Consider the following 55,889-nt stretch of genomic DNA (forward strand, 5'->3'; position numbering starts at 1 on the left):
ACCCTGCCGGACGGCTCGGAAGTCACCTTGCGTCAGGATCCGGGGGCCGAGACCGATATGGCGATCGGCCAGGAGATCGCCGTACACTGGCCCATCGCCGCCGGGCGGGTGGTGTCATGAGCGCCGCCGCCGACACGCCGGGATCCGCCGCCGGTGGCGCCCTGTCGCGGCTGAAGTTGGGACCGCTCTGGCTCGCGGCGCCGGCGCTGGCCTTCGTTGGCGTCTTTCTGCTGCTGCCCATGCTGCGCCTGATCGGGCTGAGCCTTACGGGCGGCGACACCCCCGGCCTCACGCTGGAGCACTACCAGGATCTGGCCAAGACGCCGGTCTATCTGCGGATCCTGTGGATCACCTTCCGGATTTCGATCCTGACCGCGTTCTTCTCGGTCGTTCTCGGTTATCCGGTGGCCGCGTGGCTGGCTGGGCTGCCCCACAACCGGCGCAACAAGTGGCTGTTTCTGGTGCTTTTGCCGTTCTGGACGTCCTATCTCGTCAAGACCTTCGCCTGGATGATCATGCTGGGCGACCGGGGCCTGTTCAACTCGATCCTCACCGGGACCGGGCTGGTCGGGGACTCGCTCGACCTGATGTATAACGAGCTGGGCGTAATCATCGGCATGGTGCATGCGATGATGCCGCTTGCGATCCTGACGATGGTGCCGGTGATGACCGGCATCGACCGGCGGCTGCCGCTCGCGGCGGGCAGCCTTGGCGCGAAGCGGTCGCAGCGGTTCTGGCTGATCGAGTTCCCTCTGGCCATGCCCGGGGTCGCCGCGGGCGGGTTGCTGACCTTCATCACCTCGCTTGGCTTCTTTATCGTGCCGGCCTATCTCGGGGGGCGGGGCCAGACCATGCTGGCGCAGATCATCATCATGCAGGTGCAGGAGCTGGTGAACTGGGCGTTTGCGGCGGTGCTGTCGGTGATGCTGGTGGTCGCGGCGCTGGCGGCGATCTGGATTTACGACCAGTTTTTTGGGCTGTCCTCGCTCACCCAGGCGAGCACCGCCGACGGCAAGGGCTCGAAGATCGGCGGCCGCTGGCTGCGCCGCGCGGGGCAGTCGGTGCTGGCGGGGCTCGCATGGATCTGCGCGCCCTTCGACCGGCTGGGCGACCGTGGCGATGACGCGCCGAAGCCGGTCCGCACGGTATATCTCGCGATCCTGTTCCTGTTCCTGCTGGCGCCTGCGATGATCGTGCTGCCGCTGGCCTTCACCGCGGAACAGACGCTGGCTTTCCCGCCGCCGGCCTATTCCACCCGCTGGTTCGGCGAGTATTTCGGTTCGCAGATCTGGATCTCGGCCACCATCCGCAGCTTCGGCGTGGCCTTTGCCACCGCGATCCTGGCGACGGTGCTGGGCGGCATGGCGGCGCTGGCGCTGGCAAGATCCGACAGCCGCCTCGGCAAACTCGTGTTCGGCCTTATGCTCGCGCCGATGATCGTGCCGCGCATCGTCATCGCCGTGGGGCTGTTCTATCTCATGGCGCAGATGGGCCTCGTGGCCTCCAATATCGGCCTGATCATCGGCCACACATTGCTGGCGATCCCCTTCACCTTCATCGCCATCGGCGCGGTGCTCAAGGGCTATGACTGGCGCCTCGATCAGGCGGCGGCGACGCTGGGCGCGGGACGGCTCACCGTGTTGCGGCTGATCACCATGCCGCTTCTGCGCGGCGGCATCATTTCCGCGGCACTCTTCGCCTTCGTGACCAGTTTCGACGAGCTGACCATCGCATTGTTCATTTCGGGAGGTCTGAAATCTACACTGCCCAAGCAGATGTGGGACGACATGTACCTTCAGCTGAACCCGACATTGGCGGCGGTGTCCGTCCTGGTTCTGGTCATCGTGACCGTGATCCTGCTGCTGGCGCAACGTGTACAGAAATCCTGACCCTTCCTTCGCCGCGCCTCGTGCATAGCGGCGCGCTCTCCTGTTCCACTTTGAGGAAAAGAATGAATATCAAAGGCTTGGCAAAGAGCTTTATCGAGCAGGCCGAAAAGACGCCGACCCGCGTCTTTGCCCGCACCACCGATGGCACCGAGATCAGCTTTCGCGCGCTCTCGGATGCCGCGGATGCGATGATCGCCTGGCTGGCCGGGAATGGCGTACGTCCCGGCGATACCGTGGCGGTGATGACACGCAACAGCCCCGCCACTCTGGCGCTGATCCACGGGCTGCTGCGGGCGGGCATGATCTGGGTGCCGGTGAACCCGGCACTTGTCGGTGACGGTCTGGCCCACGCCCTGCGTCTCGTCGAAGCGGCCGTGGTGGTGTGCGATCCCGAGCTCGAGGGCACCGTGACCGACTGCGAGGTGACGCCGCGCGAGGGTATCCTGGCGCTGCACAGCTCAGACCTGCCTGCCGCCCCTGCCATCCCTCCCAGCTATGACATTCCGCCCCCGCAGGCGCTGGCCGCGATCATGTTCACCTCGGGCACGACCGGCCCGGCGAAGGGCGTGCGGGTCACCCAGACGATGCTCGAAATCGCCGCCCGCGGTGTCGAGGAGGTCGGCGATCTGCAACCGGCCGACAATCTGTTCATGTGGGAGCCCTTTTACCATGTGGGCGGGGCGCAGGTCATCGTTCTGCCGATCCTCTGCGATGTCACTCTGACGATTGCCGAGCGGTTCTCGGCCAGCCGGTTCTGGCAACAGGTTTCGGAGGCGGGCTGCACGCATATCCATCATCTGGGCGGCATCCTTCAGATCCTGCTGAAGCAGCCCGCCTCGGATCTCGACCGCGATCACCGCGTGCGGGTGGCCTGGGGTGGTGGTTGCGCGGCCACGGTCTGGCGCGAATTCGAGACCCGTTTCGGTATTAAGATTACCGAGTGCTACGGGCAGACGGAGGCCTCCTCGATCAGCTGCGCCAATACCGAAGGGGTCGTGGGCGCCATCGGTCACCCGCTGCCCTGGTTCGACATCGAGGTAAAAACCGAAACCGGCCGGATCCTCGGGCCGGGCGAGGGGCGAGGCGAGCTGGTCATCACGTCGCGTATCGACGGTGCGATCTTTGCCGGCTACCACAATGCGCCAGAAGCGACCGCCAAGGCGCTGCGCGAGGACGGGTTCCACACCGGCGACACGGGATCATGGGGCGAGGACGGCATGCTGCGGTTTCACGGCCGCCTCGGCGACAGCGTGCGCTGCAAGGGTGAGAACGTGTCGGCGCATGAGGTCGAAAGCGTTGCCAACCGTCATCCCGAGATCGAGGAAACCGCCATGGTCGGTGTTCCCGCCGAGATCGGAGAGTACGACATTCAGCTCTTTATTCGCCCCACGCCGGGCACCACGCCCGATCCCGAGGCGATCAGCGCCTGGCTTTCGGACAGGCTCGCGCCCTATCAGCAGCCGCGGTTCATCGCCTTCGTTGATGAATTCCCCAAGACCCCCAGCCAGCGCATCCGCAAGCATCTCCTGCCGGCGGCCCCGGACCGCTGGGAACGCAGCTCCACCAGAAAAGCCCCTGTCTCATGACCACCGATGTTTTGATCACCGGCACCGGAATGTTCGCCGGACGTATCGCGCTCGATATCGCGGCCACCGCCAAGGCCCCGGTGACGGTCGTCATCGCCGGGCGCAATCTGGCGCGGCTGCAATGGCTCCAGACCGCCGGCAACGCCCGGGCCGCCATGTTCGGCACGCCCGTCCGGTTTCGCGCGCACCGGACCGACCTCATGGAAGACGGCGCCAGCGAAGCGCTTCTGTCAGAGCTGAAACCGCGTCTCGTGGTCCAGGCCGCGTCGATCCAGACCTCTTCGGTGATCTCTGACAAGGGCTCGCGCTGGACCCAGCTCGTGGCCGAGGGCGGGTTGAGCGCCACGGCGGTGTTTCAGGCGCTGATCTCGTCGCGCATGGCTGCGGCGATCAGCAAGCTCTGCCCCGGTACGCCACTGATCAACTGTTCCTTCCCGGACGTGGTCAACGGCATGATCGCCGCCATGGGGCATGACGTGCTTTGCGGCACCGGCAATGTCGCCATTCTGTCCAATGTCTTTCGCGGCTCACCGAACCGCCCGAAGGGCAGGCTGCGCGTGCTGGCGCATTACCAGTGCCTCAAGCCTTGGCGCCAGCCCCCGAAAGAGCGGACCGGCCCCGCGCCCCGCGTTTTCGCCGACGAGACCGAAATCGCCGATCCCTTTCTCACCTTTTCCGACTGCAAGCTGACGCCGGAACCCGCCATCGAGATCTCGGGTGCCAGCGGGGTGACCCTGATCCTGGCGCTGTCGGCGGGTCAGCCATGGTCCGGTCATGTCCCGGGACCGAACGGTCTGCCCGGGGGCTATCCGGTGACGGTCTCGGAGACCGGCGCAATGTCGCTCGACCTGCCGGCGTCTCTCGCCGAGGACGCGGCGATCGCCTGGAACGATGCTTTCGAGCATCAGAGCGGGCTTACGGTCTCAGGCGGGGCGGCACGGTACAACGGTCGTCTGGCGGAGCTGCTGCGCGCCGAGGGCTTTGCCCATGCCGAGGGGTTCGACGTCGTCGATCTCGAAACGGTCTGCGCCGACATGCGCGCCTTGCGGGATCGGCTCCAGGACGAGGCGGCCTGAACCCAGAGCGCCGCTGGGCACGGAAACGGGCGGTCTGATTGGTCCCGCGCCCAGTCAGAAGCGGAAAATTTTAGCAGATAGGATTGTCATCTTTAGGTGTCGTTCACCCGATGCGGGCCAAATCCATTCCCAGAACGCCTTGCGAACGGGAACGATGACATGAGTCTGCGCCTGATGATGTTGAGCGCCATCGCGCCGCTGCTGGCCCTTGCGCTTTACTTCGCCGGGGCCGAGATCTTTTCACTGGCCGCGCTATCGGAGCGTGAGGCGCGGGTCTCGCGCGTGGCCGAGGAATCGGAGCGGGTTTCCGACCTCATACACGAGTTGCAGAAGGAGCGGGGCTATTCCGCCGGCTTTACCGCATCTGGCGGCGGCAATTTTCGCGATGTGTTGGGCGAGCAGCGGCAGACGACCGATGCGGCCTTCGAAGCGTTTCGCGGTCACACGTCGGAAATCGCCCTCGTGGCGCCGACCGAGATCGCTGACGCCGGCGCGGGGTTGGCCATGCTCGCAGAACGGCGCGCGTCGATCGACGCGCTGCAACTGACCGTGCCAGAACTGGCGGGCTACTACACTGGTATCATTGATCATCTCATGTCGGCGTCGAGCCGCATACGGATCGGCGCGGGCGCCGATCGGGCGGCGGTCTTGATGGAAGCGGTGGAGTTGGTGGCGCTGGCCAAGGAAAGCGCGGGTCTGGAACGCGCGATGGGTGCGACGGGCCTCGGGGCAGAGCGGTTCCCCGATGCGGTCCACAGGCGCTTTGCCGAGCTTGGTGCCCGGCAGCGGGCGTTTCTGGCGCAGGCGGGAGCGACGCTGGATAGGCCCGATTTTGCCAAAGAGCTGTCCGCACGTCCCGCCGCGCAGACGATAGAACCGATGCGCGAGGCGATCGTGGCGCTGCCCTATAGCGGGTCGGCGGCAGGTATCGCAGCGCCAGACTGGTTTGCGGCCTCCACCGCCTGGATCGACGATCTGCGCGCGATCGAGACGGAACTGACCGAGGAACTGGCGGTGCTTACCGGCGCTGTTGCCGCCCATGCGCAAGGCGCACTTTGGGTGCGGGTCGCGGTGGCGGCCTCGGTCATTCTGGCGGTGGCGGCGTTTGCCATCACACAGACAGAGCTGATCACCCGGCGTCTGCGCAAGCTGACCGGGGTGATGAATGATTTCATTCAGGGCCGATTCGACTCCTGGGTGCCCTATATCAAGGGGCGGGGCGAGATCGGGGCCATGGCGAATTCGGTCTACCGGTTCAAACAGCTGACCCGCGCCGCCACCGAGAAAAAGGAGGCGGACGAGGCGCGGCTAAACGCCAAGCACCAGCAGGTTGTCGATCTGGTGACAGAGGGGCTCAACGCGCTGGCGCATTCGGACCTGACCCGCTCCTTCCACGACGAGCTGGCGCCGGAATACGATTCGATCCGCACCGATTTCAACACCGCCACGGCGCGGCTGCGCGACGTGATGCTGACCCTCGCCGATACCGTGGGCGAATTGCATGAGCGTTCCGGCGACATGCGCAGCTCCGCCTCGGATCTGGCGGAACGGACCAATACTCAGGTCGAAACCATCGCGCGCACCGCCGATACGGTCTCTGGCCTCACCGAAACCCTGGAGGAGACCACCGGTTCGCTGAAAGACGCCAAGCTGCTGGCCGACGAGGCCAAGGGCCGCGCCGACCGTTCCGGTCAGGTGGTGCGCAGCGCGGTGGCGGCGATGGACCGGATCGCCGAATCCTCTGGCCGGATCGCGCAGATCACTACGGTGATCGAAGACATCTCCTTCCAGACCAACCTTCTGGCGTTGAATGCCGGGGTCGAGGCGGCACGCGCCGGTGAAAGCGGCAAGGGGTTCGCGGTGGTCGCGATGGAGGTGCAGAGCCTGGCCAGCCGTTCCGCCGACGCAGCGCTCGAGATAAAGGCGCTGATCGAGGAAAGCGCGCGTGAGGTGAAGGGCGGCGTCGATCTGGTGGGCGAAACCGGCGAGTCGCTGGAGGCGATTCTCGACCAGATCCGCCGCGTCGATCAGGTGCTTTCCGGTGTCAGTGTTGCCGCCGAAAGCCAGAGCCACGAATTGCAGGGGGTCAATGCCGCGATGCGCAGCCTCAGCACACTGACCGCGCAGAACACCGCTGTGGCCGATGCCAGCCGGGACAGCTCGACCGAGCTCGCGGACCGTGCCCAGCATCTCGCGCAACTGGTGGCGGAGTTCGATCTGGGACGCGATGACAGAGACACCCCGCCGGCGCGAGCCGAGCGCGCCGCCTGATCCGCGCGGCATCGGCGCTTGACCGCCGCGCGCCGCTCGGCCAGTTTCGGGCGATGGACTGGCTGACAGAGCACAAGATACCGGTCGGCGACGCGGCCGAAGCGCTGTTCGGCTGGCTGCAACGCAATGCGACCTGGGCTTTCGATGCGCTGGCCTGGGCGATGGAGCGGCTGATCGAGGGCATCCTCTGGGTCTTGCAGACCCCGCCGGAGCTCCTGGTGATCGCGGTGTTCGTGGCGCTGGTCTGGGCGCTGCACCGCAGCTGGAAGGTTCCGGCCTTCGTTGCGCTAGGGTTCCTCTTCATCCTGAACCAGGGCTACTGGGAGGAGACCACCGAAAGCCTGACTCTGGTGCTCTCGGCCTGTCTCGTCTGCATGGGCATCGGCGTGCCCATCGGCATCGCTGCCGCGCACCGGCCACGGCTCTACCGCACGCTGCGCCCGGTGCTCGACCTGATGCAGACGCTGCCCACCTTCGTCTATCTCATCCCCTCCATCGTGTTCTTCGGCATCGGCATGGTGCCCGGGCTGATCGCCACGGTGATCTTTGTGCTGCCGGCGCCGATCCGGCTCACCCATCTGGGCATTTCCACCACGCCGAAGGCCCTGACCGAGGCGGCGCAGGCCTTTGGCGCGACCCCGCGCCAGACGCTCTGGAAGGTCGAACTGCCCTTTGCGGCACCGCAGATCATGGCCGGGCTGAACCAGACGATCATGCTGTCGCTGTCGATGGTGGTGATCGCGGCGCTGGTCGGCGCCGACGGGCTGGGCGTGCCGGTCTTGCGCGCGCTGAACCGGGTGGATACCGGGCTCGGATTCGAATCCGGTCTGATCATCGTGGTGGTCGCCATCATGCTCGATCGGGCGCTGAGGGTGCCCGGGTGAGCGCCGTCGTCCGTTTCCGCAATGTCTCGATCCTTTTCGGCGACCGGCCCGGTGCGGCACTGCCGCTGGCCGACAGGGGCCTGTCGCGCGCCGAGATCCAGGCCGAGACCGGGCAGGTGCTGGGCGTGCACAACGCCAGCCTGGATGTGGCCGAGGGCGAGATCGTCGTCCTGATGGGGCTGTCGGGCTCGGGCAAGTCGACACTGCTGCGCGCGGTGAACGGGCTCAACCCGGTGGCGCGCGGCGCGGTCGAGGTGCATGACGGCAGCGCTATGGTGGATGTCACAAGCTGCCGGCCCGACAGGCTGCGGCAGCTGCGGCAGAGCCGCATCGCCATGGTGTTTCAGCATTTCGGCCTGTTGCCCTGGCGCAGCGTCGCCGAGAATGTCGGCTTCGGGCTCGAGCTCGCGGGCATGGCGCCCGAGCTGCGGCGCGAGACGGTGGCGCGGCAGCTGGCGCTTGTCGGGCTCTCGGACTGGGGCGACCGCAAGGTGAGCGAGCTGTCGGGTGGCATGCAGCAGCGCGTCGGGCTGGCCCGGGCCTTTGCCACCGACGCGCCGATCCTGCTGATGGACGAGCCGTTCTCGGCGCTCGACCCGCTGATCCGCACCCGGTTGCAGGACGAGCTTCTCGATCTGCAACGCACGCTCCGGCGCACCATCATCTTTGTCAGCCACGATCTCGACGAGGCGTTCAAGCTGGGGGGGCGGATCGCCATCATGGAGGGCGGGCGGATCGTGCAATGCGGCACCCCGCGAGAGATCTTTTCGGCGCCGGTCAACGACTACGTGGCCGATTTCGTGGCCAATATGAACCCGCTCGGCGTGCTGACCGCGCGCGACGTGATGATGCCGGGCAGCGGCGGGCCCGAGGTCGTGGCGGAATTGCCGGTCCGCGACCTGATGGCGAGTCTGCGGGAGTGCCCGGCGCTGACGGTGATGGAGGGCGATACCGCTTTGGGCCAGGTCACCGCCGCCAGCATCGTCAACCGGCTGGCAGGCTGAGCCGCGCCATCAGCGCCGCGCGGCTGCGCCGCCAGAGATCGCTCAGCCCATGCAACTGGCTGCGGTCCGGATGGTTGCCGGATTTGTGCGCCGCCTCGATCCGCAGCAGCGCGACCCTCATCGCCTCGGCGCCGAAGGTGCCGCTGGAGCCGGCGCAGCGATGCGCGAGCGGCGCGAGCCCCGGTGCGTCGGGCTCCGATTGCGCGAGCAGGGCGATATCGCGCTCCATCTCGTCGAGAAACCGCGCGAGCAGCGCGTCGACCGCGCTTTTGGGCAGATCGGCCAGCAGTTGCGCAAGTAGGGTTTCGTCGATGAGCGCGTCTTCTCCCGGCCCGGGGGCAACGGGGTTGGAAACGGTCTCGGTGCCGGCGAGGGCATCAGCGATCGCCTGCATCAGCAGCGCGCGGTCGACGGGTTTGGTAAGGCAGGCGGTCATGCCGTCTTCATGGAACTGTGCCCATTCCTCGGGGAAAGCGTGAGCGGTCAGCGCGATGATCGGGGTCTCGGCAGACGTGCCGCCGCCCTGCCGAATGTGCCTCGTGGCCGTGCGCCCGTCCATCACCGGCATCGAGATATCCATCAGGATCACATCGAACCGCTCTATCGCCGCGCGGTCCACCCCGACGCGGCCGTTTTCCGCAAGTGTCACACGATGCCCGGCTGCCCCGAGCATTTCGCGCAGGATGAAGCGGTTGATCTCATTGTCCTCGACCACCAGCACATCCAGCGCGCGGGCGGGGCCGGTGCTTTGTTGCGGTGCCTGCGCGGCAGGTGCTGAAAAGTCCGGTGCGGGAGCGAGCGGCAGGCGGATCCAGAACAGGCTGCCCTCTCCCGGTTCGCTCTCAGCGCCGATCTCGCCGCCCATCAAGCGGGTGAAGCGTTTGGCGATGCCGAGCCCAAGCCCGGTGCCGCCGGTCTCGCGGGCGTAGGACGAATCGAGCGTCTCGAAATCCTTGAAAATGCGCGGCAGATCCGCCTCGGCGATGCCGATGCCGCTGTCGATTACCCTCAGCTCGATCTCGGACCTGTCTGGATCGAGATATTCCGCTTCGATCTCGACCGTACCGTTGCGGGTGAATTTCAGCGCATTGCCGATGAGATTCAGCAACACTTGACGCAGCCGCCGCGCATCGCCGATCACGCCCTCGCCCGGCGGCCCGATCCAGCGCCAGCGCAGGTCGTTGTGATACGTGTCGGCGAGCGGCTGGGCGGTTTGTACCACGCCTTCGAGCAGCCGGGGCAGGGAGAACGGCTCCGAGGTGGCCTGCATCTTACCGGCTTCGAATTTGGCGAGGTCGAGCACATCGTTGACCAGGTCGAGCAGCAGCCTGCCAGAGGACTGCATCCGGTCGAGCAGATCGGTCTGGCGTTCGGTCAGGCTGTGATCGCGCATCAGCTGCATGGTCCCGAGCAGCCCGTTTAGAGGCGTGCGCATCTCGTGGCTCATCACCGCGAGGAATTCCGATTTCGTCCGCTCGCCCGCGAGCGCCCGGTCGCGCGCCACTGTGAGCTGCGCCTCGGCCTCCTTCCATTTCGTGATGTCGCGGATATAGGCCACATAAAGCGGATGCTCCGCCTCTGCCCGGTCCACGGAAAGCTCGGCCGGAAAGCGGCGGCCGCCGCGCGCCTCAAGTACGGTTTCGAAATGACGCTCCTCCGGCAGAGGGCGCCGGCGCTCTTCGGCAAAGGCGAAGACGCCGTGGTCGAGCGCGTCGCGGTCTTCCTGCGGGATCAGGAAGTCGCGGGCGACCCGGCCGCAGGCCTCCTCCCGGCGGTAGCCGAAAATGCGCTCGGCAGCGGCGTTGAACTGGTGGATCGTACCGGTTTCGTCGGTGACGATGATGGCGTTGGGCGAAGTTTCGACAATGGTCTGCATGCGCGCGCCGGCGGCCTGGACCTCATCGGCGCGTTTGCGTGCCAGCCGGAACAGCCGGAACAGGGTGAAGGCCAGAAGGGTGAGCCCGAGAAACAACGCCATCAGCCCGGTGGCCATATAGATCATTAGCCGCGAGATGCTGTCGCGTCGCTTGTCGGAGACCTCGGCAAAGGCTCCAAGGGCGACCAGCGAGAAAGCCCGCACGTGCTTTTCAACGGCATCGGCACGCGCGATGAGTTGCGGTCGCGCCGCGATCAGCGCCGTGTCGGAGCCGTCGATCAATGGCACGGTCTCGTCGAGAAAGCTCTGTATCTGCTGGCGGGGGGCGGTGAACCTGTCGGTATGCGGCAGCGAACGGAACAGCCGTCCGCTGCTCATCCTGTCCATGCGGCTGTAGAAGATATCAAAGCGCTCGCGCAGCGTGTCGAGCCCGCCCCGGCTCGTTTCGAGTTTTTCCAGCGCCAGCCGGAATTGCAGAAATTCGACATCGGCCTGCGACAGGCTCCATTGCAGATTGTCGGAATTCGCCGTCGAATAGTCGTCGATCTCGCGCAGGATGAGCCAGCCCAGCCAGACCACCAGAGCGCCCCAGAGCAGCAGTGCGAGGCCGGTCTGAAGAACCGTCCATCCGCGGGAGAAGGGCCTGTCGGGCGGGGCCTGCTGCATGGTCCAACCGTCACTCCATCACATTGATGCGGTCGAGCTGCCAGATGCTGCGGGCATAAACCTGCTCGCTCTGATAGGCGCGGTCGGAATCGTAGGGATAAATGATCCAGAGCGGGCCCTTGTCGCGCAGCGACATTGGCCTGCCGTTGTTGCTATGGGCAATTATCGGCGCGCCGGTCTCCCAGTCCTCGCGGGGAATATCGACGGCGTAATCGTTGATCGCGGTGGCGCGGATCGTGCTGCCGGTGGCGCCCAGGGCCGCCAGCAGATCGTGCAGCGCGACGCCGGTGAAGCGCTGTTCGCCATCGGTCCATATCGTGCGGGTGGTAAAGCTGGTCTGTGTCATCGCTTCCAGCATCGCGCGGTCGAAACGCGCCGAATCGCCATCATTCGTCCGGGTGATCTGCCCCGTCACAGTCAGCAGGGGAGGGCCGGCGGGGGCGGGAAGCTCGGCAGCGGAAAGCGGCAGGGCGAGGCTCAGAAACACAAGCAGACTGCGGCAGAGAAGCGAAAGGAAGGGCATGTCACGGCTCCGTTTTTCGGGGCGGCAGGGCCGAGTGCCCCTGTGGTGGGCACGGGCATCGGTTTGCCGCTCTTCATCGAGGCCTAGGCCATGTTCGTTAAGAAACCCGCCACACGGTTGCGATTTTTGCGCGGTCCGCGGATCGGCGTGGCAAATAGTGCGGTGTTAACGGTTTGCCCGCAATTTCGCCGGCAGAATGTGATCGCCAGCCTCGTGATTCGCAGTGACCGCCAGGGAGATGCTTTGTGCGCGCGACCCAAGAAACGCAAACCGTGCCCTTGCTGCGCGTTCTGATCGCCGACGATCACGATCTGCTGCGCGACACGCTGGAGCTGTTTCTGGAAAGCGAGGGCGATTTCGAAACGGTCAGCGTGGCGAGCTTCTATGAGGCTGAAAAGCTGGTGAAGGCCGGCGAATATTTCGATCTGGTGCTGCTCGATTATTCGATGCCGGGGATGAACGCGCTCGATGGGCTCTACCGGATGACCGCGCTCGAGGGGGCGCGGCGCGTGGCGGTCATCTCGGGCACCGCCAGCCGCGATGTGGCGGAAAAGGTGCTGGAGGCGGGGGCGGCGGGGTTTGTGCCCAAGACGCTCTCGGCGAAATCGCTGGTCAATGCGGTGCGCTTCATGGCGATGGGTGAGCAATACGCGCCGCTGGAATTCATGCGCGGGGAGGAGCGCGTGCCGAACCCGATGGCGGAGCGGCTGTCGCGGCGCGAACTGGAGGTGCTGGAGGGGCTGACGCAGGGCAAGTCGAACAAGGAGATCGCGCGCAATCTCGAAATCCGCGAGCCGACGGTCAAGCTGCATGTAAAGACGCTCTACCGCAAGATCGGCGCGGCGAACCGCACTCAGGCGGCGCTATTGGCGCGCGAAGCGGGGTTGTTCTGATGATGCGGCAGGAGAACGGCGCAGGATGCGGAGGCCGGCCCGCATGGCAGCGCCTCGGATCCTGCCTGAAACGGCGGATCATGTGGCGCCGGTCATACCCATTTCGCCATGGGCGGCAGGCTCATCAGCACAGCATTGGCATCATGCCCCGTCGCCAGACCGAACTTCGTGCCCCGATCATAGACCAGATTGTACTCGGCATAGAGGCCGCGATGCACCAGTTGCGCATCTTTTTCGGTTTCACCAAAGGGCATTGCCCGGCGCTTCTCCACCAGCGGCAGATAGGCCGGCAGGAAGGCGTGGCCGATATCCCGGGTCAGGGCGAAATCCGCCTCCCAGTCGCCGGTATTGCGGTCATCCATGAAGATACCGCCGACGCCGCGCGCCCGCTTGCGATGCGGGATGTAGAAATACTCGTCTGCCCAGGCCTTGAGCTCGGGGTAGAGTGTGGCGCCGTGCGGGTCGAGATGCGCTTTTTGCGTGGCGTGAAAATGCGCCGTGTCCTCAGGGTATTCGAGGCAGGGGTTGAGATCGGAGCCGCCGCCGAACCACCAGGCGCCGGGCGTCCAGAACATCCGCGTGTTCATATGCACCGCCGGCACATGCGGATTCTGCATATGCGCCACCAGGCTGATGCCCGAGGCCCAGAAGCGCGGATCGCTCTCGATGCCGGGCACGCCGCGCGCCGCCATCGCCTTTTGCGCCGCCGCCCCCAATGTGCCGTAGACGGTCGAGACGTTCACGCCGACCTTTTCGAACACCCGTCCGCCGCGCATCACGCTCATCAGCCCGCCGCCGGCATCGGACCCGTCATCGGCCTGCCGCGAGGTGGGCGTGACCTCGAACCGGCCCGCCGGCGCCGCCGAGAACGGCCCGCTGACATGGCTGTCCTCCAGCGCCTCAAAGGCCGCGACGATCTCGTCGCGCAGCGTGCGGAACCAGTCCGAGGCGCGGGCCTTGCGCCCGGCGAAAGCGTCGATATCGGTCATCAGTGTCTCCTCGCATCCCACCGGCCCGTGTTAGCGGCAAGCGCCGCGCGGGGCAATCAATGCGCGGGAGCGGCCACCGGATCGAGCAGGGTGCGACCGCCATCGACGGTCAGGATCTGCCCTGTCATGAAGCCCGAGCCCTCGGAGGCAAGGAATTGCACCGCCTCGGCCAGCGCGCCGGGCCCCGCGATGCGGCCCAGCGGCGTGTGTTCCTCGATCTCGCGGCGATAATCGGGGTTCGCCTTCAGCTTGTCCTTGAGGCTGGCGGACATGACCGAGCCGAAGCCTACGCCGTTCACCCGGATCTTGTTCGGGGCCAGCGACACCGCCAGCGAGCGGGTCATCTGGTCGAGCGCGGCGCAGGAGACCGAATAGGCCATCAGCTTCTGCTGGGTGCGCCGCGAGGCGATGGAGGAGAGGTTGATGATCGCGCCGGCCTGACGCTCATTGTCGCCACTGGTCTGCTTGATCATGCGGTTGGCGACGATCTGGCTCAGCCGCAGCGCCGGCATGAGGTTCTGCCCCAGCAGCGTCTCAACCGTCTCGTCTTCGAGATCGAGCGGATCGGAAGGCATCATCTGGCGCGCGCCGTTCACCAGGATATCGACCCGGTCGAAGGCGTCGAGCGTGGCCGAGAGCAGGTTGGCAAGCGTCAGCCGCTCGCGCAGGTCGCCGGCGAAGTAACACATGTTGCCGCCGTCGGTCTCCTGCCCGCATTCCTTGGCGAGGCGGTTCTCGTCCATATCCGCGAACATGACATTCGCGCCCTTGTTGGCGAAATGGCGGGCGATTGCGAGACCCACGCCATTGGCGGCGCCGGTGACGATGGCGGTCTTGCCTTCGATGGAATAGCTCATGCAGCGGTCCCTGCGATTTGTCCCCTGGGCGGGACGTTAGCGAAGATCATCGGTTCGGGCGAGAGGCGTGAAGGATCTTGAACCGGTTGTCGCCGGCGGTTTCCGCACTGTCGCGAAACTGTGCCTCAAGAGCGGTCTCGTAGGGCAGGTGGCGGTTGGCCACCAGCCAGAGATGGCCCGAAGGCTTCAGCATGCGCTTGGCGGCGGCGATAAAGGCCTGGCCGAGCGCCGGATCGGATTTACGCCCGGTATGGAAGGGCGGATTCATCACCACGGCGTCGAGCGGCTCGGGCGGTGTCCAGGCGGTGGCATCGGCCCAGTGAAACCGCACGCGCGGGTCGGCAACGTTGCGCCGCGCGCAGTCGAGCGCGCTGTGATCGGCCTCGACCAGATGCAGTTCGGCGAGGCTGTCGCGCGCCAGCAGCCCGGTGGCGAGCCCGCCCCAGCCGGCGCCGAGGTCGGCGACGCGCGCGCCAAGCTTGGCAGGCAGGGCGGCGAGCAGCGCCTCGGAGCCCGGATCGGGCGCGTCGGCGGAGAACACGCCCGGCGCGGTCCAGAGACCGTAGCTGTTCTGCGCCGGGCCGCGCGCCCAGTCGGCAAAGGCGTCGGAGGCTGTGAACCAGACGGTCTTGCCATGCGCCTTGGAGACCTGACCCAGCAGCGCCCCCCGGGCTTTCACAGCTTTGGCGAGCGGTTCGATGCCATCGGTTTTCTGCCCGTCGAGCACGATCAGCCCGCCGGGCGCGGCGTTGCAGGCCATGGCGACGCGCGCCTCGGCGAGATCGCGGGCGCGGGGCAGGAAGACGATGGCGGCGGCAAAATCGCCCTCGGGCGCCAGCGTCACCGGTACGCCGCGCGCCGTCCAGGCGTCGTGATCGGGCTTGAATCCCTGCACCACGGTGCAACGGTCGAGCGGCAGGGCATCGGAATAGAGATCCCCCGGCGCGCCGATCAGCAGGATCGGCCCTTCAGCGGGCAGGGTCAGGCCCGCCTCTGTCGCAAAACTCAGTCTGTCGGCTGTCATGGCAGGGCCGGCGCGGGCGCGCGGCTCACTCCTTTTCCATGGTGCATTGCAGCGGGTGCTGGTGGCGCCGGGCGAAATCCATCACCTGGCCCACCTTGGTCTCGGCAATTTCGTGGCTGAAGACCCCGACGACGGCAACGCCCTTTTTGTGGACGGTCAGCATGATCTCAAACGCCTGCGCGTGCGACATGCCGAAAAACCGTTCGAGCACATGCACGACGAATTCCATCGGCGTGTAATCGTCGTTCAGCAGCAGCACCTTGTAAAGCGGCGGGCGCTTTGTCTTGGGCTTGGTCTGAAGGACCACATCGGCATCGCCCTCGCCGTCGTCGGTGGACGAGGGCCGGTTGGCGAGGCGGACGGTTTTTTCCGTGATGGTGAATGTCATCTCGGGCTCAAGGCGCTTTGCGGTTCAAGGTTCGAAGCGTCTATATAAAACGGCGCAGCCCGCGAGGAAAGGGTTGCACGACGGAGTCTCTCTTATATGACGCGGAATTTGCAAACAATCGGTTTCGATGCGGACGATACGCTCTGGCATAACGAGCGGTTTTTCCAGCTGACGCAGCAGCGATTCGCAGACTTGCTTGCGGAACATGCAGATGCCAAACATCTGGACGCCAGGCTGCTGGAGGCGGAGCGGCGCAATATCGGCCACTATGGATTCGGGGTGAAGGGCTTTGTCCTGTCGATGATCGAAACCGCCATCGAGGTGACCGAGGGGCGGGTGCCGGGCGCGGTGATCGGCGAGATTCTCAAGGCGGGACAGGAGATGCTGGCGCATCCGATTGAACTGCTGCCGCATGCGCGCGAGGCGGTCGAAGAGCTGGCGGAGGGGCATAACCTGGTGCTGATCACCAAGGGCGACCTGCTGCATCAGGAACGCAAGCTGGCGCAATCCGGGCTGGGCGAGCTGTTCGATGCGGTGGAGATCGTCTCGGACAAGCAGCCCGAGACCTACTCGCGGATCTTTGCGCAGACCCCGGGCGGTGCTGAGGCGGCGATGATGGTGGGCAACTCGCTGAAATCCGATGTCCGGCCCGCCATCGAGGCGGGCAGCTGGGGTGTTTACGTGCCGCACGATCTGATGTGGACGCTGGAAATGGCCGATAAACCGGTGCATCCGCGTTTTGTCGAGCTGCCCGATTTGGGGGCGCTGCCGGGGCTTGTTGCTCGCATCGGTTGAGTCGGCGGCGAGGCGCCTGCCACAATTTCGCCGCAATCGCTTTTCTTGGGCATGTGCACAAGCGCGGCGCTAAATGTGGATTTTTGCTTCGGAAAAAGGCCAGAAAACCAATAAATTGCAGGGTTTCTTTGATGTGGATCTCGTGCTACATTTATCCTTAATGACAAGAATGCTCATCGGAAAAATCCGGGGGCGAGAGGCAGCAAAAGGCGGATACCGTGACGGGACGGCGTAGGCAACGGCCGGGCCGAGCAGGCCTGTATGTTTTCACAATAGTATGGATGCTCATCGCGGTACCGATGAGCGTAATGGCGGCGCCTTATGCCGCGATGGTGATGGACGCGCGATCTGGCGAAGTCCTTCATGCGGAGAATGCGGATACGCCGCTGCATCCGGCATCGCTCACCAAGATGATGACGCTCTATATCGCCTTCGAGGCGGTCGAGCATGGCGAGCTGAGCATGGACACGCTCGTAACCGTGTCGCGCAACGCAGCCGCCGAGCCGCCGTCGAAGCTGGGGCTTCGGCAGGGGCAGAAGATCAAGCTGCGCTATCTGGTGCGCGCCGCGGCGGTGAAATCGGCCAACGATGCCGCCACCGCCATCGGCGAGGCGATTGCCGGGTCCGAGGCCGCCTTTGCCCGCCGGATGAACCGCACCGCCAAGGCGATGGGCATGACCCGGACCAATTTCAAGAACGCCAACGGCCTGACCGAGAGCGGGCATATGTCGACCGCTCGCGACATGTCGATGCTGGGCCGGCACATGATCTATGATTATCCGCAGTATTATAACCTGTTCTCGCGGGTCACGACCCATGCGGGGATGCGTGAGGTGGCCAATACCAACCGCCGCTTCCTGGGGCAGTATCGCGGTGCCGACGGCATCAAGACCGGCTATACCCGCGCCGCCGGCTTCAACCTCGTGGCCTCCGCTGAGCGCGGACAGGAGCGGATTATCACCACGGTGTTCGGGGGTCGCTCCACCGCGTCGCGCAACGCCAAAGTGGCCGAGCTGATGGATCTGGGGTTCAAGCGGGCGGGCACCCGCGTTGCCCTGCGTCGGCCCGGCAAGCCGCCCTATCTCGGCAACAAGGATCTGGGCAATATCGCCGTAGCCCGCAGCGCCGATCCTTCGCCGGACGGGGCGCGTGGCAAGACGGTCCGCGTGGTGAGCGCGGCGGTTACCCGCAGTCTGCGGCCGCAATCCCGCCCGGGTGCCTCGGGCACCGATGTGGCGCCGCTGGTGGCCAGCGTCGAGGGCGATATCGAAACCGTTCTGGCGTCGGTGCAGACCGCCGAGGTCGCGGCAGAGCCCGCGCCGGTGCCGGAGCAGGTGGCGGATGCTTCGGACGTGGCTCCGGGCGCTTCGGTCAAGCCGGTGCGCCGTCCCAAGGGCATCGTGCTGGCCAGCGCCGCCGCGGTGGCCGCCGCGGTGGCCGCCGCAGAGCCCGTCGCCGAGCCGGTCGAGGAACAGGAGGTCGTCACCCGGCTGTCCACCTCCGGCGGGCGCCACTGGGGCATCAATGTGGGCCGCTATCCCAGCCGCTACTCTGCCGAGAAGGTGCTGCTGAAAACCGCGCTGATGGAGACCAGCACGCTTGATGGCTCCCTGCGCAAGGTGGTGAACCGCAGCAGTGGCTTCGACGCCAATTTCATGGGGCTGAGCCGCGAAACAGCAGATCTCGCCTGCCGTCGCCTTCAGGCTCGTCAGGTGACCTGTTTCATGATCGGCCCGAGCTGAGCGAGACCAAGACCGCACCGGCGAAAACGCCGGGCGGACCTCCAGAGCCCTGCCCCCGGCCACCTCGCCGGGGGTTTTCTTTTGCGGGGTGTTCTTCAGTCGAAGAGTGTCGCCTGCCCGGGCGGTTTCGGCGCGGCCATGCCGAGATGGGTCCAGGCGCGCTGTGCCAGCATCCGCCCGCGCGGGGTGCGTTGGATGAGCCCCTGTTGCAGCAGATAGGGCTCGATCACCTCCTCGATGGCGTCGCGGCTTTCCGACAGCGCCGCCGAGATCGTCTCGATCCCCACCGGGCCGCCGGCGTAGTGCTCGGCGATCAGCGTCAGATAGCGCCGGTCGGCGCCGTCGAGCCCTAGCCCGTCGACGCCCAGCCGGGTCAGTGAGCGGTCGGCCAGCGCCTGGGTCACCACGCCATTGCCCTCGACCACGGCGAAATCCACCACCCGGCGCAGCAGACGCCCGGCGATCCGGGGCGTGCCACGTGCGCGCCGCGCGATCTCGCGGGCGCCATCGGGCTCCGCCCGCACGCCGAGCTTTTCGGCGTTGCGGGTGACGATGCTGTTGAGCTCCTCCACCGTATAGAATTGCAGCCGCGTCGGAATGCCGAAGCGGTCGCGCAGCGGCGTGGTCAGCAGCCCCAAACGGGTGGTCGCGCCGACCAGCGTGAAGGGTTGCAGCTCGATCCGCACGGTGCGCGCGGCGGGGCCTTCGCCGATCACTAGATCGAGCTCGTAATCCTCCATCGCCGGATAGAGCACCTCTTCCACCGCCGGATTCAGTCGGTGAATCTCGTCGATGAAGAGCACGTCGTTGCGTTCGAGATTGGTGAGGATCGCCGCCAGATCGCCGGCCTTGGCCAACACCGGGCCGGAGGTCATGCGGAACCCCACGCCCAGCTCGCGCGCCATGATCTGCGCCAGCGTCGTCTTGCCGAGCCCGGGTGGGCCGTGAAACAGCGTGTGGTCCATCGCCTCGCCGCGCGCGCGGGCGGACTGGATGAAGACGCGCAGATTGGCGCGCGCCTCCGCCTGGCCGACGAAATCGTCGAGCATCTGCGGCCGGAGCGCGCGGTCGCGGTCCTCGGCCATCGGCTCGGGGCGCAGGGTCGGATCCGGTCCGGTCATGGGTCAGCCCTTTCGCGTCATCCCTTGGGGGCGAGTAGCCGCAGCGCGGCGCGGATCAGCTCGGCGGTATTGGCCTCGGGCGCCTCGCCCGCCGCCTGCGCCACCGCTGCCGCCGCCTCTCCCGGGGCATAGCCGAGATTGCTCAGCGCCGAAAGCGCCTCGGACTGCGCGGGGGCGGCAGGGGCAGGGCGCGGAGCGGCCGGGGCCGGCGTGACGGGCGCCGCGTCGTCGAGCACCTCGGGGCCGGCGCTGGCCACAGGGCCCACGCCCATCGCCATGACCGTCGGCGCCTTGTCCTTCAGCTCGTTCACCACGCGCTGCGCGGTCTTGGGGCCGATGCCCTTGGCGGCCTTGATGGCGTTCCAGTCGCCGAGCGCGATGGCCCGGCTCACCCCGTCGGGGCCGAGCGTGCCGAGGATCGCCAGCGAGGCCTTGGCGCCCACGCCCTGCACCGACATCAGCAGCCGGTGCCATTCCTTCTCCACCAGTGTGGGAAAGCCGAAGAGCTGCAACAGATCCTCGCGCACCAGCAGGTCGGTATAGAGCGCGGCGGCCTCGCCCGCGCGGGGCAGGGAGGCCAGCACCCGGTCGGAGCAATAGACCACATAGCCCACGCCACGCACGTCGATGAGGACGTGATCCTCGCCCTTGTATTCGATCCGTCCGGCAACGCGCCCGATCATGCCTTTACCCTCATCCGCTGTGCGCCCAGGTGATGCGCATGACAAATGGCGATGGCCAGCGCATCCGCTGCATCCGGTCCGGCGATCTCCACCCCTGGGAGCTGCATCTTCACCATATGGTCGATCTGCCGCTTGTCCGCATGGCCGACGCCCACCACGGTCTTTTTCACGCTATTGGGGGCATATTCGCCGACCTCCAGCCCGAACTGCGCCGGCACCAGCAACGCGATGCCGCGCGCCTGGCCGAGCTTCAGCGTGCCGGCGCCGTCGCGGTTGACGAAGGTCTGCTCCACCGCCGCGATCTCGGGCTGCCAACGGCTCAGCACCTCGGTGAGCTGGGAGTGCAGCGACAGCAGCCTGCCGGCCAGAGCGCCGGTGCCCGATTCGCAAATTCCGTTGGCGACATGGCGAAGACGGCTGCCTTCGGCGTCGATGATTCCCCATCCGAGATGCCGCAAGCCCGGATCGATGCCCAGAACCCTCATACCTGCCCGCCTTTGTGTTGCTTTTATACCTCGAATTAGCACGAAACGCGAACATCCGCCAAGCCCCCGCAGCGGCTCATTTCCACCCGAGCCATGCAAAAATGCCGTGGGCGGCGCCGGAAACCGACATGACGCCGCTTTTGGGCGACAGCGCGCGAGTCGATTTATGCAATTCATTTCCAACAGCTTAAGGGCGATGCGAGCTATGCCGAAATCGCATAGGGCCCATGCGTTTTCAGGGTGTTGCTGGATCGAGCAGAGCCGCCTATTTGCCGCATATAAATTACGCACTCTGAAAACTTCAGGACAAGGACACTGACCTATGTCGGCATATGACACCTTCCGCGCGCAAGACGGCGCCGCCGGCCTGGCCGGCCGCATCGGCACCGTTTTTGTTTCTGGCTTTGGCGCCGCTCCCGAGCGCAGCGCATCCGCATCCGTCGCGATTGCGGCGCAGATCAGCCGTTTTGCTTCGGCGATCTCCGACGCACTCATCGCATGGAACGAGATGCGCCTGACCCGCAAGAGCCTCGAAGCTCTGAGCGACCGCGAACTCGATGATATCGGGCTGACCCGCGCCGATATCGACATGGTGGCACGCGGACGCTGAGGCATGCACCTCATCGCGCCGGAACGGCGCAGCCGTGCCAGCAGGCCAGAAAAAAGGGCCGCGTCTTTCGGATGAAGACGCGGCCCTGTTACGTTTTACCCAAGCCCAACAGAGACAGTCGGAGAGAGAAACGGTCCGGAATGGATCCGGCTGCGGAAACTCAGGACAGGTAAGGCAGGATGAGTGTGGCCAGCGACGCGGTCACGGGATCGGTGCCCATCAGCCAGGCGCCGGCGCGTTCGATCAGGGTGCCGTTCGCCAGATGTCCGATGCGGAGCGCATAGTCTTCTGCGCCGAGACTGGCGAGAAGAAACGCCTTGAACATGAAAAAGCAGAGGCCGGCAAGAAGCGCGAGGCGCAGCGAGAACCCTTTGGCACGAACCCGGCGGATCGGCTTGTGCTCGATCGTGCCGTTGCGGTTCACCTTCGTGACATAGCCCTGCGCAAGCCGGCGATGTCGCGCCGTCACTTCGCGCTGGCGCTTGTCGAAATTGCGTAACGCCCTGTCCATGGCAACCTCGTAAAACCCGGCCCCCACCGAATGTCGGAGGTTATGAGTGCGAATTGCGGCAAATTTGAGGCGATTGCCTTGGGTTCTCCTCAAATCCGGCGATTCTCAAGCGGATTTGCGAAGCGTTAAGGTTACCCAGTCGCCAATCTCGTCTCGTTGCACGAGATTGATGCCGTTCCGTGCATAAACCTCGACGACCTCATCCGCCTGCCGGGTGAGTATTCCGGACAGAATCGCATATCCGTTCGTATCGAGATGCTCTGCCATCGAAGGGGCGAGGTCGATCAGCGGCTGTTTCAGGATATTGGCAAAGACCAGATCGAAGGGCGCGCGGGCGGCCAGCTCGGGATTGCCGAAGCCCGCCGCCTCCACGCAGCTCACCTTGCCGGTCAGGTCGTTGGCGCGAACATTGGCCTCCGCCACCTCGACGGCGACTTCGTCGATATCTGACGCGATCACCGGATCGGGCCAGATCCGCGCGGCGGCCATGGCCAGCACGGCGGTGCCGCAGCCGATATCGGCGACGCTCTTGCCGGTGAAGCCCTCCGTCGCCAGCCGGTCGAGTGCCCGCAGACAGCCCAGCGTGGTGCCGTGATGGCCGGTGCCAAAGGCCATGGCGGCCTCGATCAGCAGCGGCTCGGCGCCTTCGGGGATCTTGTCGGCGTCATGGCTACCATAGACAAAGAACCGCCCCGCCTCGACCGGGGTTAGTTCGCGGCGCACCTTGTCGACCCAGTCGGTATCGGGCACTTCGGAGACCACGAAGTCCTGCGCGCCGAAAGCCGCCGCCAGCAGCGCCAGCTCGATCCCGTCGGGCTCTTCGGTGAAATAGCCGCCGACCTCCCAGGTGCCCGAGCCGTCCTCGATCTCGAAGACGCCGACGCCGGTGGGCATCGGGTCGAGCTCTTCCATCGCCTCGCCGAGCGCCTCGGCGGGCTCCTTGGCGGAAAGCTTGGTGAAGGCGGTCCAGGTCTTGGGCATGAGAATGTCTCCGGGTGGGTCGCGGCCCGATAGCGCGTTTGACGCGGCTTGGAAAGAGGCGGCGCCGGCCCTCGGCCTTCATCTTTCCAGATACACTCCCGCCGGAGGCATCCGCCCTTGCGACCGGGCTATTCCGCCGGGGCCGGGGCGGTGAGCTGGGAAAAGATCGTCTCGTTGCCCGGTTCGGGGTGGCGCGGGATCATCAGCGCCAGCCCCAGCGAGGCCAGCGCCATCGCGGCGGCGAGGCCGAACACGGCGCCCGGCGAGACCAGCCAGAGATAGCCCAGCAGGAAGGGCAGGAAGACCGCCGCGATGTGGTTGATGGTGAAGGCCACGGCGGCGGTGGGCGCCATATCGCCGGGATCGGCGATCTTCTGGAAATAGGTCTTCAGCGCCAGACGCAGCGCAAAGAAGACATGGTCGATCACATAGAGCACCGAGGCCAGCACCACGCCCCAGCCGAACCAGTAGATGCCACCATAGAGCACGAACACAATCGTCAGCCCGACATATTCAAAGATCAGCACCGGGCGCTCGCCATAGCGGTGCACCATCTTGCCCAGCAGCGGCGCCGCCACGAGGTTCACCACGAGGTTGATCAGAAACAGCGCGGTCACCTCATGCACCGAGAAGCCGAAGCGCTCGACCATCATGAACCCGGCGAAGACGATAAAGATCTGTCGCCGCGCGCCGGCCATGAATTGCAGCGCATAATAGAGCCAGTAGCGCTTGCGCAGCACAAAGCTCTTGCGCTGCGGGTTGGGGCTTTCGAATTGCGGAAAGACCAGTGCGCAATAGGCCACGATCACCAGCGTCAGCCCGCCGGAGGCGAGATAGACCGTGTTGTAGGACAGGCCCAGCGACTCCCAGGTCATGACGATGGCCACATAGGCGACGAAGGTCGCGGCGCTCGCCGCCGAGAGCAGCCAGCCCAGCATCTGCGGCGCCCGGTCCTTGGGCAGCCATTGCAGCTGGAGGCTCTGGTTCACCGTCTCGTAATAGTGGAACCCGATGGAGCTGAGCATGGTGACGATCAGCAGCCCGGCCATGGACGGAAACCAGGCGGTGACCGCGGTCGCCGCACCCAGCAGCGCGAGCGCCGAGAGCGCCAGAACCTGCTCGCGCATCACCAGCAGCACCAGGATCACGCCGATGGCGAGAAAGCCGGGGATCTCGCGCACCGTGTGCAGCCAGCCGATATCGGAGCCGTCGAACTGCGCCGCCTCGATGACGAAATTGTTCAGAAGCGCCGACCATGTGGCGAAGCTGAGCGGCATTGCCACGGCCATGAGAAAGAGCAGGGTGATGGGGCGCCGCCAGACCGGCAGAGTCCCCGCGGCAGCAAGAGGCACGATACGAGTCATGACTTGTGCTTTACGCCGGAATTTACCCCAAGGCGAGCGGATAGTCTGTGCGTCAGAGCGCAGAGCTCTTCCTCAGGCTTGCGAAAACCGGTACTCTACATCTGCAAAGCGGTCGCGCGGGAAGACATAGAGAAAGCGCAGACCTTCCGGTCCCGCAACGGTGCCGTGTTCCGCCTCTTCGGGAATAAAGAGAGCGATCTCTGGGCCGAGCGGATGCGGGACGCCGTCGATGGTCACGATGCCGGCGCCGGAGAGACCGAAATAGATCTCCGCCGGACCGTGGCGATGCGGCAGCAAGGTGCCCATGGGGCCGAACTCCGCGATGCCCAGAACCATTCCCTTGGTGGGCGTGCGGTCGGCGCAGAAAAGAGTCCGCCAGAAAACGCTGCCAAAGGCCGGATCCTCGCCGCCCTCAAGCGGGGTGTTCGCCGCATCCGCCATCACCGCAAGCGACATCAACGCGGCCAGCTGAGGCACGACGATGGGGGTGATCTCGGGCTGGGTCATGGGCGGCACACTCCTCGTGCGGGGTTTCGCCAGCGATGCCGTTTCGCGCCGCCGAAGTCGCGCCGAATTCCGACCTCGATGTCGCGAAGCGGCGCCCATGATCTGAATCAAGGCGCACATATTCGCATGCGGGCATGAGTCCCCGCCAAAAGGAGCCCGCGCCATGGATCTTATCGCTCTCGTCGAACGACTCGGAGAAAGCCCGACCGCCGCGCTCTTCGGTCTGCTCACCGGCACGGTCTTTGGCATCGCTGCGCAGCGCTCGCGCTTCTGCCTGCGGGCGGCGACGGTGGAATTCGCCCGCGGCGCGATGAAGGACAAGGTGGCGGTCTGGCTGCTGACCTTTTCCACCGCGCTGGTCTGGGTGCAGGGCGCGCAGCTGCTGGGGTTCTTCGACGCCTCCAACGCGCGAATGATGGCGGTGCCGGGCAGCTGGTCGGGCGCGATCATCGGCGGGCTGCTGTTCGGCGCGGGCATGGTGCTGGCCAATGGCTGCTCGGGCCGGCTGCTGGTGCTGGCCGCCACAGGCAACCTGCGTTCGGTGATCTCGGGGATGATCTTTGCCGTGGTGGCGCAGATGAGCCTTTCGGGCATCCTATCGCCCTGGCGCGACAAGCTGGCGGCGCTTTGGGTGACTTCAGGCGGTCGCAACATGGACCTGCTGGCGGCGGCGCATCTGCCGCGCGAGGCGGGGCTGGTCATCGGCCTGATCATCGCCGCCATCGCGCTGGAGCTGTCGCGGCGCAACCGCATCGGCTTTTCCCGGCTGATCTTCGCGTCCGGCGTCGGCTTTGCCGTGGCGCTGGGCTGGGGGCTGACCTATGCGCTGTCGAACGTGGCCTTCGACCCGGTGCAGATCGAAAGCGCCACTTTCACCGGCCCCTCGGCGCATACGCTGATGTTCTTCCTCGACCGGGGCGCGGTGCTGGAATTCGACGTGGGGCTGGTGCCGGGCGTCTTCATCGGCGCCTTCCTCGCCGCCGCCTGGGGGCGGGAGCTGAAATTCCAGGGTTTCGATGGCCCGACGCCGCTGCGCAACGCGATGATCGGCGCCGCGCTCATGGGCTTCGGCGGCATGCTGGCGGGCGGCTGCGCCATTGGCGCGGGGGTCACCGGCGGGTCGATCTTTGCCGGCACCGCCTGGATGGCGCTCTTTTGCATGTGGATCGGGGGGATGACCATGGATGTGCTCATGGGCGGACGGCGGCAATGCGCCACGGCCTGAGCGCTGATGTGGCGCGTGGCGCAAAGTTTCCGCTTCAATCCGCCCGCAGCCGCCCATTATAAGCGCCCCCGTCGCAAGCGAAGGAGGGCGCCATGCAGCCTCAGGACATCGAGCCGCTGTTCACCCGCAGGGACGGCAGCTATTTCTGCGCCCGCTGGGGGCGGCCCATCGTGCCCATTGTCTTCGGGGTCGAGGATGCGACGCTGGGTGTGGTGAAGGGCGCCTTCGAGGCGATCTGCGCCATGGCGGGCCACAAGATGGCCGAGACCGATCCGGAATTCGGCGCCAATGTCATGGTGTTTTTCTTCCGCGACTGGGGGGAGCTGCTGGAACTGCCCGATCTGGGCCGGATGATCGACGGGCTCGACGAGATGGTGGCGCGGTTGCAGGCGGGCGGGGCCAACCAGTACCGCGTGTTCCGTTTCGACCGCGACGGCGCGATCAAGGCGGCGTTCGTCTTTCTGCGCATGGACAAGGCGCTGGCGGCGCAGCCCGCCGAGGAGCTGGCGCTGGCGCAGGTGGTGCAGGTGATGCTGGTCTGGTCCGAGACCGCCTTTGCCGAGCGCTCGCCGCTGGGGCGGCTGGAGGATGGGCGCGTGGTGCTGCGCCCGGACATCGCCGGCGTGCTGCGCGCGGCCTATGATCCGGTGATGCCGGCCATGGCGCAGGATCCGAGCCACGCGCTGCGGCTGGCGGCGCGGGCCGGGCAGGGCGCCTGAGTTCACGCTTTTGAAAGGCCTGCCGGGCTATGGCTGGTGTCGCAGAATGCGATGGCAGGAGAAACCGGCGGCCTCATGGGGCGATTTCGCGACAGAATCCGGATTTGCGCGCTTGCGCTGTGGCTGGTGTGTGCAGCCGGCGGCGGCTTGGCGGCGCCGGGGGCGAGTTTCGTCATGGATGCCCGCACCGGGCAGGTCTATGCGGCGGAGAATGCCGATGCCCGGCGGCACCCGGCCTCGCTCACCAAGATGATGACGCTCTATCTGGCCTTTTCGGCGGTGGAGCGCGGCCGGCTGGCGATGGAGGATGTGGTGCGCATCTCCGCCAGGGCCGCGCTGGAGCCGGGCTCACGTCTCGGGCTGCGCGCGGGGGAGCGGGTGACGCTGCGCGATCTGATCACCGCCACGGCGGTGCGCTCGGCCAATGACGCGGCCACGGCGCTTGCCGAGGCGGTGGCGGGAAGCGAGACCGCATTCGTGACGCGGATGAATGACGCGGCGCGGCGGATGGGCCTGCGCAACACGCGGTTTCGCAACGCGCACGGGCTGACGGCAGAGGGGCATTATTCCACCGCCCGCGACATGAGCCTGCTCGGGCGGCAGCTTGCCCTCGATTTCCCGCAATTCTTCGAGCTGTTCCGCCAGCGAAAGGCACAGGCGGCGGGGCGCGAGATCCTGCATACCAACCGCCGCTTTCTGGGCGCCTATGCGGGCGCGGACGGGATCAAGACCGGCTACACCAGTGCCGCGGGCTACAACCTGACCGCCTCCGCCCGGCGCGGCAGCAAACGGCTGATCGTGACGGTGATGGGGGCGGGCTCGTCTGCCGAGCGCAGCGCGCGGGTGTCACGGCTGATGGATGCGGGGTTTGCCAAAGCGCCGGAACGGGCAAAGCCGATGCCTCCGCGCACCGCACCGCGCCCACTGCTGGCGGATCGGGCGCCGCTCTTCACCGCCGCGGCAAACGGTGCCGTTACAGACGCGAGCCCGCCACTGGGGGCGGGCTCGGTCGGTGTGTTTGCCTTGCGCTGAGCGTCGGGGGTCAGGCCCCGGCGCCCACCATGCCGACGATCTCGTAGGTCTTCTTGAGGATCGGTGCCGCGATGGCGCGGGCGCGGTCTGCGCCGCCGCTGAGGATGCGGTCGATCTCTGCCGGGTCTTGCATATAGCGGGCCATTTCCGACGAGATCGGCGCCAGCTTGGCCACCGCCAGATCCGCAAGCAGGGGCTTGAACTCGGAGAACGGTTTGCCGCCCATCTCTGCCATCACCTGCGCCGCCGGCATCTCGGCCAGGGCTGCGTAGATATTGACGAGGTTGCGCGCCTCGGGCCGCCCCTCCAGCCCGTCTAGATCGGAGGGCAGGGGCTCGGGGTCGGTCTTGGCCTTGCGGATCTTCTTGGCGATGGCATCCGCATCGTCGGTCATATTGATCCGCGAGGCGTCCGACGGGTCGGATTTCGACATCTTCTTGGAGCCGTCGCGCAGCGACATGACCCGAGTGGCAGCCCCCTCGATCACCGGCTCGGTGATCGGGAAGAACTCGGTCTTGAAGTCATGATTGAACTTGATCGCGATGTCGCGGGTCAGCTCCACATGCTGTTTCTGGTCCTCGCCCACCGGCACATGGGTGGCGTGGTAGATCAGGATGTCGGCGGCCATCAGCGCGGGATAGGCGAAGAGCCCCAGCGAGGCTTTCTCGGCATGTTTGCCGGCCTTGTCCTTCCACTGCGTCATCCGGTTCATCCAGCCCATCCGGGCGACACAGTTGAAGATCCAGGCGAGCTGCGCATGCTCGGCCACCTGGGACTGGTTGAAGAGGATCGACTGCGTCGGATCGAGCCCGGCGGCAAGGTAGCCGGCGGTCAGCTCGCGGGTCTGCCGTGTCAGCGCCTCGGGGTCTTGCCAGACGGTGATCGCATGCATGTCGACGACGCAATAGATCGTCTCGACACCGCTTCCCTGCATGTCCACGAAGCGCTTGATCGCGCCGAGATAATTGCCGAGCGTCAGGCCTCCGGACGGCTGGATGCCGGAAAAGACGCGCGGGGTGAAGGCGGGATTGTTCTGGGCCGCCTCGGACATGGGCCATACTCCGTCTGGATATTCGGGTGGCGCTGGCTTACCCATGCCCCGACATGCCGTCAAGAAAGAGCCCGCCATGGTGCATCCGCATAACGAACCGCCCCTGAACCCGATGCCGCCCGTCGTGATGGCGCTGTTCATCGTCATCGTCGGCGTGGAGGCGGTGTTTTCGCTCGGCAGCTACGGGATCGTCGGCGGCCCGGAGGCGGTGGGCTGGCGCCTCGACGCGATGGAGCGTTTCGCCTTTCTGGCGCCGGTGCTGCAATGGATGCTCCAGACCGGGCAGTTCCCGGCGGAGCATGTGATCCGGCTGTTCAGCTACCCGTTCGTGCATGGCAATTTCACCCATGCGCTCTTTGCCGGGGTGATGTTGCTCGCCATGGGCAAGATGGTGGCCGAGGCGCTGGGCTCGCTGCGCACGGCGGTGCTGTTCTTTGCCTCCACGCTGGGCGGCGCGCTTGCCTATGGGCTGCTGCTGGATACACGGGTGCCACTGATCGGGGCGTTTCCGCCGGTTTACGGGCTGATCGGAGCGTTCACATATCTGCTCTGGCTGCGGCTGGGGCAGATGGGCGCGCAGCAGATCCGGGCGTTTTCGCTGATCGGGATGCTGCTGGCGATCCAGCTGCTCTTTGGCCTGATCTTCGGCGGTAGCCAGGACTGGGTGGCCGATTTGGGCGGGTTTGCCACCGGGTTCCTGCTGGCAACCGTGCTGATCCCGGGCGGCTGGGCGCGGCTGCTGGCGCGGTTCCGGCGGGATTGAGGCGGTTCGCGGGGCGCGCGTGGTGGTTGGAAAGCCACCCTACGCCTCGAGCCTTTCGTGAGCCGCGACATCGTCGGCCCGTGGGGTGGCGATCTGCCTTGAGAACCTCTCGATTTATCCCGGCCAAGTCCGAAAGACCTCAACACATCGCGCTGGCGTCACCAAATCGCCAGCCCGCCCGGACGGGTCGGCGATGTCGCGGCGGCCTGCGGCCTTGTTCCGCGCCGGGGCAGGGTTACGCCGTAGGGTGGGTTTCCAACCCACCACCTCCTTCAGAACATATCCGCCGGCAACAGCGGCAACAGGCGCGAGAGCTTCTTGCTCTGCGCCATCGGGTAGGGCAGGGCAAAGCCCTCGCGCTCTTCGGGCGGTTTCGCGGCATTGGCGAGCGCCGCCTGCCGCCATGTCCGCGCCTGCACCGTGCTCTGCGCGCCGAGCCGGGGGCCGAGCCATTTCTCAGCCAGCCGCTCGCGCAGCGCCTTCACATCGTCGGGACGGCGGAACAGCACCGAGGCCTCGGTGTCCCAGCGCAGCGAGCGACCGTTGAGATTGGCCGAGCCCACCATGCCCACCCGGTCGTCGACCAGGGTGACCTTGGAATGCACATAGACCGGCCCGGCGCCGAGCACCTGCGCCACCTCGTCCTCGGCGGGGCGGTCCTGCCCGGGCGAGATCAGCGCCAGACGGTCGCCGAAGACATGGGAGAGCCGCGCCACCGCCTCGGTCTGGAGCGCGTGGCCGTGGCGCGCGTCCCAGCCGATATCGCTGCTGAAAAGCACCCGCTCGGCGGCGGGAGGCAGCACGATCACCAGTTGCAGATCCGGATGGCGCCGCGCGGCGCGGGCCAGCGCCTCGACGATGGGGCGGTGACGCAGGAACTGGGTCTCGATATAGATATGCCGCTGTGCCTCGCCGATCATCGCGATCAGCGCTTTCTCGTGGTCCTGCACGCGGGCGCGGGGTGCCAGTCGGGCCGGGCCGCCGCAGGGGGCGGAGACCGTGCGCACCAGGCGCAGATCGGCGGGGGCCTGCGGGCGGATGCTGGTGTCGAGCGGCTCTGCCGCGCCGCTCAGGCTCGGCGTGCCGCAGGCAAGCGCGGCGTTCCAGGTCTCGGCGAAATGCAACCGCAGCGTGGCGGAGAAATCCGCGTCCTCGACCTGCATCGAGACATCGTGCCAGGTCTCTGCCGGCGGGCGGTCGTGATCGGGCGTGTCGTAGCGGCGCTCGTTGATGTCGAGCCCGCCGATGATGCAGCGCGTGCCGTCGGCCACGGCGAATTTCTGGTGGATGGTCACAGGGCGCAGCCGCACCGGCCCCTTGATCAGCGCCCGCTGCACCGGGGTGAGCCGTGCCGGGTCTTCGGATCGCAGGGCGCGCAGGCTGGCGCCGATGCGCCCGCGCATCGCCAGGTGCCAGAGCGGCCCGGCCTTTTGCCCATGTGGCGCGCAGAGCACCTGCGCATCGCCTTGGAGTACCTCGGCGAAGCCGCTGGCCGAGGTCCAGGCCAGCCGGTGCAGATCCGAGGTGAAAACCGGATCGAAATCCGCCAGGATCAGCCGCAGCCTCACCCCGCGCCGGGCCACCAGCGCCAGCAGGTCCGCCCATGTATGCAGGCCCTGCTCGATGAGCTCGGGGCTGCGCAGCCGGGTGCGCGGATCGAAGATCCGGAAGGAGAGCACAAGCTCCTCGCGCGCCGTGTCGGCGAGGCGTTCGAGCGCGGGAAAGCCTTCGGCGGCGGTGATGAGCGAGGTGAGCGACATGGGCGGGGTCAGCTCCGCCTGCGGCGCAGGGCCGCGCTGAATTCCGACAGGCGGAACGCACCCAGCAACTGACCCGCCGCGCCATAGGAGACGAGGCCGGAGAGCAGCAGGAGCAGCAGAGCGGGGTAGCGCCAGTAGTCCATGCCCAAGAACGGTGCGAGGGCAAGATAGGTTCCCCAGAGCATCGCACCCATGAGCGCCGAGGCGAAGCAGATGCGCCAGATCCGGCGGCGGAACCTTGCGTCGAACCGCGCCGCGTCGCCGATGCGGCGCCCGCCGATCATCAGCATCGCCGCCATCACCCAGCCGGCGACCGAGGTTGCCACGGCGGGGGCGATCCAGCCGATCGCCGGCGCCAGTCCCACCGCCAGCACCGCGTTCACGATCATCGACCAGACCGCGTAGCGGAAGGGGGTGCGGGTGTCCTCGCGGGCGAAAAACAGCGGTTGCAGCACCTTTTGCAGCACGAAGGCCGGCAGGCCGAGCCCGTAGAGCGCCACCGCGAAGGCAATGGCGGCGCTGTGCTCGGCCCCTGTGGCGCCACGCTCGTAGAGCACCGAGACCATGGGCAGCGGGATCACCACCAGCGCCACGGCGGCGGGGATGGTCAGCGCCAGCGCCATCTCTCCGGCGCGGGAAAAGGCGTGGCGCGCGCCGTCGTCGTCATGCGCCTTGAGCCGGCGCGAGAGATCCGGCAGCAGCACGATGCCCACGGCGATGCCGACCACGCCAAGGGGCAGCTGATAGAGACGGTCGGCGGCGTAGAGAAAACTCACCGCGTTGTCGAATTGCGAGGCGACCTGCTGGCCCACCAGCAGGTTGACCTGCATCACCCCGCCCGCCAGCGCCGCCGGCACCGCGACCCGCACCAGCCGGCGCATATCCGGTGTCAGGCGGGGCCGCCCCGGGCGCACCTTGATGCCCGTGCGCTCCACCGCGACCCAGACCAGCGCCAGCTGCGCCACGCCGGCCAGCGGCACCGTCCAGATCAGCCAGAGGATGACCTCGCCGCCGAGCCAGGCCCCGACCGTCATGGCGAGGATGACGAGGATGTTCAGCAGCACCGGCGCGGCGGCGGCGGCGGCGAAATGGCCGGTGGCGTTCAGCGCGCCGGAGAACAGAGCCGCCAGCGAGATGAACAGGATATAGGGAAAGACCACGCGGCCATAGCCCACGGTGAGGTCGAACCGGGCGTCCTCGGTAAAGCCCTCGGCGGTGGCCCAGACCAGCGCCGGCATGAAGATCAGCGCCAGCGCGATAATGATCAGCAGCACGAAGCCGAGCCCGCTCAGCGCATCGCGGGCAAAGACCTGCGGGTCTTCGCCGCCCTCGTATTTCTTGGAAAAGATCGGCACGAAAGCGGCGTTGAACGCGCCTTCGGCGAAGAAGCGGCGGAACATGTTGGGCAGCCGGAAGGCGGCCACGAAAGCATCCATCACCGGGCCGGGGCCGATATAGGCGAGGATGACGGTGTCGCGGACCAGTCCGAGGACGCGGCTTGCCAGCGTCCAGAAGCCGACGGTGAGGACACCGGAAATCAGGCGTATGGGTTTCATGTCTGCTCGGCCCCTTTATGCCCTGCGGGCTGCGGCAGGAGTAGCTTATCGCAGAGAACTGAGGAAGGGGGAGATCGGCGGCCCCGGATACCGCTTGGACACGGGGCCGCCGATCTCTGCATTTACCCCTTCGTCGCCCGCTCGGTCCCTTCGGCGATGGCCGCGCGGAGGCGTTTTTCCAGCGTCTTCTGTTTCGAGGGCGTGTAGAATTTCAGCCCGAACATGTCCTTCACATAGAACGTGTCCACCACCTGCTCGCCATAGGTCGCGATGACCGCCGACGCGATGTAGACATTGCTCTCGGCCAGGGTGCGCGTCAGGTCGTATAGCAGGCCGGGCCGGTCGCGGGTGTCGACCTCGATGATGGTGTAGATCTCCGAGCCCTCGTTGTCGAAGGCGATGGAAGTCGGCACGGTGAAGGCGCGCTCGCGCTTCTTGAGCTTCTGACGCGAGAAGATCGCCTCGCGCGGCTGGACCTCGCCGCGCAGCGTCTTGCCGATCGTCTCGCGCAGGCGCGGAATGCGGGCGTTTTCATACGGCGAGCCGTCCGCGTCCTGGATCCAGAAGGCGGCGGTGGCATAGCCGTCCTTGGAGGTGAAGGTGCGCGCATCGACCACATTGGCGCCGACCAGCGACAGCGCGCCGGCGAGGCGCGAGAAGATTCCGGGATGATCGGCCAGCGCGAAACAGACGCGGGTGGCGTCGCGATCCTCGTCGGGATGGATGTCGATCTTGATCTCGTCATCCTGGATGTCGCGCAGCAGCTCGGCAAAGACCACCTGCGCGGTGACATGCAGCCCCTGCCAGTAGGGATCGTAATGCCGGCTGGTCTCGGCGCGCAGATCCTTGGCATCCCAGTCCGACAGCGCCTCGCGCAGGGCCTTCTTGGCCTCGGCGCCGCGATTTTCGCGGTTGAGCGCCTCCATGCCGTCTTCCAGGGCCCGCCGGGTCTGGCGGTAGAGCGCTCTCAGTAAAGCGGCCTTCCAGTTGTTCCAGACCCCCGGCCCGACGCCTCGAATGTCGCAGACCGTCAGCACGGTGAGCAGGTCGAGCCGTTCGACGCTCTGCACCGCCTTGGCGAAATCGCGCACGGTGCGCGGGTCGGCGATGTCGCGTTTCTGTGCCATGTCGGACATCAGAAGGTGATAGCGCACCAGCCATTCCACCGTGGCGCATTCCGCTTTGGTCAGCCCCAGGCGCGGCGCCACCTTGCGGGCGATCTTGGCGCCCAGCACCGCGTGATCCTCCTGCCGTCCCTTGCCGATATCGTGCAGCAGCAGCGCCACGTAGAGCACCTTGCGGTTGACGCCGTTGCGCAGGATGGTCGAAGCGACGGGCAGCTCTTCGACCAGTTCGCCCTGCTCGATATCCGACAGGTTGCGGATGCACTGTATGGTGTGCTCGTCCACCGTGTAGCTGTGATACATGTTGAACTGCATCATCGCCACGATGGTCTGGAATTCCGGGATGAAGGCGCCCAGCACGCCGAGCTCGTTCATCCGCCGCAGCGAGCGCTCGGGGTTGCCGTGCTTAAGCAGCAGGTCGAGGAAGATGCGCCGCGCTTCCTTGTTGTTGCGCACGTCTTCGTCGATGAGTTTCAGGTTGGCCTTGATCAGCCGCATCCCGTCCGGATGTAGCAGCAGACCAGATCGCAGGCCCTCCTCGAAAAAGCGCAACAGGTTCAGCTTGTCGGCCAGAAAGCTCTCGTCATCGACGATGGAGAGCCGGTTGTGGACGATTTCGTAGCCCTCCTTGACCTGCGGGCTGCGCTTGAACATGCGCATGATCAGCGGGGCGTCTTTCTTGTGCTCGGCCTCCAGCGAGGTCAGGAAGATGCGTGTCAGGTCGCCCACCGCCGTGGCGTGCAGAAAGTAATCCTGCATGAACCATTCCACCGCGCGCCGGCCGCCCTTGTCGGCATAGCCCATGCGCTCGGCCACTTCGACCTGCATGTCGAATGTCAGTTGCTCTACCGCGCGGCCGGCGGCCAGGTGCAGATGGCAACGCACCGCCCAGAGGAATTCCTCGGCGCGCATGAAGGTGGCGTATTCCTCGCGGCGGAACACACCGAGCCGCACCAGCTCTTCGGCATCCTCGGTCTGGTGAATGTATTTGGTGATCCAGTAGAGCGATTGCAGATCGCGCAGCCCGCCCTTGCCCTCTTTTACATTGGGTTCGACCACATAGCGCAGCCCCTGCTTGCGGTGGCGCTGGCCGCGTTCCTCGAGCTTGGCGGCGACGAAGGCGCGTTCGGACCCCTTGAAGAGATCGGACCAGAGCCGGCTTTCCAGCTCGCGGGCCAGCGGCTCGTGGCCGATGATGTAGCGGGTTTCCAGCATGGCGGTGCGGATCGTGTAATCCTCGCCGCCGAGCCGCAGGCAGTCCTTCACCGTGCGCGAGGAATGGCCGACCTTCAGCTTGAGATCCCAGAAGATATAGAGCATCGACTCGATGACGCTCTCGGCCCAGGGGGTGATCTTCCACGGCGTCAGGAACAGCAGGTCGACATCGGAAAACGGCGCCATCTCGCCGCGACCGTAGCCGCCGACGGCCATGACGGTCAGCCGTTCGCCCTCGGTCGGGTTGTTGAGCTTGTGCAGGCGCTCGGTCACCAGTTCGAAAACCAGCCGGACGACGCAGTCGGTGAGCCAGGCATAGGCCTCGGTGGTGGGAAAGGCGGCGCGGGGCTGCGCGGCGAAGGCACGGGCGATGACCTCGCGGCCCTCGGCGCTGGCCTCGGTCAGGATGCGTACCGCGGCGGCGCGCAGCTGGCTCTCGGTCTCCGCCTCTGCGGTGGCCTCGAACAGGGCCTTGCGCAGGGCGGGAACGTCGAAAATCTCCGATGCCGGCGCGATCAGATCGTCCGGCATCGTGCCTTGCGTCGGTCGCTCAGAAGCCTGCGCCGGAGAAGCTTGAGGGGGCAGGGTCAAGGATCACCATCTGGTTGTTCTGCACGGTGGCGACGGCCAGGCCGCGCTCATTCGTGCCGTCGGGTTTCAGGCGGAATACACCGCCCGTGCCCTGGAAACCAGCGGATTGCGTCAGAGCGTTGCCGGTCAGCGCGTCGCGGCGGCCCTGTTTGATCAGAGCTCCGATGGCGGCGATGCCGTCAAAGGCGAGGCCGGCAAGCGGGTGCGGCGTTGCCCCGTAGGCGGTGCTATAGCGCGACGAGAAATTGCGCTGCATCGCCTGATTGGGCAGGGCGAACCAGGCGCCCTGGGCGCCGGGATAGGAGAAGAGTTCGGGCTTCACGTCCCAGCGGGTGAGACCGATATACTGGGTCTGCGCCGGGTTCAGCCCGTTCTCGGGCATCACCTGAAGCAGCAGCGGCATCGCCGCGTTGGTGGCATCGGTGGTGATGAAGACCGAGTCAGCGCCGGAGGTCGCGGCGACGCGGGACATGCCCTGCGCGGCGGTGGTCACACCCTCGATGCTGAGCGGATAGGGCTGCACTGCGGCCACCTGCACGCCGTTGCGCGCGGCTGCCTGCTGGATCGCCGCCTTGCCGACCTGCCCGGGCACATCGTCGGAATGCAGGATCGCGATGCTGTCGCGGCCCTGGCGTTTGGCGTAGGCGAGCAGCCGGCTGGCGGTGTTCTCGTAGGTCGGGCCGAGGATGAAGAGGTTGCCGCCGGCGAGCGATGCGTTGTTGGAGAAGGCCATCACGTTGACGCCTTCGTCGGCGACCACCTTGCTCGCCTCGACGGCGGCCTCGCCGCGCAGCGGTCCGAGGATGATCCGGGCACCTTCGTCGACGGCGCGCTGCGCCTGGGCGGCGGCGGTGGCCGGCGATCCGGCGGTGTCATAGACCGCGAGGTCGATGCTGACCCCGTCGAGATCGGCAATGGCGAGCCGCGCGGCGTTTTCCATATCGCGCGCGATGATCCCGGCGCCCGAATCGCTCTGCGGCACCAGCAGCGCGACCTTGACCGGGGCGCCCGGGTCGATCTGCGGTCCGCCGCGGCCGGCAGAGCTGCCGCCCATATCGGGGATCATCGAGGCATCGCAGGCGGCGAGCCAGCCGGCGGTCGCCACGATGGCAGCGGTGCGGAGCGCCTTGCGGGCGCGGGACAAAACGGCGAACATGTGGTGAAACTCCCTCGGTGTCGGGCGCGGAATGTGTCGCGCGCCGGTTTGCGGGCAATCATAAACGAGCAGGGAGACGGGTCCAGAGATGAATCGGCAAAGGGGCGGATTGGCGCCGGGTCTCTACATGGTGGCGGTGCCCATCGGCAACGCGCGCGACATTACCCTGCGCGCGCTCGACATTCTGCGCGATGCCGAGATCCTGGCCGCCGAAGACACGCGCAGCCTGCGTCGTCTGCTGGAGATCCATGGCGTGGCGCTGGGCGACCGGCCCTGCCTCGCCTATCACGACCATAATGGCGAAAGGATGCGCCCCCGGCTGCTTCAGGCGCTGGCCGAGGGCCGGTCGGTGGCCTACGCCTCCGAGGCCGGCACGCCGATGATCTCGGATCCGGGCTTCGATCTGGTGCGCGCGGCGCGCGAGGAGGGCCATCCGGTCACCACCGCGCCCGGCGCCTCGGCGGTGATCGCGGCGCTGACTGTCGCGGGGCTGCCCACCGACCGCTTTCTCTTCGGGGGCTTCCTGCCCAATGCCGGTGCTGCGCGGCGCAAGGCGCTGGAAGAGCTGCGCGCGGTGCCCGCGACGCTGGCATTTTACGAATCGCCCAAGCGGCTGGGGGCGATGCTGGCGGATGCGGTCACCGCACTGGGCGGCGAGCGCCCGGCGGCGGTGTGCCGCGAGCTGACCAAACGCTTCGAGGAATGCCGGCGCGGTACGCTCTCGGAACTGGCCGAGGCCTATGCGGGCACCGCGCCGAAAGGCGAGATCGTGGTGCTGATCGGCAAGGGAGATTCGGAGAAAATTAGCGAATCCGATTTAGACCTGTCCCTGACCGAGGCGCTGAAGACGATGTCGGTGCGCGACGCCGCCGATGCGGTTTCGGGCATGTACGGGGTCAAGCGGCGCCCGGTGTATCAGCGTGCTATGGCACTTGCCAAAATGCGCTCGGAGAATGGGGAATAACGATGGCGCAGCAACTGGCTTTCGATTTTCAGGCACCGCCTGCGGCGCCGGTGCAGCCGCATGAGGATGGCCGGCGGGAGCGGGCGGTGCGCGGGTCGGTTGGCTATCACGCGGGGCTCTCTGCCGAGGCGCGGATCGCGCAGGATTACGAGCGCCGCGGCTATCGGGTCGCGCAGCGGCGCTGGCGCGGGCAGGGCGGAGAGATCGATCTGATCCTGCACGATGGCGAGGGGCTGATCTTTGTCGAGGTCAAGAAGAGCCGCAGCTTTGACCGTGCACTTGAACGGCTCTCGCAGCGCCAGATCGCGCGGCTGCTTTCGGCGGCGGAGGAATTCGCCGGCACCCAGCCCAGGGGCTCGCTCACCGAGATGCGGTTCGATGTGGCGCTGATGGACGGGCAGGGCATGATCCGGGTGATCGAGAACGCCCTGAGCGCCTGAGCGGGCATTGCCCTTGGCGGGTCTCTGCGCCATGTATGGCGAAAGCCAGTGCGGGAGACCCCATGAAAATCGCGTTTCAGATGGACCCGATCGGTCCGATCGACATCAATGCCGACAGCACGTTCCGGCTTGCGGAAGAGGCGCAGGCGCGCGGGCATGAGCTCTTTTATTACCTGCCCGATCAGCTCTCCTATCAGGAGGGACGCATCATGGCGCGGGGCCGGTCGCTGCGGGTGCAGCGGGTCGAGGGCGATCATGCTCAGCTTGGAGAGCTCGAGCTGGTCGATCTGGCGGACTTTGACGTGGTCTGGCTGCGTCAGGATCCGCCCTTTGACATGCATTACATCACCACCACCCATCTGCTCGACCGGCTCGCCCCCGGCACGCTGGTGGTGAACGATCCGTTCTGGGTGCGCAATTCGCCCGAGAAACTGCTGGTGCTGAACTTCCCCGAGCTGACCCCGCCCACCACTGTCGCCCGCGATCTTCAGACGATCCGCGATTTCAAGGCCAAGCATGGCGACATCATCCTCAAGCCGCTTTATGGCAATGGTGGCGCCGGGGTGTTCCGGCTCGACGAGAACGACCGCAATCTCAGCTCACTCTACGAGCTTTTCACCGGCTTCTCGCGCGAGCCGCTGATCGTGCAGAAATACCTGCCGGCGGTGACCAAGGGCGACAAGCGGGTTATTCTTGTCGATGGCGAGCCGGTGGGCGCGATCAACCGCGTGCCAGCGGCCAATGAGGTGCGCTCGAACATGCATGTGGGCGGGCGGCCCGAAAAGGTCGCGCTGACTGAACGCGACCGCGAGATCTGCGACAAGATCGGCCCGGTGCTGCGCGAGAAGGGGCAGGTTTTCGTCGGCATCGACGTGATCGGCGACTGGCTGACCGAGATCAACGTGACCTCGCCCACCGGCATTCAGGAACTGGAGCGCTTCGACGGGATCAATGTCGCTGAAAAGATCTGGCAGGCGGTCGAAGCCCGCCGCGGATGAGCCGGCGGCTCGCCGCGCTGAACCTGTTGCTGCGTGTTGCCGTCAAGCCGAGGCTGGCGCGCACGCGCGGCCCGGAAGAGGCAGCGCGCGAGTTTGCGAGGACGGCGGCGCTGATCCTGCGCCGCCCGTCCTATCTGCTGCATCTGGAGCGGCCCGGCGGGCTGCACTGGATCAGCGCCGGCCCCTGCGTGCCGCGCAGGGTGATCCTCTATTTTCACGGTGGCGGTTATATCACGGGCAGCCCTTACACTCATGAGGGGGTGATGGCGCGGCTGTCGAAACTGGCGCGGGCGGAGGTCTGCGCCCCGGCTTATCCGTTGGCGCAGGACGCGCCGTTTCCCGCCGCCTTCGATGCGGCGGTGGCGGCATGGAGCCGCTGTCGGGCGCTGGGCTATCGCCCGGAGCAGATCGCGCTGGCCGGCGATTCCGCCGGCGGCGGGCTGGCGCTGGCGCTGCTGGCGTGGTGTTGCGGGCAGGGTGAACGCCCAGCGGCGGCGCTGGTCTTCTCGCCCTGGACCGATCTGGCGATGACCGGCGAGAGCCTCACAGGCAACGCCCGCGCCGATCCGTTCCTGCCGGTGGCGCGGATCGGTGAGCTGGTGGATCTCGTGCGGGGTGCGCTGCCGCGCGACGACCCGCGCCTGTCGCCGCTTCATGCGGATTTCCCGGGCTGCCCGCCGGTGATGATTCACCATTCCGAAACCGAAATTCTGGCCGACGATGCAAGGCGCATGGCCGCGCGCCTGAGGGCGCAGGGCGCAAGCGTCGCGCTTTGCCCGCATCCGGACGCGCCACATGCCTGGCCGGTCTTCGACGGCTGGATCCCCGAGGCACGGCAGACGCTGCGACAGGGCGCGCGCTTTCTTCAGGACTCTTTCGCGGCCACCAGCCGGTAGCTCAGCGCCTCGGCCACATGCGGGCGGCGCACCGCGTCTTCGCCGGCGAGATCGGCGATGGTACGGGCGACCCGCAGGATGCGGTGATAGCCCCGCGCCGAGAGGCCGAACCTGTCCGCGGCGCGCAGCAGCAGCTCGCGCCCCTCGGCGTCGGGCGCGGCGATCTCCTCCAGCAGCTGACCCTCGGCGTCGGCATTGGTGCGCAGCCCCGCCTGTTCGGAAAAGCGCGCCGCCTGCCGGTCGCGCGCGGCGCCGACCCGGGCGGCGACCGTGGCCGAGGCGTCGCCCGAGGCGGGCAGGTCGAGATCGGTGAAGGCCACCGGCGGCACCTCGACGCGCAGGTCGAACCGGTCCATCAGCGGGCCGGAGATGCGCCCGAGATACTCCTCGCCGCAATTGGGCGCGCGCGAGCAGGCGCGGTCGGCATCGGTGAGATAGCCGCATTTGCAGGGGTTGGCGGCGGCGACCAGCATGAAGCGGCAGGGATAGGTGATATGAGCGTTGGCACGCGACACCATGACCTCGCCGCTCTCGATGGGCTGGCGCAGGGTTTCCAGCACGGTGCGGGGGAATTCCGGGAACTCGTCGATGAAGAGCACACCGTTATGCGCGAGGCTGACTTCGCCCGGCTTGGCGCTGCGCCCGCCGCCGATGATCGCCGCCATGGAGGCGGTGTGATGCGGTTCGCGAAAAGGCCGGCTGCGCGAGATGCCGCCCTCGTCCAGCAGACCGGCCAGCGAGTGGATCATCGAGGTTTCCAGCGCCTCCTGCGCCGAAAGCGGTGGAAGCAGGCCGGGCAGACGCGCCGCCAGCATGGATTTGCCGGAGCCGGGCGTGCCGACGAGGATCAGGTGGTGACGCCCGGCGGCAGCGATTTCCAGCGCCCGCTTGGCACGCTCCTGCCCCTTCACGTCGCGCAGGTCGCGCCGGACGGGGCCGGAGGTCAGCTCGCCCGGCTCGGCAGGCGGGATCGTGGCGTCGCCGGTATAGTGGCGCACCAGCTCGACGAGGCTCTGGGCGCCGAGCACCCGGCAATTGCCGACCCAGGCGGCCTCGGCGCCCGAGGCGCGGGGACAGAGCAGGGTGCGCTCCTCCTCGGCGGCGGTCATCGCGGCGGGCAGGGCGCCGGGCACGGGGATCAGGGTGCCGTCGAGCGCCAGCTCGCCAAGCGCCATGGTCTGGGCGATCTCGTCGCGCGGCAGGATGTCGAGCGCCGCCAGCAGGCCGAGCGCGATGGGCAGATCGAAATGCGAGCCCTCCTTGGGCATGTCGGCGGGGGAGAGATTGACGGTGATCCGCTTCGACGGCATCGCGATGGCCATGGTGGTGAGCGCCGCGCGCACCCGCTCGCGCGCCTCAGACACCGCCTTGTCGGGCAGGCCGACGATGGCAAAGCCCGGCACCCCGGCGGTGACGGCGCATTGCACCTCCACCGGGCGCGCCTCGACCCCTTCGAACGCCACCGTATAGGCATGCGCGACCACGTCTCACCTCTTTGCCGTTTCCCGGCGAGATTGCGGTGGGGGTGGTTAGGGATTGGTTAACGTGGGGCGAGAAGGTTAACCGGGCGTTGGGCAGGCGAGGGGGATGGTGGGTTGGAAACCCACCCTACGTTTGGGCGTTGCCCTGGCGCGGAACAAGGCCGTAGGCCGCCGCGCCATCGCCGGCCCGTCCCTTCGGGCTGGCGATTTGGTAACACCAGTGCCGCGTGTTGAGGTCATTCGGATGTGATTGGGGTAAACCAAGAAGTTCGTGGGTCAGGTCGCCACCCTACGGGCCGGCGATGGCGCGGCTAACCAACCAATGCAAACGCGCGATGGGCAATCCGCCCACCGCGCCGCTCTCACAGCAGCGCCGTGAAGGCCGGCCAGGCGGTTGGGTCGGCTAGGGTCTTGTCGCGGCAGAAGGCATTGCAGAAGCCGAAGACGCGGCCCTCCATTTCCATGAGATGGGTCGCGGGCTTGCCCGAATAGGGGCAGGTCTCGTTTTCCGGCGTGCCGCTTTCGATGGTATGGGCCATGCGGGGCGCGGGGCCGGGCCAGTCTGTCTCGGGGTAATCGCGGTCGTACCAGGGCAGGTGTTCGCCAAGCGCGATGCCCATGGCGCGCCAGCGGCGAAAGGCCGGATCGGCGAGATGCGCGGCCACATAGGCGCTGGCAAGCTCGCCCACTGGCAGGCCATAGCCCGCGATCCGCGCCGCGACAGGCGCATAGAACGCATCCGCTGCACTATAGGCGCCAAATAGCCAGGGGCCCGCGCTGCCATAGGCTTCGCGCGCCCGCGTCCAGAGCGCCTCGATCCGGGCGAGATCTGCACGCGTGCCCTCCGAGGGCTCGAACTCCCGATAGGCGGCCTGGAGGTTCATCGGGCATTGCTCACGCAGCGCCACAAAGCTGGAATGCATCTCCGCGGTCATGCTGCGGGCCATGGCGCGGGCGGCAGGATCGGCGGGCCAGTGTCCGGCTTGCGGATGGCGGCTGGCCAGCTCCTCGGCGAGCGCGAGACTGTCCCAGATCACCGCGCCCTCGCCGGTCACCAGGCTCGGCACGGTGCGCGCCGGCGCGATCTCCGCAAGCTGCTCGGCCACCGGCCCGTCGAGAAAGGTGATCCGTTCGACCGAGAAACGCAGGCCGAACCGCTCCAGCAGCAGCCAGCCGCGCAGCGACCAGCTGGAATAGGTATAGTCCCCGAGAAACAGCCGGTCTTCCATGACACTCTCCGCAAAGTCAAAGCTTTCAAATAGCTAGCGTGGTTTCGCGCATCGGGGAAATTCCGTTTTGTGCGACCGCGCATCACCGGGCGTCATGGCGCGGACGGGGTTTCATGAAAAAATTGCACATTCTGGCGAAACCAATTGTGATCGCTATGCGTTCCTCCGGCATAGTAGTGTGTAAGAAGGCGGGGTCCGCCCGTCCGCCAAACCGATGGGGAACGCGCATGACACCCGAGTCCTTCAACGACCAGACGATCTCCCGCCAGGCCATGAAGGCCGAGCTTCTGGATGCGGAAACCGAGTTGCAGCTGGCATATGCCTGGCGCGACCACCGCGACGAGGCGGCGCTTCACCGGCTGATCACAGCCTATATGCGGCTTGCCATCTCGATGGCGGCGAAATTCAAGCGCTACGGCGCGCCGATGGGCGACCTCATTCAGGAGGCCGGTCTTGGCCTGATGAAGGCCGCCGACAAGTTCGACCCCGACCGGGGCGTGCGATTTTCCACCTATGCGGTCTGGTGGATCAAGGCGAGCATTCAGGATTACGTGATGCGCAACTGGTCGATGGTGCGCACCGGCTCTACCTCGTCGCAGAAATCGCTGTTCTTCAATATGCGCCGGGTGCAGGCGCGGCTGGAGCGCGAGGCCTCCGCCGAGGGCAGGCAATGGGAGCGCCACAAGCTGCACGCCGCCATCGCCGAAGAGATCGGCGTGCCGCTGCATGATGTGCAGATGATGGAGGGCCGGCTTTCGGGCTCGGATTTCTCGCTGAATGCGACGCAATCCACCGATGAAGACGGCCGCGAATGGATCGACACGCTGGAGGACGAGGGCGAGCAGAGCTCGTCGCTGGTCGAAGGCCGTCTCGACAATGCCCAGTTGCGCGAATGGCTGCTGACCGCGCTGACCGGGCTCAACGACCGCGAGCAGTTCATCGTGCGCGAGCGCAAGCTGCGCGACGAGACCCGCACGCTGGAAAGTCTCGGCCAGGAGCTGGGGCTCTCGAAGGAGCGGGTGCGGCAATTGGAAGCCGCCGCCTTCGCCAAGATGCGGAAGTCGCTTGAAGCCCAGTCGGGAGAGGTGCAACAGTTCCTCGCATGATGCGAACCCTTCCGCTTGCCGCCCCGCTGATCGCCCTGTCCCTGACCGCTCCCGCCGCTTTCGCCGACGGGGGCGTTTTCGATGAGGCCCAGGTTGTGTTTCTGGGCGAGTCCCATGACAACCCGGCCCATCACGCCCGCCAGGCAGAGCTGGTGGCCGAGCTGAAGCCGGTGGCGCTGGTCTTCGAGATGCTGACCACGGAGCAGTCGGCGCTGATCCATCCCGAGCATCTGGAGGACGAGGCGGCGCTCTCGGAGCTGCTCGACTGGGAAAACTCCGGCTGGCCGGATTTTGCGATGTATTACCCGATCTTCGAGGCGGCGGGCGAGGCGGCGATCTTTGGTGCTGCGCTGCCGCGCGAGGAGGCGCGGCGGGTCTCGGGCGAGCCGCTCGATACGGTGTTCGGCCCCAGCGCGGGGTTCTACGGGCTCGACGAACCGCTGCCGGCGGAGCAGCAGGAGATCCGCGAGGCGATGCAGATGGCGGCGCATTGCGACGCTCTGCCCGCCGAGATGCTGCCCACGATGGTGGGGATCCAGCGGCTGCGCGACGCGCGGCTGGCGGAAACCGCGCTCGAGGCGCTGTCGATGCATGGCGGCCCGGTGGTGGTGATCACCGGCAATGGCCATGCCCGCACCGACTGGGGCGCGCCGGCGCTGATCGCCCGCGCCGCGCCCGAGGTCACCGTGGCCTCGCTGGGGCAGGGCGAGGTGGGCAAGGGCGCGCCCGAGGGCACGTTCGATCTGGTGGAAGAGACCGAGAGCGTCGAGCGCGACGATCCCTGTGAGGCCTTCCGGGACGCGCCGGCCAATTGAGTTTTCGCCGTCCCCGCCGTAACACGGGGCGGACGGGGCTCTGGGAAAGGCGCGCGACATGCTGGCCGGCAAACGCATCCTTCTGATCATCGGCGGCGGGATCGCCGCCTACAAGGCGCTGGAGACGATCCGGCGCCTGCGCGAACGCGGCGCGGCGGTGACCCCGGTGCTGACACCGGCGGCGGCGGAATTCGTCACGCCGCTCTCGGTCGGCGCGCTGGCGGGGGAGAAGGTCTATACCGATCTCTTCGATCTGACCGACGAGGCCGAGATGGGCCATATCCAGCTCTCCCGCGTGGCGGATCTGGTGCTGGTGGTGCCGGCGACGGCGGATCTCATGGCGAAGATGGCGCAGGGGCTGGCCGGCGATCTCGCCTCGACGCTGCTCCTGGCCACCGACACGCCGGTGATGATCGCGCCGGCGATGAATGTGCGCATGTGGGAGCATCCTGCGACGCAGCGCAATCTGGCGCTGCTGACGGGCGACGGCGTAGCCGTGATCGGCCCCGGCGAGGGCGACATGGCCTGCGGCGAGTTCGGCCCCGGACGGCTGGCCGAGCCGCTGGAGATCGTCGCGGCCATTGAACGCGCGCTCAGCGACGGGCCGCTCAAGGGGCGCCGGGTGCTGGTGACCTCGGGGCCGACCCACGAGCCCATCGACCCGGTGCGATATATCGCCAACCGCTCCTCGGGCGCGCAGGGCACGGCGATTGCCGAGGCGCTGCGCGATCTCGGTGCAGAGGTGGTGTTTGTCACTGGCCCGGCGGAGGTGGCGCGGCCCGGAGGCGTCGAGGTGATCGAGGTGGAAAGCGCGCTGGAAATGCGCGCGGCGGTGCTGGGGGCGCTGCCGGTGGATGCGGGCGTGTTCGCCGCGGCGGTGGCCGACTGGCGGGTGGAGAGCGCCTCGGGCTCGAAGATCAAGAAAGAGGTGGGCAAATTGCCCACCCTACGGTTCACCGAGAATCCGGACATTCTCGCTGAGGTGTCTGGTCTTGCCGAAGACCGGCCCGGGCTGGTGGTGGGCTTTGCCGCCGAGACCGACGATGTGGTGGCCCATGCGGTGGCGAAGCGCCAGCGCAAGGGCTGCGACTGGATCGTCGCCAATGATGTGAGCCCGGCGACGGGCATCATGGGTGGCAGCGAGAACGCCGTGGTGCTGATCTCGGAAGACGGCGCCGAGGATTGGCCGCGCATGGGCAAGCGCGAAGTGGCGCGGCGGCTCGCGGCGCGCATCGCAGAGGCGCTGGGAACGGGCTGAGAGGGCGGGAATTTTGCGTATTTGGAAAGAGAAGAAGGGCGGGGCGTGGTCACGATAGCGATAATGTGGGACGAGGGGGCGGACAGGTCTTTGGGGCTGCCCTCCTATGCGACCAGGGGCGCGGCGGGGGCCGATCTGCGCGCCAATTTTGTCGATCGCGGCGAGATCGTGCTGGAGCCGGGCGCGCGGGCGCTGGCGCCGACCGGGCTGCGGCTGGCGATCCCCGAGGGCTGGGAGGTGCAGATCCGCCCACGCTCCGGCCTGGCGCTGAAACACGGGATCACCCTGCCCAACAGCCCCGGCACCATCGACAGCGATTATCGCGGCCCGCTCGGGGTGATCGTGATGAATGCGGGCAGCGAGCCCTTCGTGATCGCCCATGGCGACCGCATCGCGCAGATGGTGGCGGCGCCGGTGGTGCAGGCCGGGTTCGATCTGGTCGAGACCCTGCCGGAAACGGCGCGCGGCGCGGGCGGCTTCGGCTCGACCGGGGTGCGCTGATGCTTCTGGTGCTGGCGCTCGCGGCGGCGATCTGGGGGCTCGGGCATCTCATGGGCGCGTCGCGGGCGGCGCGCGGCTATATGCTGGGGCTGCTCTATGTCGCGGTGCTGACCTTGCAGCTCGTGCTGCCCGATGGGCATCCGCTGCGGCAGGCCACCGGCGGCAGCGAGGCGTTCTGGCTGATCTTCGGCGGCTTTGTGGCTCTGGCGCTGGCCTATGCCTTTGTGCTGCGGCGGGTAAAGGCCCGGGCCGATGCCAAGGCGCCGGCGCCCGTGGCGCAGCCGGGCGCGTTCTCTGGTGCCGAACTCGAACGCTATGCCCGCCATATCGTGCTGCGCGAGCTGGGCGGGCCGGGGCAGAAGGCACTGAAACAGGCCAGGGTTCTGGTGATCGGGGCCGGCGGGCTCGGTGCGCCGGCGCTGCAATATCTCGCCGCCGCCGGGGTGGGGACCATCGGGGTGATCGACGATGACGTGGTGGAGAATGCCAATCTCCAGCGTCAGGTGATCCATACGGATGCGCGCATCGGCATGCCCAAGGTGTTTTCCGCCAAGGCGGCGATGCAGGCGCAGAACCCTTATGTCGATGTCCGGCCCTATCACCGGCGGCTGGAGGCGGAGGGCGCGGAGGCACTCTTTGCCGAGTACGATCTGATCCTCGACGGCACCGACAATTTCGAGACGCGCTATCTGGCGAACCGGGCGGCGGTGGCGGCGGGCAAGCCGCTGGTGTCCGGCGCGCTGTCGCAATGGGAAGGGCAGATCTCTGTCTTCGATCCGGCAAAGGGCGCGCCCTGTTATCAGTGCATCTTTCCCGAGGCACCGGCGCCGGGTTTGGCGCCGTCCTGCGCCGAGGCCGGGGTGCTGGGGCCTCTGCCCGGCGTGATCGGCGCGATGATGGCGGTGGAGGCGGTGAAGCTGATCGCGGGCGCCGGGCAGCCGCTTTTGGGCGAGATGCTGATCTACGATGCGCTCTGGGGCGAGACGCGCAAGATCGCGCTGAAGCGGCGTGCAGATTGCCCGGTCTGCGGCCGCTGAGGCGGCGCGCTCGTCAAGCCCTTGCGGGCGTTCCTCGCCGGATCGCCATTGCAGCGGCCCGGGGCCTTGCATAGCTTCTGTGGAAAAGGAGCCTTGCCCATGACCAACCCGCTGCTCGCCGACTGGGACACGCCGTTCCGGATCGCGCCCTTCGACCGCATCTCCGACGATGATTTCGCGCCCGCCTTCGAGGAGGCGCTGAGCGCGCATCTCAGGGAAATCGACGCCATCGCGAACAATCCCGAGCCGCCGAGCTTTGCCAACACCATCGAGGCGATGGAAGGCGCGGGCGAGGCGCTGGACAAGGTGCTTTCGGTGTTCTTCTCGGTGGCCGGGGCCGACAGCAACCCGGAGCGCCAGGCGCTGCAACGGGACTTTTCGCCGAAGCTCGCGGCGCACAGCTCGGCGATCTATGCCAATGAGACGCTCTTTGCGCGCATCGCCGATCTCTGGGCGCGGCGCGATACGCTGGGGCTCGGCGAGGAAGAGGCGCGGGTGTTGTACCTGACCCATCGCGGTTTCGTGCGCGCCGGCGCTGCGCTGGAGGGCGCCGAGGCCGAGCGTATGAAAGCGGTCAAGTCGCGGCTGGCGGTGCTGGGCACCTCCTTTACCCAGAACCTGCTGAAGGACGAGGCGGACTGGTTCATGCCGCTTGCCGAGGCGGATCTGGAAGGGCTGCCGGGCTTTGTCGTGGATGCGGCGCGCGCCGCCGGAGAGGCGCTGGAGCAGGACGGGCCGGTGGTGACGCTGTCGCGCTCGCTGATCGTGCCCTTCCTGCAATTCTCGCCGCGCCGCGATCTGCGGGAGAAAGCCTTCCGCGCCTGGGCGGCGCGGGGCGAGAATGGCGGCGAGACCGACAATCGCGAGATTGCCGCCGAGGTGCTGGCGCTGCGCGAGGAGCGGGCCAAGCTGCTGGGCTATCCGGATTTCGCGCATTTCAAGCTGGAGACCGAGATGGCCGGCACGCCTGAGCGGGTGCGCGAGCTGCTCATGCAGGTCTGGGAGCCGGCAAAGGCGCAGGCGCTGCGCGATCAGGCCGAGATGGAAGAGATGCTGCGCGATGAAGGGGTGAACGATGCGCTGCAACCCTGGGACTGGCGCTACTACGCCGAGAAGCGACGGCGCGCGAGCTACGATCTCGATGAATCCGAGTTGAAGCCCTATCTCCAGCTCGACAGGATGATCGAGGCGGCCTTTACCTGCGCGAACCGGCTTTTCGGGCTGGACTTCGCGCCGCTCGACGTGCCGCTCTATCATCCCGATTGCCGCGCCTGGGAGGTGACGCGCAACGGCGAACATCTGGCGGTGTTCATCGGCGACTACTTCGCCCGCGCCTCCAAACGTTCCGGCGCCTGGTGTTCGGCGATGCGCAGCCAGGCGAAGCGGCCCCGTGTCGAGACGCCCGTCGTGATCAATGTCTGCAACTTCTCGAAACCGTCGCAGGGCAAGCCGGCGCTGCTGTCTTATGACGATGCGCGCACGCTTTTCCACGAGTTCGGTCACGCGCTGCACCAGATGTTGTCTGATGTGGACTTCGGCTCGGTCTCGGGCACCTCGGTGGCGCGCGATTTCGTGGAGCTGCCGAGCCAGCTTTACGAGCACTGGCTGGAGGTGCCCGAGTTGCTGGAGGAATTCGCCACCCACGCGGAGACCGGCGCGGCGATGCCGAAAGCGCTGCTCGACAAGGTGCTGGCGGCGGCGACCTTCGACATGGGATTCCAGACGGTGGAATATGTGGCCTCGGCGCTGGTGGATCTGGAGTTCCATTCCGGCGCGGCACCCGCCGATCCGATGGCGAAGCAGCGGGAGGTCTTGCAGGGGATCGGCATGCCGCAGGCGATCACCATGCGCCACGCGACGCCGCATTTCGCCCATGTCTTTGCCGGCGACGGCTATTCCAGCGGCTATTACAGCTACATGTGGTCCGAGGTGATGGATGCCGACGCCTTCGCCGCCTTCGAGGAGGCGGGCGGGGCCTTCGATCCGGAGACCGCGCAGAAGCTCGAAGAGTTCATCCTGTCGAAAGGCGGGTCGCGCGAGGCCGAAGAGCTTTATACCGCGTTCCGGGGCCGGATGCCGGGGGTCGAGGCGCTGCTCAAGGGGCGCGGGCTGGTGGCGTAGATTTGGAGTGGTGGGTTATAAACCCACCCTACAGGACGGCGCGAGGTAGGGTGGGTTTATAACCCACCGCCCGCAAATCCCGCCTCAAAATGCCTCGCGCGTCACGCTGAACCCGGCCTCTTCGAGCAGGCGCAAAACCCCCTCTTCGCCGGGCAGATGCGCCGCGCCGAAGGCGGCGACGATCGGGGCGTCGTAGGTCTCTGCCGCGTGCAGGATCACCGGGATCCAGGCGCGGTTGCGCTGGTCCAGCACCGCCGCGCCGGATTCCGCGATCATCGCCTCCGCCTCGTCCGGCGGCAGCAGCCCGCTGCGCGCGACGAGGATCTCGGAGAAGGCCCACATCTCGCCCACTGCCTCGTCAAAATAGGCGGCGATGGTGGTGGCGAACCCGTCTTCGCCGCTGTCCTGCGTGGCGAGCGAGACGGTCATCATCTCGATCTGCTCGTCCAGCGGCTCGGCGTTGAAGATGTTGAAGGTCGTGTCGAAGGGTTCGAGCGCTAGCGTCGGCACGCCGGCGGCGTCGGCCATCGCCTCGATGCGCATGTCGAGCCCGTCGCGCGCCTCCATCGCCGATTTCGCGCAGGCCGGCAGGGAGAGCATCATCGACAGATACCAGGGGCGGAACTTGGCCGCCATGAAGGGCGGGATGCCCTGATCCCGGGCGGCATCGGAAAGCGCCTGCCAGTCGGCGTCCTCCATCAGCTCGGGCAGCGTGTTCTCGGTCAGCAGGAGCAGCTCCGGGCGGCTGGAGAGCGATTGCATGAGCTCGGCCTGTTCCTCCTGCGGCATCTCCAGCAGCACCGCGCCGGCGTCGTCGATCACCGGGCGCAGCCGCTGGAGCGGCGCGTCGAGCCGCGGGTCGCTGAGATGCATGGTGCCGACGAGATGGATCACCTCGCCGTCGCGCTCGGCCCGCCAGCGGTTGCCGGTGGCATAGGGCATGGCGGCGACCCGCGCGTCGAGCCGGGCGCGCTCCTCGGCGCTCATCGTCTCGCGCAGATCCTTGCCCTGGCATTGCGCAATGGCGGCGGGGGCGAGGGCGAGCCAGAGGCAGACGGCAAGCGGGGTGCGGCGCATGGGCAGACCTTTCGGGGGCGTGTCGCGGCGCAGGCTAGGGCAAGGGATGGACAGCGGCAACCGCTCCGGCCAAGCTCCGCGCATGGAACGGGAAAGCGAGCTCTACGCGCCGGTCAAGGCGCTGCTTGAGGGGCAGGGATACGAGGTCAAGGGCGAGGTCGGCGGGGCCGATCTCGTGGCGCTGCGCGGTGGCGAGGAGCCGGTGATCGTCGAGCTGAAGCTGCGGCTGTCGCTGGCGCTGTTCCATCAGGCGGTGGCGCGGCTGGCGGTGAGCGACGCGGTCTATATCGCCGTGCCGAAACCCTCGGGCCGTACCGCGCGGCGGGCGCTGAAGGACAATCTTTCGCTCTGCCGGCGGCTGCGGCTGGGCTTTATCGTGGTGAAGGGCGCGCGCGCCGAGGTGCTCTGCGATCCGGGGCCCTACGCGCCGCGCCGCAACAAGGCCAAGCGGGCGCGGCTCTTGCGCGAGTTCCAGCGCATCGAGGGCGATCCGAATGCCGGCGGCGCGACCCGGCATGGCATCGTCACCGGCTACCGGCAGGATGCGCTGCGCTGCGCCGCGTATCTGGCCGAACAGGGCGCCTGCCGGGGCCGCGACGTGGCCGAAGCGACCGGTGTGGCCGTGGCCACGCGGATTATGCGCGACAATCACTATGGCTGGTTCGCGCGCATCGGCACCGGGGTCTATGAGCTGACCGAGGCCGGGCGCGCCGGGCTGAAACACTGGGCCTATAGCTGGTAGTTCAGATTTCCTCGGTGCGTGCGGCCGCCTCTGCCGCGTTGGCGGCCTCGGCGCGGGCGCGGTCCTTCTGTCGCTTGGCCACCAGCCGCTCGCGGTTCAGCGTATAGAGCCCGGAGCCGACGATGATGGTGCAGCCGAGGAGCGTCCAGCCGTCGGGCAGGTCGGAGAAGAGCAGGAAGCCGTAGAGCGTGCTCCAGAGGATCATGGAATATTGCAGCGGCGCGACCACGACCGCCTGGGCGATGTCGAGCGCCCGGATGATGAAGATCTCGCCGAGGCCGGCGCAGACCGCCATTGCCATCGCCACGAGCCAGACCCAGAGCGCCGAGGGCGTTTCCCAGACGAAGAAGAGCGGGATGGTCAGCAGCGCGGTCGAGGTGATCGAGGTATAGGCCACCGTTGTCGCGATGCTGTCATCGCCGCTGAGCATGCGCGACAGCACTTGTCGCGTGGCAAAGGCGGTGGCGGCGCCGATGGTGATGAAGATCGCCGGGTGCAGCACGCCCATGCCCGGGCGGATGACGATGAGCATGCCGACAAAGCCCACCAGCACCGCGATCCAGCGCCGCATGCCCACCGGTTCGCGCAGCAGCAGCCCGCCGATGGCGGTGACGATGAAGGGCGCGATGAAGGTCACTGCCGTGGCGTCGGCCAGAGGCACGTAGCGCAGCGCCAGGATGAACAGCGTTGCCGAGGTGGCGGCCAGCACGCCGCGCAGGATCTGTATCGCGCGGTGGTTTGTCTTCAGAAGGCGCGGCCCGCGCATCCCCAGCATGATCATTACGCCGGTGAAGAGGCCGATCTGCCGGAACCAGGCGACCTCCAGCGAGGGCAGATCGGAGGTGAGCAGCTTGGCCAACGCATCGGTGGCGCCGAAGCAGACAAATCCGATTGTGATCAAGACGATACCCCGAAGATTGTCGGGCGCGGATCTGGCATCGCTGTGAGACACCGGGACCGGTGTGGCGGGATGGACGGGCATCGAAGAGATCTCGGTCTGGGGCGCGGCGCGCGGTTGGCGCACAGCAAAGCATGGATAAGGACAAGTTACCATGCCCGCCCCGCAATGCGCGGGCCAGCGCTTCTGAACGGTAGGTAAGGCACCTCTCCGGCGGCGCATTTTTTCGTGATCTCTCCGGTTGACACGACTCGCGACGCTGCCTAGCTATGCGCCGTTAGCACTCGCTCCACATGAGTGCTAATGGTCCCGCAGGGGGCCATAAAGGACAACCTTTGAGCTAGGAGACTCGAAGATGGCATTCAAACCGCTTCATGACCGCGTGCTGGTTCGCCGCGTTGAGAGCGACGAAAAGACCAAAGGCGGTCTGATCATCCCCGACAGCGCCAAGGAAAAGCCCGCCGAGGGCCTCGTGGTCGCATGTGGCGAAGGCGCGCGCAAGGACAGCGGTGAGCTGATCGCGATGGCCGTCAAGGAAGGCGACAAGGTTCTGTTCGGCAAATGGTCGGGCACCGAAGTCAGCATCGACGGCGAAGAGCTGCTCATCATGAAGGAATCGGACATCCTCGGCGTGACCGAGGCCGCGTAAGCGCCGCTCCGACTTCCTCAACCGTAATTCAGATTCAGGAGAACGCACATGGCTGCTAAAGACGTGAAGTTCGACACCGACGCCCGCTCGCGCATGCTCAAGGGCGTGAACATCCTCGCCGACGCGGTGAAGGTGACCCTCGGCCCGAAAGGCCGCAACGTGGTGCTCGACAAATCCTTCGGCGCCCCCCGCATCACCAAGGACGGTGTGTCGGTTGCCAAGGAGATCGAACTGGAAGACAAGTTCGAGAACATGGGCGCGCAGATGGTGAAGGAAGTCGCTTCCCGCACCAATGACGAGGCCGGCGACGGCACCACCACCGCGACGGTTCTGGCCCAGGCCATCGTCAAGGAAGGCATGAAATCGGTCGCAGCGGGCATGAACCCGATGGACCTCAAGCGCGGCATCGACCTGGCCACCGCCAAGGTCGTCGAGGCCATCAAGGCCGCCGCCCGCCCGGTGAACGACTCCAACGAAGTCGCTCAGGTCGGCACCATCTCCGCCAACGGCGAAGCCGAGATCGGCAAGCAGATCGCCGACGCGATGCAGAAGGTCGGCAACGAGGGTGTGATCACCGTCGAAGAGAACAAGGGCCTCGAAACCGAGACCGACGTCGTCGAAGGCATGCAGTTCGACCGCGGCTACCTGTCGCCCTACTTCGTGACCAACGCCGACAAGATGATTGCAGAGCTCGACGACTGCATGATCCTGCTGCACGAGAAGAAACTCTCCTCGCTGCAACCGCTGGTGCCGCTGCTCGAGCAGGTGATCCAGTCGCAGAAACCGCTGCTGATCATCGCGGAAGACGTCGAAGGCGAAGCGCTGGCGACCCTCGTGGTCAACAAGCTGCGCGGCGGCCTGAAGATCGCAGCCGTGAAAGCACCGGGCTTCGGCGATCGCCGCAAGGCCATGCTGCAGGACATCGCGATCCTGACCGGAGGCCAGGTGATCTCGGAAGATCTGGGCATGAAGCTCGAGAATGTCACCATGGACATGCTGGGCACCGCCAAGACCGTCACCCTGACCAAGGACGAGACCACCATCGTCGACGGCCATGGCGAGAAAGCCGAGATCGAAGCGCGCGTTTCGCAGATCCGCACGCAGATCGAGGAAACCACCTCCGATTACGACCGTGAGAAGCTGCAAGAGCGCGTGGCCAAGCTGGCCGGCGGTGTTGCCGTGATCCGCGTCGGCGGCATGACCGAAGTGGAAGTGAAAGAGCGCAAGGACCGTGTCGATGACGCGCTGAACGCGACCCGCGCGGCCGTTCAGGAAGGCATCGTGGTCGGCGGCGGCGTCGCGCTGGTGCAGGGTGCCAAGGCGCTCGAAGGTCTGGCAGGCGTCAACAGCGACCAGAACGCCGGCATCACCATCGTGCGCAAGGCGCTGGAAGCTCCGCTGCGTCAGATCGCCGAGAACGCCGGTGTCGACGGCTCCGTCGTCGCAGGCAAGATCCGCGAATCCGACGATCTGAAGTTCGGCTACAACGCTCAGACCGACGAATATGGCGACATGTTCAAGTTCGGCGTGATCGACCCGGCGAAAGTCGTGCGGACCGCACTGGAAGACGCCGCTTCGATCGCGGGCCTGCTGATCACCACCGAAGCGATGGTGGCCGACAAGCCGCAGAAAGAAGGCGCAGCACCCGCCGGTGGCATGCCCGACATGGGCGGCATGGGCGGCATGATGTAATCACCTGTCGCACCGCGACATGTGATGCTGTCACAGCTGATAAAGCAAAGGCGCCTTCGGGCGCCTTTGTCTTTTTCCGCCGCCGGTTCCATCGCCCGGCCACAAGATTTTTCGTACGAAAAATCTTGTGGCGCCTGCCGTTTGCCGGATCGGGATAACAAATTTGTTGTGGCGGCGGGCCGGGCGCTTGCAGGCATGAGGTCTTTGCGCTTTCAAGGACGACATGGACGGGCCGGACACAATGCATGAGACAGAGCACTGGCAGCAGGGCAGGCTGGTCGCCGGGGTTGACGAGGTGGGGCGCGGCCCGCTGGCCGGCCCTGTGGTGGCCGCTGCCGTGGTGCTCGATCCGGCGTGCATCCCGCCGGGGCTGAACGATTCCAAGAAACTCTCGGCCAAGCGCCGGGCACGGCTCGCGGGCTGGCTCTGGGAATGCGCCGAGGTCGGTCTCGGTCATGCCTCCGTGGAGGAGATCGATGAGATCAACATCCTCCAGGCCAGCCTGCTCGCCATGCACCGGGCGCTCACAGACCTTCCACGCCCGCCGGGCCATGTGCTCGTCGACGGGCGTTTTCTGCCGCCCCAGTTGACCTGTCCCGCGACCCCGCTGATCGGCGGCGACGGCCGCTCGGTGAGCGTCGCCGCGGCCTCGATCGTCGCCAAAACGTGGCGCGATCGCTACATGCGGGATTTGGCGCAACACCATCCCGGATACGGCTGGGAGACCAATGCCGGCTACGGATCGAAAAGCCACAGAGAGGCGCTCCGAAATCTCGGTGTAACCCCTCACCATAGGCGATCCTTCAGGCCCGTACACAATATCTTGTGGCAAGAGAAATCCGCAAGTCCCTGATTCAAAAAAGAAATTGACCGCGAATCGCCTTTGACTCATCTTTGTCACCAACCAGCGAGTGCGAAAACGCACCAGGGACAGAGGCAGAGAATGAACGCGATGACCAAGACGACGGGCGCGAAAGCGCTCCCTCTCAACACGATTCTGTCCGGCGACTGCATCGAGATGATGAACAGTCTTCCGGCGGAGTCCGTCGATCTGATCTTTGCCGATCC

52 protein-coding genes (2 of these 52 only partly in view) are annotated in these 55,889 nt (G+C 66.6%); 30 read left to right on the top strand and 22 right to left on the bottom strand.

All coding sequences use genetic code 11. The features are described from left to right. The 7 genes from I6N89_RS06480 to choV all read left to right on the top strand — a co-directional run. On the top strand, window positions 1-120 hold the final stretch of the coding sequence (locus tag I6N89_RS06480; protein WP_207017429.1) for an ABC transporter ATP-binding protein. It extends 987 nt beyond the left edge of the window; the window shows 120 of its 1,107 coding nt (coding positions 988-1,107); the start codon falls outside the window, past its left edge; it ends in the stop codon at window positions 118-120. Beyond that, a complete protein-coding gene (locus I6N89_RS06485; protein ID WP_207017430.1) occupies window positions 117-1,889 on the top strand; it encodes an ABC transporter permease subunit in 1,773 nt (590 codons plus the stop codon). The genes I6N89_RS06480 and I6N89_RS06485 overlap by 4 nt, the downstream gene beginning before the upstream one ends. 62 nt (window positions 1,890-1,951) lie before the next feature. Further along, a complete protein-coding gene (locus I6N89_RS06490) occupies window positions 1,952-3,475 on the top strand; it encodes a class I adenylate-forming enzyme family protein (RefSeq protein ID WP_207017431.1) in 1,524 nt (507 codons plus the stop codon). Beyond that, complete coding sequence (locus tag I6N89_RS06495) at window positions 3,472-4,551, top strand: hypothetical protein (protein WP_207017432.1); 1,080 nt, start codon at window positions 3,472-3,474, stop codon at window positions 4,549-4,551. Before I6N89_RS06490 ends, I6N89_RS06495 begins: the two co-directional genes overlap by 4 nt. Before the next feature lie 159 nt (window positions 4,552-4,710). Continuing rightward, entirely contained in the window at window positions 4,711-6,822 is a 2,112-nt protein-coding gene (locus tag I6N89_RS06500; protein WP_207017433.1) for a nitrate- and nitrite sensing domain-containing protein, read from the top strand. Window positions 6,823-6,875: 53 nt separating this feature from the next. Further along, complete coding sequence (choW, locus tag I6N89_RS06505; RefSeq protein WP_207017434.1) at window positions 6,876-7,706, top strand: choline ABC transporter permease subunit; 831 nt, start codon at window positions 6,876-6,878, stop codon at window positions 7,704-7,706. Continuing rightward, complete coding sequence (choV, locus tag I6N89_RS06510) at window positions 7,703-8,710, top strand: choline ABC transporter ATP-binding protein (protein ID WP_207017435.1); 1,008 nt, start codon at window positions 7,703-7,705, stop codon at window positions 8,708-8,710. The genes choW and choV overlap by 4 nt, the downstream gene beginning before the upstream one ends. Here choV and I6N89_RS06515 read toward each other — a convergent pair. Together I6N89_RS06515 and I6N89_RS06520 are read right to left on the bottom strand one after the other, a co-directional pair. After that, complete coding sequence (locus I6N89_RS06515; protein WP_207017436.1) at window positions 8,691-11,252, bottom strand: hybrid sensor histidine kinase/response regulator; 2,562 nt, start codon at window positions 11,250-11,252, stop codon at window positions 8,691-8,693. The genes choV and I6N89_RS06515 overlap by 20 nt on opposite strands. Window positions 11,253-11,262: 10 nt before the next feature. Further along, window positions 11,263-11,775 carry an oxidoreductase gene (locus tag I6N89_RS06520; protein ID WP_207017437.1) on the bottom strand — a complete coding sequence of 171 codons (513 nt, stop codon included), beginning with the start codon at window positions 11,773-11,775 and terminating at the stop codon, window positions 11,263-11,265. 281 nt (window positions 11,776-12,056) lie between these two features. On the opposite strand from I6N89_RS06520, the gene I6N89_RS06525 reads away from it, so the two are divergent. After that, window positions 12,057-12,668, top strand: a complete 612-nt coding sequence (locus I6N89_RS06525) for a LuxR C-terminal-related transcriptional regulator (RefSeq protein ID WP_207017509.1) — start codon at window positions 12,057-12,059, stop codon at window positions 12,666-12,668. A gap of 92 nt (window positions 12,669-12,760) precedes the next feature. Here the strand turns inward: I6N89_RS06525 and hemF are convergent, their stop codons facing one another. From hemF to clpS, 4 genes are read right to left on the bottom strand one after another with little or no spacing between them, the layout of a single operon-like run. Further along, entirely contained in the window at window positions 12,761-13,657 is an 897-nt protein-coding gene (hemF, locus tag I6N89_RS06530) for an oxygen-dependent coproporphyrinogen oxidase (RefSeq protein ID WP_207017438.1), read from the bottom strand. Between the two features lie 56 nt (window positions 13,658-13,713). Continuing rightward, window positions 13,714-14,514: an SDR family NAD(P)-dependent oxidoreductase gene (locus tag I6N89_RS06535; RefSeq protein WP_207017439.1), complete on the bottom strand. Its 801-nt coding sequence runs from the start codon at window positions 14,512-14,514 to the stop codon at window positions 13,714-13,716. A gap of 46 nt (window positions 14,515-14,560) precedes the next feature. Then, window positions 14,561-15,538 (bottom strand): class I SAM-dependent methyltransferase, encoded by a 978-nt coding sequence (locus tag I6N89_RS06540; protein WP_207017440.1) that lies wholly within the window; start codon window positions 15,536-15,538, stop codon window positions 14,561-14,563. 25 nt (window positions 15,539-15,563) lie between these two features. Next, a complete protein-coding gene (gene clpS, locus I6N89_RS06545) occupies window positions 15,564-15,926 on the bottom strand; it encodes an ATP-dependent Clp protease adapter ClpS (protein WP_207017441.1) in 363 nt (120 codons plus the stop codon). A gap of 96 nt (window positions 15,927-16,022) precedes the next feature. On the opposite strand from clpS, the gene I6N89_RS06550 reads away from it, so the two are divergent. Both I6N89_RS06550 and I6N89_RS06555 read left to right on the top strand, forming a co-directional pair. After that, on the top strand, window positions 16,023-16,721 hold the full coding sequence (locus I6N89_RS06550; protein WP_207017442.1) for an HAD family hydrolase: 699 nt from the start codon (window positions 16,023-16,025) through the stop codon (window positions 16,719-16,721). A 281-nt stretch (window positions 16,722-17,002) separates the two neighbouring features. Next, window positions 17,003-18,463, top strand: a complete 1,461-nt coding sequence (locus I6N89_RS06555) for a D-alanyl-D-alanine carboxypeptidase family protein (protein ID WP_207017443.1) — start codon at window positions 17,003-17,005, stop codon at window positions 18,461-18,463. A 95-nt stretch (window positions 18,464-18,558) separates the two neighbouring features. On the opposite strand, the gene ruvB is transcribed toward I6N89_RS06555, so the two are convergent. The 3 genes from ruvB to ruvC are packed head-to-tail and all read right to left on the bottom strand — an operon-like array spanning window position 18,559 to window position 20,752. Then, entirely contained in the window at window positions 18,559-19,584 is a 1,026-nt protein-coding gene (gene ruvB, locus I6N89_RS06560) for a Holliday junction branch migration DNA helicase RuvB (RefSeq protein ID WP_076696907.1), read from the bottom strand. 17 nt (window positions 19,585-19,601) lie between these two features. Continuing rightward, the gene (gene ruvA / locus I6N89_RS06565; protein WP_207017444.1) at window positions 19,602-20,267 is read right to left on the bottom strand and encodes a Holliday junction branch migration protein RuvA; all 666 of its coding nucleotides are present in this window, start codon (window positions 20,265-20,267) and stop codon (window positions 19,602-19,604) included. Beyond that, a complete protein-coding gene (ruvC, locus tag I6N89_RS06570) occupies window positions 20,264-20,752 on the bottom strand; it encodes a crossover junction endodeoxyribonuclease RuvC (RefSeq protein WP_207017445.1) in 489 nt (162 codons plus the stop codon). The genes ruvA and ruvC overlap by 4 nt, the downstream gene beginning before the upstream one ends. 322 nt (window positions 20,753-21,074) lie before the next feature. Here ruvC and I6N89_RS06575 point away from each other — a divergent pair, with 322 nt between their 5' ends. Then, a complete protein-coding gene (locus I6N89_RS06575) occupies window positions 21,075-21,362 on the top strand; it encodes a DUF1127 domain-containing protein (protein WP_207017446.1) in 288 nt (95 codons plus the stop codon). Window positions 21,363-21,522: 160 nt separating this feature from the next. Here the strand turns inward: I6N89_RS06575 and I6N89_RS06580 are convergent, their stop codons facing one another. The 4 genes from I6N89_RS06580 to I6N89_RS06595 form a co-directional block, all read right to left on the bottom strand. Further along, window positions 21,523-21,873 carry a hypothetical protein gene (locus I6N89_RS06580; protein ID WP_207017447.1) on the bottom strand — a complete coding sequence of 117 codons (351 nt, stop codon included), beginning with the start codon at window positions 21,871-21,873 and terminating at the stop codon, window positions 21,523-21,525. A 105-nt stretch (window positions 21,874-21,978) separates the two neighbouring features. Then, window positions 21,979-22,854, bottom strand: a complete 876-nt coding sequence (locus I6N89_RS06585; protein ID WP_207017448.1) for a 50S ribosomal protein L11 methyltransferase — start codon at window positions 22,852-22,854, stop codon at window positions 21,979-21,981. Window positions 22,855-22,982: 128 nt separating this feature from the next. Next, complete coding sequence (locus I6N89_RS06590; RefSeq protein WP_207017449.1) at window positions 22,983-24,218, bottom strand: MFS transporter; 1,236 nt, start codon at window positions 24,216-24,218, stop codon at window positions 22,983-22,985. A 72-nt stretch (window positions 24,219-24,290) separates the two neighbouring features. Next, complete coding sequence (locus tag I6N89_RS06595) at window positions 24,291-24,725, bottom strand: cupin domain-containing protein (RefSeq protein WP_207017450.1); 435 nt, start codon at window positions 24,723-24,725, stop codon at window positions 24,291-24,293. A gap of 163 nt (window positions 24,726-24,888) precedes the next feature. On the opposite strand from I6N89_RS06595, the gene I6N89_RS06600 reads away from it, so the two are divergent. The 3 genes from I6N89_RS06600 to I6N89_RS06610 all read left to right on the top strand — a co-directional run bounded on the left by I6N89_RS06600 (window position 24,889) and on the right by I6N89_RS06610 (window position 27,701). Then, window positions 24,889-25,950, top strand: a complete 1,062-nt coding sequence (locus I6N89_RS06600; RefSeq protein WP_207017451.1) for a YeeE/YedE family protein — start codon at window positions 24,889-24,891, stop codon at window positions 25,948-25,950. Window positions 25,951-26,042: 92 nt separating this feature from the next. Continuing rightward, entirely contained in the window at window positions 26,043-26,669 is a 627-nt protein-coding gene (locus tag I6N89_RS06605) for a hypothetical protein (protein ID WP_207017452.1), read from the top strand. A 75-nt stretch (window positions 26,670-26,744) separates the two neighbouring features. Further along, the gene (locus I6N89_RS06610; protein WP_207017453.1) at window positions 26,745-27,701 is read left to right on the top strand and encodes a D-alanyl-D-alanine carboxypeptidase family protein; all 957 of its coding nucleotides are present in this window, start codon (window positions 26,745-26,747) and stop codon (window positions 27,699-27,701) included. A gap of 10 nt (window positions 27,702-27,711) precedes the next feature. On the opposite strand, the gene trpS is transcribed toward I6N89_RS06610, so the two are convergent. After that, window positions 27,712-28,752 (bottom strand): tryptophan--tRNA ligase, encoded by a 1,041-nt coding sequence (gene trpS, locus I6N89_RS06615; protein ID WP_207017454.1) that lies wholly within the window; start codon window positions 28,750-28,752, stop codon window positions 27,712-27,714. A 76-nt stretch (window positions 28,753-28,828) separates the two neighbouring features. On the opposite strand from trpS, the gene I6N89_RS06620 reads away from it, so the two are divergent. Beyond that, window positions 28,829-29,515 (top strand): rhomboid family intramembrane serine protease, encoded by a 687-nt coding sequence (locus I6N89_RS06620; protein ID WP_207017510.1) that lies wholly within the window; start codon window positions 28,829-28,831, stop codon window positions 29,513-29,515. 272 nt (window positions 29,516-29,787) lie between these two features. Here I6N89_RS06620 and I6N89_RS06625 read toward each other — a convergent pair whose 3' ends face one another. From I6N89_RS06625 to I6N89_RS06640, 4 genes are all read right to left on the bottom strand, one after another. Then, complete coding sequence (locus I6N89_RS06625) at window positions 29,788-31,275, bottom strand: phospholipase D family protein (RefSeq protein WP_207017455.1); 1,488 nt, start codon at window positions 31,273-31,275, stop codon at window positions 29,788-29,790. An 8-nt stretch (window positions 31,276-31,283) separates the two neighbouring features. Then, window positions 31,284-32,831, bottom strand: a complete 1,548-nt coding sequence (gene murJ / locus I6N89_RS06630) for a murein biosynthesis integral membrane protein MurJ (protein WP_207017456.1) — start codon at window positions 32,829-32,831, stop codon at window positions 31,284-31,286. Between the two features lie 122 nt (window positions 32,832-32,953). Then, window positions 32,954-35,701 carry a [protein-PII] uridylyltransferase gene (locus I6N89_RS06635; protein ID WP_207017457.1) on the bottom strand — a complete coding sequence of 916 codons (2,748 nt, stop codon included), beginning with the start codon at window positions 35,699-35,701 and terminating at the stop codon, window positions 32,954-32,956. A 19-nt stretch (window positions 35,702-35,720) separates the two neighbouring features. Continuing rightward, on the bottom strand, window positions 35,721-36,917 hold the full coding sequence (locus tag I6N89_RS06640; RefSeq protein ID WP_207017458.1) for a penicillin-binding protein activator: 1,197 nt from the start codon (window positions 36,915-36,917) through the stop codon (window positions 35,721-35,723). Window positions 36,918-37,005: 88 nt separating this feature from the next. On the opposite strand from I6N89_RS06640, the gene rsmI reads away from it, so the two are divergent. The 4 genes from rsmI (at window position 37,006) to I6N89_RS06660 (ending at window position 40,215) form a co-directional block, all read left to right on the top strand. Further along, window positions 37,006-37,881 carry a 16S rRNA (cytidine(1402)-2'-O)-methyltransferase gene (gene rsmI, locus I6N89_RS06645; protein ID WP_207017459.1) on the top strand — a complete coding sequence of 292 codons (876 nt, stop codon included), beginning with the start codon at window positions 37,006-37,008 and terminating at the stop codon, window positions 37,879-37,881. A gap of 2 nt (window positions 37,882-37,883) precedes the next feature. Continuing rightward, complete coding sequence (locus I6N89_RS06650) at window positions 37,884-38,321, top strand: YraN family protein (RefSeq protein WP_207017460.1); 438 nt, start codon at window positions 37,884-37,886, stop codon at window positions 38,319-38,321. Between the two features lie 62 nt (window positions 38,322-38,383). Further along, window positions 38,384-39,319, top strand: coding sequence for a glutathione synthase (gene gshB / locus I6N89_RS06655; RefSeq protein ID WP_207017461.1), 936 nt, complete (start codon window positions 38,384-38,386; stop codon window positions 39,317-39,319). Then, complete coding sequence (locus I6N89_RS06660; protein WP_207017462.1) at window positions 39,316-40,215, top strand: alpha/beta hydrolase fold domain-containing protein; 900 nt, start codon at window positions 39,316-39,318, stop codon at window positions 40,213-40,215. Before gshB ends, I6N89_RS06660 begins: the two co-directional genes overlap by 4 nt. Here the strand turns inward: I6N89_RS06660 and I6N89_RS06665 are convergent. Both I6N89_RS06665 and I6N89_RS06670 read right to left on the bottom strand, forming a co-directional pair. Continuing rightward, a complete protein-coding gene (locus I6N89_RS06665) occupies window positions 40,185-41,699 on the bottom strand; it encodes a YifB family Mg chelatase-like AAA ATPase (RefSeq protein WP_207017463.1) in 1,515 nt (504 codons plus the stop codon). The genes I6N89_RS06660 and I6N89_RS06665 overlap by 31 nt on opposite strands. A gap of 359 nt (window positions 41,700-42,058) precedes the next feature. Beyond that, window positions 42,059-42,925 (bottom strand): glutathione S-transferase, encoded by an 867-nt coding sequence (locus tag I6N89_RS06670; RefSeq protein WP_207017464.1) that lies wholly within the window; start codon window positions 42,923-42,925, stop codon window positions 42,059-42,061. A gap of 227 nt (window positions 42,926-43,152) precedes the next feature. Between I6N89_RS06670 and I6N89_RS06675 the strand changes: the two genes are divergently transcribed. From I6N89_RS06675 to I6N89_RS06700, 6 genes are all read left to right on the top strand, one after another. After that, complete coding sequence (locus I6N89_RS06675) at window positions 43,153-44,031, top strand: RNA polymerase factor sigma-32 (protein WP_207017465.1); 879 nt, start codon at window positions 43,153-43,155, stop codon at window positions 44,029-44,031. After that, entirely contained in the window at window positions 44,028-44,846 is an 819-nt protein-coding gene (locus I6N89_RS06680) for a ChaN family lipoprotein (protein WP_207017466.1), read from the top strand. The genes I6N89_RS06675 and I6N89_RS06680 overlap by 4 nt, the downstream gene beginning before the upstream one ends. A 58-nt stretch (window positions 44,847-44,904) precedes the next feature. Further along, a complete protein-coding gene (gene coaBC, locus I6N89_RS06685) occupies window positions 44,905-46,104 on the top strand; it encodes a bifunctional phosphopantothenoylcysteine decarboxylase/phosphopantothenate--cysteine ligase CoaBC (RefSeq protein ID WP_207017467.1) in 1,200 nt (399 codons plus the stop codon). 63 nt (window positions 46,105-46,167) lie between these two features. Further along, window positions 46,168-46,605: a dUTP diphosphatase gene (gene dut / locus I6N89_RS06690; protein ID WP_207017468.1), complete on the top strand. Its 438-nt coding sequence runs from the start codon at window positions 46,168-46,170 to the stop codon at window positions 46,603-46,605. Then, the gene (locus I6N89_RS06695; RefSeq protein ID WP_207017469.1) at window positions 46,605-47,642 is read left to right on the top strand and encodes a HesA/MoeB/ThiF family protein; all 1,038 of its coding nucleotides are present in this window, start codon (window positions 46,605-46,607) and stop codon (window positions 47,640-47,642) included. The genes dut and I6N89_RS06695 overlap by 1 nt, the downstream gene beginning before the upstream one ends. A 99-nt stretch (window positions 47,643-47,741) precedes the next feature. Then, window positions 47,742-49,763, top strand: coding sequence for a M3 family metallopeptidase (locus I6N89_RS06700; RefSeq protein ID WP_207017470.1), 2,022 nt, complete (start codon window positions 47,742-47,744; stop codon window positions 49,761-49,763). A gap of 84 nt (window positions 49,764-49,847) precedes the next feature. On the opposite strand, the gene I6N89_RS06705 is transcribed toward I6N89_RS06700, so the two are convergent. After that, window positions 49,848-50,840 (bottom strand): TraB/GumN family protein, encoded by a 993-nt coding sequence (locus I6N89_RS06705; protein WP_207017471.1) that lies wholly within the window; start codon window positions 50,838-50,840, stop codon window positions 49,848-49,850. Window positions 50,841-50,922: 82 nt separating this feature from the next. On the opposite strand from I6N89_RS06705, the gene I6N89_RS06710 reads away from it, so the two are divergent. Beyond that, window positions 50,923-51,582, top strand: a complete 660-nt coding sequence (locus I6N89_RS06710) for a DUF2161 domain-containing phosphodiesterase (RefSeq protein WP_207017472.1) — start codon at window positions 50,923-50,925, stop codon at window positions 51,580-51,582. A 1-nt stretch (window position 51,583) separates the two neighbouring features. Here the strand turns inward: I6N89_RS06710 and I6N89_RS06715 are convergent, their stop codons facing one another. After that, a complete protein-coding gene (locus I6N89_RS06715; RefSeq protein WP_328805852.1) occupies window positions 51,584-52,483 on the bottom strand; it encodes a DMT family transporter in 900 nt (299 codons plus the stop codon). 352 nt (window positions 52,484-52,835) lie between these two features. Between I6N89_RS06715 and I6N89_RS06720 the strand changes: the two genes are divergently transcribed. The 4 genes from I6N89_RS06720 to I6N89_RS06735 form a co-directional block, all read left to right on the top strand. Beyond that, entirely contained in the window at window positions 52,836-53,129 is a 294-nt protein-coding gene (locus I6N89_RS06720) for a co-chaperone GroES (protein ID WP_076696845.1), read from the top strand. Window positions 53,130-53,177: 48 nt separating this feature from the next. Then, window positions 53,178-54,821, top strand: a complete 1,644-nt coding sequence (gene groL, locus I6N89_RS06725; protein WP_207017474.1) for a chaperonin GroEL — start codon at window positions 53,178-53,180, stop codon at window positions 54,819-54,821. Between the two features lie 223 nt (window positions 54,822-55,044). After that, window positions 55,045-55,674, top strand: a complete 630-nt coding sequence (locus I6N89_RS06730; protein WP_207017475.1) for a ribonuclease HII — start codon at window positions 55,045-55,047, stop codon at window positions 55,672-55,674. 99 nt (window positions 55,675-55,773) lie between these two features. Next, window positions 55,774-55,889 carry the start of a site-specific DNA-methyltransferase gene (locus I6N89_RS06735; RefSeq protein WP_207017476.1) on the top strand. Its footprint extends 988 nt past the window's final position, so the window shows 116 of its 1,104 coding nt (coding positions 1-116); its start codon is at window positions 55,774-55,776; its stop codon lies beyond the right edge, outside the window.

The sequence above is a fragment of the Salipiger abyssi genome (assembly GCF_017311415.1).
GTDB lineage: Bacteria > Pseudomonadota > Alphaproteobacteria > Rhodobacterales > Rhodobacteraceae > Salipiger > Salipiger abyssi_A.

Bases quoted from the DNA above. Each gene is read 5' to 3' on its own strand.
- I6N89_RS06485 (WP_207017430.1), top strand. From the start codon at position 117: ATGAGCGCCGCCGCCGACACGCCGGGATCCGCCGCCGGTGGCGCCCTG.
- I6N89_RS06490 (WP_207017431.1), top strand. From the start codon at position 1,952: ATGAATATCAAAGGCTTGGCAAAGAGCTTTATCGAGCAGGCCGAAAAG.
- I6N89_RS06495 (WP_207017432.1), top strand. From the start codon at position 3,472: ATGACCACCGATGTTTTGATCACCGGCACCGGAATGTTCGCCGGACGT.
- I6N89_RS06500 (WP_207017433.1), top strand. From the start codon at position 4,711: ATGAGTCTGCGCCTGATGATGTTGAGCGCCATCGCGCCGCTGCTGGCC.
- choW (WP_207017434.1), top strand. From the start codon at position 6,876: ATGGACTGGCTGACAGAGCACAAGATACCGGTCGGCGACGCGGCCGAA.
- I6N89_RS06515 (WP_207017436.1), bottom strand. From the start codon at position 11,252: ATGCAGCAGGCCCCGCCCGACAGGCCCTTCTCCCGCGGATGGACGGTT.
- I6N89_RS06520 (WP_207017437.1), bottom strand. From the start codon at position 11,775: ATGCCCTTCCTTTCGCTTCTCTGCCGCAGTCTGCTTGTGTTTCTGAGC.
- hemF (WP_207017438.1), bottom strand. From the start codon at position 13,657: ATGACCGATATCGACGCTTTCGCCGGGCGCAAGGCCCGCGCCTCGGAC.
- I6N89_RS06535 (WP_207017439.1), bottom strand. From the start codon at position 14,514: ATGAGCTATTCCATCGAAGGCAAGACCGCCATCGTCACCGGCGCCGCC.
- I6N89_RS06540 (WP_207017440.1), bottom strand. From the start codon at position 15,538: ATGACAGCCGACAGACTGAGTTTTGCGACAGAGGCGGGCCTGACCCTG.
- clpS (WP_207017441.1), bottom strand. From the start codon at position 15,926: ATGACATTCACCATCACGGAAAAAACCGTCCGCCTCGCCAACCGGCCC.
- I6N89_RS06550 (WP_207017442.1), top strand. From the start codon at position 16,023: ATGACGCGGAATTTGCAAACAATCGGTTTCGATGCGGACGATACGCTC.
- I6N89_RS06555 (WP_207017443.1), top strand. From the start codon at position 17,003: ATGCTCATCGCGGTACCGATGAGCGTAATGGCGGCGCCTTATGCCGCG.
- ruvB (WP_076696907.1), bottom strand. From the start codon at position 19,584: ATGACCGGACCGGATCCGACCCTGCGCCCCGAGCCGATGGCCGAGGAC.
- ruvA (WP_207017444.1), bottom strand. From the start codon at position 20,267: ATGATCGGGCGCGTTGCCGGACGGATCGAATACAAGGGCGAGGATCAC.
- ruvC (WP_207017445.1), bottom strand. From the start codon at position 20,752: ATGAGGGTTCTGGGCATCGATCCGGGCTTGCGGCATCTCGGATGGGGA.
- I6N89_RS06575 (WP_207017446.1), top strand. From the start codon at position 21,075: ATGTCGGCATATGACACCTTCCGCGCGCAAGACGGCGCCGCCGGCCTG.
- I6N89_RS06580 (WP_207017447.1), bottom strand. From the start codon at position 21,873: ATGGACAGGGCGTTACGCAATTTCGACAAGCGCCAGCGCGAAGTGACG.
- I6N89_RS06585 (WP_207017448.1), bottom strand. From the start codon at position 22,854: ATGCCCAAGACCTGGACCGCCTTCACCAAGCTTTCCGCCAAGGAGCCC.
- I6N89_RS06590 (WP_207017449.1), bottom strand. From the start codon at position 24,218: ATGACTCGTATCGTGCCTCTTGCTGCCGCGGGGACTCTGCCGGTCTGG.
- I6N89_RS06595 (WP_207017450.1), bottom strand. From the start codon at position 24,725: ATGACCCAGCCCGAGATCACCCCCATCGTCGTGCCTCAGCTGGCCGCG.
- I6N89_RS06600 (WP_207017451.1), top strand. From the start codon at position 24,889: ATGGATCTTATCGCTCTCGTCGAACGACTCGGAGAAAGCCCGACCGCC.
- I6N89_RS06605 (WP_207017452.1), top strand. From the start codon at position 26,043: ATGCAGCCTCAGGACATCGAGCCGCTGTTCACCCGCAGGGACGGCAGC.
- I6N89_RS06610 (WP_207017453.1), top strand. From the start codon at position 26,745: ATGGGGCGATTTCGCGACAGAATCCGGATTTGCGCGCTTGCGCTGTGG.
- trpS (WP_207017454.1), bottom strand. From the start codon at position 28,752: ATGTCCGAGGCGGCCCAGAACAATCCCGCCTTCACCCCGCGCGTCTTT.
- I6N89_RS06620 (WP_207017510.1), top strand. From the start codon at position 28,829: ATGGTGCATCCGCATAACGAACCGCCCCTGAACCCGATGCCGCCCGTC.
- I6N89_RS06625 (WP_207017455.1), bottom strand. From the start codon at position 31,275: ATGTCGCTCACCTCGCTCATCACCGCCGCCGAAGGCTTTCCCGCGCTC.
- murJ (WP_207017456.1), bottom strand. From the start codon at position 32,831: ATGAAACCCATACGCCTGATTTCCGGTGTCCTCACCGTCGGCTTCTGG.
- I6N89_RS06635 (WP_207017457.1), bottom strand. From the start codon at position 35,701: ATGCCGGACGATCTGATCGCGCCGGCATCGGAGATTTTCGACGTTCCC.
- I6N89_RS06640 (WP_207017458.1), bottom strand. From the start codon at position 36,917: ATGTTCGCCGTTTTGTCCCGCGCCCGCAAGGCGCTCCGCACCGCTGCC.
- rsmI (WP_207017459.1), top strand. From the start codon at position 37,006: ATGAATCGGCAAAGGGGCGGATTGGCGCCGGGTCTCTACATGGTGGCG.
- I6N89_RS06650 (WP_207017460.1), top strand. From the start codon at position 37,884: ATGGCGCAGCAACTGGCTTTCGATTTTCAGGCACCGCCTGCGGCGCCG.
- gshB (WP_207017461.1), top strand. From the start codon at position 38,384: ATGAAAATCGCGTTTCAGATGGACCCGATCGGTCCGATCGACATCAAT.
- I6N89_RS06660 (WP_207017462.1), top strand. From the start codon at position 39,316: ATGAGCCGGCGGCTCGCCGCGCTGAACCTGTTGCTGCGTGTTGCCGTC.
- I6N89_RS06670 (WP_207017464.1), bottom strand. From the start codon at position 42,925: ATGGAAGACCGGCTGTTTCTCGGGGACTATACCTATTCCAGCTGGTCG.
- I6N89_RS06675 (WP_207017465.1), top strand. From the start codon at position 43,153: ATGACACCCGAGTCCTTCAACGACCAGACGATCTCCCGCCAGGCCATG.
- I6N89_RS06680 (WP_207017466.1), top strand. From the start codon at position 44,028: ATGATGCGAACCCTTCCGCTTGCCGCCCCGCTGATCGCCCTGTCCCTG.
- coaBC (WP_207017467.1), top strand. From the start codon at position 44,905: ATGCTGGCCGGCAAACGCATCCTTCTGATCATCGGCGGCGGGATCGCC.
- dut (WP_207017468.1), top strand. From the start codon at position 46,168: ATGTGGGACGAGGGGGCGGACAGGTCTTTGGGGCTGCCCTCCTATGCG.
- I6N89_RS06695 (WP_207017469.1), top strand. From the start codon at position 46,605: ATGCTTCTGGTGCTGGCGCTCGCGGCGGCGATCTGGGGGCTCGGGCAT.
- I6N89_RS06700 (WP_207017470.1), top strand. From the start codon at position 47,742: ATGACCAACCCGCTGCTCGCCGACTGGGACACGCCGTTCCGGATCGCG.
- I6N89_RS06705 (WP_207017471.1), bottom strand. From the start codon at position 50,840: ATGCGCCGCACCCCGCTTGCCGTCTGCCTCTGGCTCGCCCTCGCCCCC.
- I6N89_RS06710 (WP_207017472.1), top strand. From the start codon at position 50,923: ATGGAACGGGAAAGCGAGCTCTACGCGCCGGTCAAGGCGCTGCTTGAG.
- I6N89_RS06720 (WP_076696845.1), top strand. From the start codon at position 52,836: ATGGCATTCAAACCGCTTCATGACCGCGTGCTGGTTCGCCGCGTTGAG.
- groL (WP_207017474.1), top strand. From the start codon at position 53,178: ATGGCTGCTAAAGACGTGAAGTTCGACACCGACGCCCGCTCGCGCATG.
- I6N89_RS06730 (WP_207017475.1), top strand. From the start codon at position 55,045: ATGGACGGGCCGGACACAATGCATGAGACAGAGCACTGGCAGCAGGGC.